Below are 46748 nucleotides of genomic sequence, written 5' to 3'. Positions count from 1 at the left end.
AGCCCGACCGCCCGTTCCAGGAAGGCCGCGGCGGCGGCCAGACCGCCGCGGGCCTGGGCGCGCCCGGCCGAGCGTTCGAGCTCGGCGGCGATGCTCTCGTCGGGGTGGGCGGCGCTCTGCGCGCGGTGCCAGGCCCGCCGGTCCGGGTCGGTGGCGGCGTCGGTCGCCTCCGCCAGCGCCCGGTGGGCCTGCCGGCGCTCCCTCGGGACGGCCGCGTTGTACACCGCGGAACGGACGAGCGGATGCCGGAAACGTACCCGGTCGCTGAAGTCGATCAGTTCGTCGGCCTCGTCGACCGCCGTGGTGTCGACGCCGAGCATGTCGGCGGCGCGCCACAGCAGGGCCGGATCGCCGAGGGGTTCGGCGGCGGCCAGCAGCAGCATCATCCGGCTGGCGGCCGGCAGGCCGTTCAGCCGGCGCTGGAAGCCGTCCTCGAGGCGGCCCGCCAGCGACTGCCCGCTCGCCGCCGCCACGAATCCGCCCGCGGACGCGGCGCGGGGCAGTTCGAGCAGGGCCAGCGGGTTCCCCCGCGACTCGAACAGGATCCGGTCGCGCACCTCCTCGTCCAGCGGCCCTGGGACCACCCGGCTGATGAGGGTCCGCGCCTCGGAGTCCCGCAGTCCGCCGACCTCCATCACGGGCAGGCCCGGCAGCACGCCGGTCTCGCCGGAGTCACGGACGGCGAAGACGCAGGCCACGCTCTCGGCCATGAGGCGGCGGGCCACGAAGGTGAGAACCTGCGCCGAAGCGCGGTCGAGCCACTGGGCGTCGTCGATCACGCACACGAGCGGACGCTCGTCGGCGGCCTGGGCCAGGAGGTTGAGTACGGCGAGGCTGATGAGGAACTGGTCGGGAGCGGGCCCGGCGCGCATCCCGAAGGCGGTCCCGAGCGCGTCACGCTGGGGTTCGGGCAGGGTGTCGAGGAGGTCCAGCATCGGCACGCACAGCTGGTGGACGGCCGCGAAGGGCAGCTCCATCTCCGACTGGACCCCTGTCGCGGCCACCACCCGGCACCCGGCGGACTTCGCGATCAGGTGGTCCAGCAGCGCCGACTTGCCGACTCCGGCCTCGCCGCGCAGCACCAGCACCCGGCTCTCGCCGCCGCGGACGTCCGCGAGCAGCCGGTCGAGCGTCGCGCACTCCGCCTCTCGGCCCACCAGCCACCCCGGCCGCGGGGTTCCGCCTGTCGCGGACCACCCACCCCCAAGATCAGCCTTATCCGACATCCCCGCCATATCTTCCGCACCACGCATCACCGGCGATACCGGGACCGACTTTCATCTAATGCAATATCTCATCCAGACGGCCTGATCAACGAACCGGCTGGATGGCGCCGCGCGGCGGCGAGCATGGATGCGGCGAACGGCGTGTTCGACGGGGAGGGTGCGGACTTTGTCAGGCGTTGTCGCGGGGAGGAGCGGTCACTTCCCGGTACGGCGGGCGGGCAGCGGCCCGATCAGGTCGTCCATCGTGCAGCCGAGGATGTCCAGCAGCGCCATCAGCGTGCGGAGGCTGAGCCGTTCCGGCTTGCCGACCACGAGCCGGTACACCTGGCTCGGCGACAGATCAACACCGCGAGCGGCCAGCAGGGGACGCAGCTCCACGGTGGAGGACATGCCGCGCTCGGCCATGACCTCGCGAAGACGCCAGCAATAGTCCAGATCGGCCATCGCCTGTCAGCCCCCTTCTCTTCTGCCGGGACAGGATCCACCTGTCCGCGCCGCCTTCGCATCCGTGACGTCCCTAGCGTGACCGTCGTCGATGACTGGTAGGCCCACCAAAATCCGGACATCGACCAGGAACTTCTCGGGGGCTGTCACAAGCCGCGAGGTACCGAACACCGGAAAGGTCCACTCATGAGCGAGCAGCCCGTCATCGTCCTGGTCCACGGCGCCTTCGCCGAATCGGCCGGCTGGAACCGCGTCATCCCGCGCCTGCACGATCATCGGTTGACCGCCGTCGCCGCGGCGAACCCGCTGCGTAGCGTGGAGGGCGACGCCGCGTACGTGCGTGACGTGATCAACGGGATCGGCCGTCCGGTCGGCCGCGCCACCGAGCCGCCTGATCCGGCGGCACCGGGGCCGGCAGTCGCGCCGATGAGACCCATCCGGCACGGGACTCGCCTGTTGAAGGGTCCTCGCGGGCCGTGGGTTCTGCCGTGGTTATGGGGTTTTGCGTGGAGTGTCCAGCGTAAGCTGATGCATCTCGCTCACGCTGCCGCAGGCGGCCGGTACGGTGACGCGGGGCTGAGACGGTAGGGCAGGGGGCGATCGCGTGCGGTGGGCAGGCATCATGCGCGGGCGTCACGGAGCAGGCCGCCGCGATGCCGGCATGACCTGGCGGTTCAGAGGGGTCGCGGTGGTCGCGGTCCTCGCCGTGGCCTGGAGCGTCGCGCTCGAGACCGTCCCGATCGCGAGAGTGGCGAGGGACGCGCGAGCCGGTGAGACGGTCGCCACCCCGCACCCCATCCCGGCGGCGGTGACCTCCATCGTGGGGCTGGGCGATTCGGTGCCTGCGGGCTCCGCGTGTGACTGCGACACCTTCGTCTCGCTGATCAGGAAGACCCTGGCGACCAGGCAAGGCACCGGCGTCGCCGTCGACAACCTGGCCACCGGAGGGCTCACCTCGCAGGGGCTGCTCGATCAGATGGACGGCGGGTCGGCGACGGACGCCATCGTGAAAGCCGACCTGGTGATCATCACCATCGGCGCCAACGATTTCGACAGCGACGCGCTCGAGGACGACGACTGCGGTCCCCGCGCGGGGCTGGCCTGCTACAGGAACGACCTCGCGCGGCTGCGCGCCAACGTGGACGGCATCCTCGGCAAGGTTCGCGCGCTGCAGGCCCGCCCGCGCAGCCGGATCGTCGTGACCGGCTACTGGAACGTGTTCCTGGACGGCGACAGCGCCCGGGCCAAGGGGACGGCGTACGTGTCGAACAGCGACGCCCTCACGCGCGTCGTGAACCGGACCCTCGCCGGTGCGGCCGCGGCGAAGGGCGCGCGTTACGTCGACGTCTACGGCCCGTTCAAGGGGGACGGCTCCCGGGACGACACCCCGCTGCTGGCCGCCGACGGCGACCACCCCAACGCCGCCGGACATCGGGTCATCGCCGACTCCATCCTGTCCGCCCTCGCCGCGGGCTGATCCCGTGCGGCCGGGATGAAAGGTTCAGCGGTGAGCTCCCTGGTCAGGTGCGTAGGGAGCGGGTGCGGGGTTGACACTTCGGCGTGATCCCGCGAACCATCGTCTTCAAGAGACGGTTTGGGAGCGCTCCCATACGGACCCCGAAGGCGAGCGATGTCATGTCCGGTCCCCACACGCTGTCTGCCCGGCTCTGGGCAGTCGTCGCCTGCGTCGCCGTGGCGATCGGCGGCATCGCCGCCGTGACCGCCCCCGCTTCCGCGGACACCGGGTGCAAAGTGGACTACACCGTGAACTCCTGGCAGGGCGGCTTCACCGCGCAGGTGAAGGTCACGAACCTGGGGACGGCGCTCAGCGGGTGGCGGCTGCGGTGGACGTACACCGGGGACCAGCGGGTGACGAGCGCGTGGAACGCGCAGGTGGAGCAGAACGGCCGGGTCGTGACGGCGGCCAACGTCGCGTGGAACGGCGCGCTGGCCACGGGCGGCAGCGCCGAGTTCGGCCTGCAGGCCACCTGGTCGGCGGCCAACCCCGCGCCCACCGACTTCACGCTCAACGACGCGGCCTGCAACGGCACCACCACCCCGAGCCAGACCCCCACCGTCACGCCCACCGTAACGCCCACTGTCACCCCCACGGTCACCCCCACGGTGCCGCCCGGCTGCTCGGGGGCGACGGTCTGCTCCGGGTTCGAGGACCAGGCGGGCAGCCCGTCCGGCGACTGGCAGGTCGTCACCCCCAACTGCGCCGGCACCGGCACGGCCGTGATCGACACCGCGATCGCGCACAGCGGCGGCAAGTCCCTGCGGGTCAACGGGGGCGGCGGCTACTGCAACCACCTTTTCGTCGGCACCACCCGCGACGTCTCCCGCGTCGGCCCGGTGGTCTACGCCAGGATGTGGGTCCGGCACACGACCGCCCTGCCCGCGACGCACGTCAGCATGATCACCATGGCCGACGCCAATGACGGCAACCGCGACCTGCGCATCGGCGGCCAGAACGGCGCCCTGCAGTGGAACCGCGAGTCCGACGACGCCACCCTGCCCGAGCAGAGCCCGGCGGGCGTCGCGCTCAGCACCGCGCTTCCCGTCAACCGCTGGGTCTGCCTGCGCTACGAGATCGACACCACCAAGCAGTCGATGCGTACGTACCTGGACAACCAGGAAGTCGCCGGCCTGCGCGTGGACGGCACCCCGACGCAGGACATCGACTCCCAGTGGCTGCGCCGCGCCACCGCGCCGCGCCCGGCCACGCTGCGGCTGGGCTGGGAGAGCTACGGCAGCGACCAGGACACCCTCTGGTACGACGACGTGGCGCTCGGCTCGGCACCCCTGGCCTGCTGATCACAAACCGAATGCTGAGAAGTCCTACCGTGACCTACGCTGTTCGCATGCGCGTGACGATGCGGGAGGTGGCCGATCGGGCGGGCGTCTCGATCAAGACCGTGTCACGTGTGGTGAACGGCGAGCCGCACATCCGTCCGGAGAAGGTGAGCCGGGTGCATGCGGCGATCGACGAGCTCGGCTGGGTCCCCAACCGGGCCGCCAGGACGCTCAGGACCGGGCAGGTCGGGGTGGTCGGCATCGCCGTCACCGAGCTGCGCCGCCCGTATCTCGCGGGACTCGTCGAAGCCCTGGTCACCGAGGCCGATCGCTGGGGGATGCTCGCCGCGGTCGAGCCGACGCACGGCGATCCGGCCCGGGTGGCGGCGGTGCTCGCCGCCCGGGGGAAGACGTTCGACGGCGTGGTGCTGATCGGGCCGGTCGGTGACGGGCTGGACGACCGCCCGGTGGTCGTCGTGCAGGGCGGCGCGGCCGAGGTGGACCGGGTTGAGGTGGATCGCGTTCAGGAGGACGTCGCGGAGGCGGCGGCCCTGATGGCCCGCCACCTCGCCGTCATGGGCCGGTCCCGCCCGGCGTTGCTCGGCGCGCATCAGGATGAGCTGCGCGCCTGTCTCGACCGATCCGGTCCGGTGCCCGTGCCGTGCGCGGATCTCGGCGAGGTGGCCGACCGGCGCGCGGGAGCGCGGGCCGCCGTACAGGTGCTGGAGCGGCACCCGGACGTCGACGTGCTGCTGTGCGTCAACGACGAGGTGGCGCTCGGGGCTCTCGCGGCGCTCGTCAAGCACGGGGTGGACGTCCCCGGACGGGTGGCGGTCGCCGGCTACGGCAACCTGGAGGACGGGCGGTTCTCGACGCCGTCGCTCACCACGATCGACCCGGGACCGGCCCGGCTGGCGCGCAGCGCGCTGGAGCTGCTCGCCGATCGCCTCGCCGGCACGGCGCCGCGACAGCCGCGCGCGGTGGTCTCCCCGGTCGAGCTGATCCGGCGTGAGTCCACGCTCGGCCGGGACCCGCGGTGAAGCGCCCGACGCTGGCGGATGTCGCCGTGCGGGCCGGGGTCTCGGCGAAGACCGTGTCCAACGTCCTGCTCGGCCGCCCGCATGTCTCGGCCGCCACCCGGGCCAAGGTCCAGGCCGCGGTCGAGGAGGTCGGCTACGAGGCGGGACACGCCACGAGCCAGGCCGGGCGCGGGCTCGCCTCCGGCCGGACCGGCCGGATCGCCGTCGTCGTGCCGAACCTCTACCAGCCGTACTTCGCGGAGAACGCCGAGCGGCTCATCCTCGCCCTGGCCGAGTGCGGGTTCACCAGCACGCTGCGGATCGCCAACGGCGGGGAGCGCGAGCGCGACGCGGTGCTCGGCGTGACGACCGCCGACGTCGACGGCGTCATCATCTGCCCGCACCACCTGTCGGACGAACTGCTCGCCGGCGCGGCGCCGCGGCGCCCGGCGGTGGCCCTGGGCGGCGCGCCGATCAAGACGCTCGACGGTGTGCTGATGGGGGAGCACGCGGGCTTCCTGGCGATCACCCGGCACCTGCTGGCCACCGGCCGGCGGCGGCTCGCGTTCGTGTGGAACGGTCCGGCGGGCGCAGTCCCGACCGGGGACCGCTACTCCGGGTTCGTGGCCGCTCTGGAGGAGCACGGCATCGAGCATGATCCTTCGCTCGTAGCCTACAGCTCCGACTGGGACCGCAGGGCCTCGGGCTACGAGGCGATGGTGGGGCTGCTGCGGCGCTCCGGCCCCAGGTTCGACGCCGCGGTCTGCGTCAACGACACGATCGCCGTGGGCGTGCTGAAAGCCCTGCGCGCGCACGCCATCCGCATCCCCGAGGACGTCGCGGTCACCGGCTTCGACGACACGGACGAGGGCGAGTTCACCATCCCGTCGTTGTCGTCGGTGAGCCCCGACCAGGGCGAGATGGTGGCCGCCGCCGTCCACCTGCTCATCGAGCGCCTCGACGGGTACGACGGCGCGGCCCGGCAGGTGCACACCGGTGTGCACCTGCTGATTCGCGACTCGTCCGGGCAGGCCTGACCCCCTCCGCACCCCTCGACGCGGTCACTTCTTCCCCTGATTGTCTTGTCATTGACAACGCTGAATGACGGCCCCTAACATCGCTGAAACATTCACCGAGATCTCGGTCACACCCCTCCGTCCCCCCTCAGGAGGACCGCATGGCCACCTCACCGGCTCTGTCCCGCCGGGCCTTCGTCGTCGCGGCCGGCCTCACCGCACTCGCGGGTTGCTCCGGCAAGAACTCCGGCGATCCGAACACGTTGCGGATCTTGGTCAACAAGCATCCGCTGACCAAGCCGATGAGCACGATGGAGTGGCCCAAACAGCTGGAGAAGATCGCGGGCGTGAAGATCCAGTGGCAGGAGATCTCCGCCGACTGGGACCAGAAGAAGTCCACCATGCTGGCGGCCGGCGACGTGCCGGACCTGATCATCGGCACGAACGCGATCACGAACGCCGACCTGGGCACGTACCGGACGCTCTTCGAGAACCTGGCCGACGACCTGGACGCTCTCCCGAACGTCAAGGCGTTGTTCGCGGCGAAGCCGCAGCTGAAGTCGATGGCCACGCTGACGAGCGGTGAGGTCTACGCGGTCCCGGGCTACAAGCGGTTCTGGCCGACGACCGTGACCCACCAGTACATCAACAAGCAGTGGCTCGACCGGCTCGGCCTGAAGGTCCCCACCACCTGGGACGAGCTCTACACCGTGCTCGTCGCGTTCAAGGAGGAGGACGCCAACGGCAACGGTGACAAGAACGACGAGATCCCGATGGACTGGTCACCGGTCGGCACGGGCGGCTTCGGCTACTTCCAGCCCAGCGTGCTGCTCGGCAGCGTCGGCCTGCCGATCGCGGGCGGCGGCGGCCAGGGCTACTTCCTGGAGGACGGCAAGGTCGGCAACTTCCTCGTCGACGAGCGCTACAAGCAGGTGATCGAGTTCCTCCATCGCTGCTACGCCGCCGGCCTGGTCAGCAAGAACGTCATGACGCAGGACTACTCGGCCTACCAGGCGGTCGGCCGCGGTTCCGGCAAGGTGGCCAAGGTCGGCTTCAGCTGGGGCTGGACGGCCAGCGACCGGTTCGGTGCCGAGCTGGCCGATCAGTACGTCGCGATGGCGCCCCTGCTGGCCAAAGCCGGCCAGACCACCCCGGTGACCTGGACGTACGACTCCAACGGCGAGAACTTCCCGTCGAACCAGATCCTCATGTCCGCCAAGACGAGCAACAAGCAGGCGGCGCTCAAGATCGTCAACGCCCTCTACGACAAGGAGATGTCGCTGCAGGTGCTGTGGGGCGACCTCGGCAAGTACGTCAAGAAGGTCAGCGACAAGGAGTACGAGGTGCTCCCGCCGGCCGACCCCAAGGTCGACCCGTCGACCTGGAAGTGGACGGTCACCATCGCCGACGCCGGCCCGGTCTGGATCCGGGACGACATCGAGGTGAAGCTGCCGGCCGACCTGGACGAGGCCGTCGAGCAGACCGAGCCGCTGCAGAAGGCGCTGGCGAACATGGACGTGGACAAGGACGTCTACCCGTTCCAGTTCATCCAGATGAAGCCCGACGACACCAACCAGCTCGGGCTGAACAACACCACGATGCTCAACACCGCGATGACGAAGTTCGCCGAGTGGATCACCAAGGGCGGCGTCGAGGATCAGTGGGGACAGTACGTCCAGCAGGTCCAGAACGCCGGCCTGCAGAAGAACATCGACATCTACCAGCGCTACTACGACGAGTACGTGAAGACGCGCTGATGGCGGAGTCTCTCGTCGCGGCTCGCAAGCCGGCCGGGGCCCGAAGGATGGGCGCCGGCCGGCACGTCAGGCGGTACTGGCAACTGTGGCTCATGGTCCTGCCGGCCGTCGGGTTCGTCGCCGTGTTCATGTACGTCCCGATGTACGGGATCCAGCTCGCCTTCCGGGAGTTCGACTTCACCGCCGGGCTCACCGGCGGGGACTGGGTCGGCCTGAAGTACTTCCGGCAGTTCTTCGACAGCCCGCTGTTCTGGCCGCTGCTGAAGAACACGTTCGTCATCGCCTTCACCACGCTCGTGGTGGGGTTCGTCGCGCCGATCCTGCTGGCCCTGATGATCAACCAGATCGCCGGCGGCCGGCGCAAAAGGGTCATGCAGACGGCGACGTACCTGCCGCACTTCATCTCGATCGTGGTCATCGTCGGCATGCTGCAGGCGTTCCTCAACCCCTCCACCGGGCTGCTCACCCGGGTCTCCGCCCTGTTCGGCCTCGACGGGGTGAACCTCCTCGGCGACACGGCGGCCTTCGTGCCGGTGTACGTGATCTCCGACGTGTGGCAGCACTGCGGGTGGAACAGCATCATCTACCTCGCCGCGCTCTCGCGGGTCGACCCGCAGCTGTACGAGGCGGCCAAGGTGGACGGCGCGAACCGGCTGCAGCTCATCCGGCACGTCGACGTCCCGAGCATCGTGCCGACCATGGTGATCCTGCTCATCCTCACCATGGGCGGCGTGCTGAACACCGGCTTCGAGAAGGTCTGGTTGATGCAGAACAACCTGAACCTCCCGGTGTCCGAGGTCATCGCGACGTACGTCTACAAGATCGGCATCTTCAGCACGCAGTTCAGCTACGCCACCGCGATCGGCCTCTTCAACACGGTCATCAACTTCGCGTTCCTGATCGCCGCCAACGCGATCGCCCGCCGCGTGTCGAACTGGAGCCTGTGGTGACATTCTTCCGCAAGAAGACACCGGGCGATGTCGTCTTCACGCTGGCGCTCGGCGCGATCTGCGTGGCGGTCCTGTTCGCGGTGGTCTATCCGGTCTACTTCGTGGTGATCGCGTCCGTGAGCAACCCGTCGCTGATCTCCACCGGCGAGGTGTGGCTGTGGCCGAAGGGCGTCAACCTCTTCGGGTACCGGGAGATCTTCAACGACGAGCGGATCTGGACGGGCTACCGCAACACGCTGCTCTACAGCCTCGTCGGGACCGCGCTGAACCTCGTCGTCACCATCCCCGCCGCGTACGCGCTGTCGCGGCCGGAGTTCCGCCCCCGGCGGATCCTCATGCTGTTCTTCGTGTTCACGATGTTCTTCAACGGCGGGCTGATCCCGACGTACCTGCTCTATCGCGATCTCGGCCTGCTGGACAACTGGCTCGTGTTCGTCCTGCCGTCGGCGGTGAACGTCTACAACCTCATCATCGCCCGCGCGTTCTTCGAGCACTCTCTGCCGAAGGAGCTGTTCGAGGCGGCGATGATCGACGGCGTGTCCTACCTGCAGTATTTCGCCAGGGTCGCGCTGCCGCTGTCCAAGGCGATCGTCTCGGTCATCGGCCTGTACTACCTGGTCCAGCACTGGAACGACTTCTTCACCGGCATGGTGTTCGTCCGGGACAACGCGCTGCAACCGCTGCAGATCGTGCTGCGTGACATCCTCCTGTCCAACCAGGCGTTCGCCGGTGGCGTCGGGGCCTCCGGCGGCAGCGGCACCTCCTACGACCAGCAGTACGCCGACCAGATCAAGTACGGCGTGATCGTCGTCTCCAGCCTCCCGGTCCTGGTGCTCTACCCGTTCCTGCAGCGCTACTTCGAGAAGGGCGTGCTCATCGGGTCGGTGAAAGGCTGATGAGACGCGTCCTCACCTGGCACACCAGGGCGGGCGAGGTGGGCCTGCTGCTGCTCAAGCTGCACCTGCTGTGGGTCGTGTGGACCCTGGCCGGCGGCGTCGTGCTCGGCGTCTTCCCCGCGACCGCCGCGGTGTACGGCGTCATCCGCGGCGAGCTCCTGCATTCAGGAGCGCCTCGCGAGTTCCGCCGGCTCTGGCGGCAGGAGTTCCGCACCGCCAACGTGGTGGGCTACGTCTTCGCGGCGGCCTGGGCGGTGCTCCTGGTGGACCGGCGGCTGCTGGAGAGCGCGGACCTCGGCGTCGTCGAGCCGCTGCTCGGCGCGCTGCTCTGGCTGGTCACGCTGTTCGTGTCGTGCATGAGCGCGAACATCTGGATCCTCGCCGCCCACTTCGACGAGGGGCCGGGCGCGCTCGTCCGCCGGAGCGCGATCCTCGTCCTCGCCCGCCCGGTCCAGGCGCTCGTCACGCTGCTCGTCGTCGGCGTGATCCTCTGCGCGTACTACGTCGTCCCGGGGCTGGTCCCGGTCTTCGGCGTGGCCGTACCGGCCTTCGCCTCCTTCGCCTACGTCTGGGGCACCGCGGTCCTTCCCAGGGCCCCGGGCTCATTTCACGACACCCCGTTGGGAACACCATGACCATGACCTCTGCCGCCGCCTTGCGTCGCGAGCCGCTGCCGCTGACCGCGGTCACCATCGACGACGCGTTCTGGGCGCCGCGCCGCGAGCTGATCCGTACCCGTACGCTGCGGCACCAGGAGGGCCAGCTGCGCCGGCCCGGACAGCAGTTCGACGCCCTGAGCCTGTCCTGGCGGCCGGGGGACCCGGACGAGCCGCACATCTTCTGGGAGAGCGACGTCGCCAAGTGGATCGAGGCCGCCAGCTACTGCCTGGCCACCACCGACGACCCCGAGCTCGACCGGGCCGTCGACGAGGCGATCGAGCTGCTGGCCGGCGCGCAGCAGGACGACGGCTACCTCAACGTGTACTTCACCGTCGTCAAGCCGGGGGAGCGGTTCACCGACCTCCGCGACGCCCACGAGCTGTACTGCGCCGGTCACCTCATCGAGGCCGGGGTCGCCCACTTCGAGGCGACCGGCAAGACCCGGCTGCTCGACATCGTGCGCCGCTACGCCGACCTGATCGACACCGTCTTCAGCCCCGACGGCCCCCGCGCCGGCGGCTACTGCGGGCACCAGGAGATCGAGCTCGCGCTGGTCAAGCTCTACCGTGCGACCGGCGAGCGCCGCTACCTCGACCTCGGCCGGCGGTTCATCGACTGGCGCGGGGAGGAGCCCTACTACTTCGAGGCCGAACTGCGGCGGCGCGGCACCCCCGGCTACTTCGGCACCAGGCTCCCCCGGAAGCCCAGGGACCTGCGGCGCTTCCGCGAGTACAACCAGAGCCACCTGCCCGCGGCCGACCAGGCCGAGGCCGTCGGTCACTCGGTCCGCGCCATGTACATGTACAGCGCGATGACCGACCTGGCCGGCGAGTACGGCGACGACCGGCTGCTCCAGGCCGTGCGCCGGCTGTGGGCCGACGTCACGGAAAAGAAGCTGTACGTCACCGGCGGGCTCGGCTCCGACCCGAGCATCGAAGGCTTCGGGCCCGCGTACGACCTGCCCGACGCCCACGGCTACGCCGAGACCTGCGCCGCGATCGGCCTCGTCCAGTGGGCCCGGCGCATGAGCAACCTCACGGGCCACGGCCACTACGTCGACGCCCTCGAACGCGCCCTGTACAACGGCGTCCTCAGCGGCGCCTCCGCCGACGGCACCCGCTACTTCTACGGCAACCCCCTCGCCAGCCACGGCACCGTGACCCGGCAGGAATGGTTCGACTGCGCCTGCTGCCCGCCCAACCTCGCCCGGCTGCTCAGCGAGCTCGGCCGCTACGTCTACGCCCAGGGACCCGGCGAGGCCGTCGTCAACCTGTACGTGGCCGGCACCGCCCGCTTCACCTTCGCCGGCGGCGAGGTCACCCTCCGCCAGGACACCGCCTACCCCCGGGAAGGCCGCCTGGCCGTCACCGTCACCCACGCCGACGACGGGGCGGAGTTCACGCTGGCCGTACGTATCCCCGGCTGGAGCCGGCAGCCGGCCGTCACCGTCAACGGCGAGCCCGTTCACCAGCCTGTCCTCCGCGACGGCTACTGCGCCCTCTCCCGCCGCTGGCGGGCCGGCGACGTGGTCGAGATCGACCTCGGCATGGAGGTCCGCCGGACCTGGGCGGATCCCGGCGTCGCCGCCACCGCCGGCAAGGTCGCTCTCGAGCGCGGTCCGATCGTGTTCTGCCTGGAGGGTGTCGACCACGACTGCGCCGTGCACAGCCTCACCCTCGCCCGCGACACCCCCGTCCACGCGGTCCCGGACGAGCGGACCGGCGTCGTCATCCTGAACGCCGACGCCACCGCGGACGCCGAGGCCGACGGTTCGCTGTACGGCGACCGACCTCCCGCCCGGCGCGGCGTCACGCTGACCGCCGTGCCGTACTTCTCCTGGGCCAACCGCGGCCTCTCCGACATGACCGTCTGGATCCGGGAGTGAAAGGGAAGCGTTGAAGTAGCCTCCGGCCGACGGGATCCCGCCTGATCCTGGTGATTGGGCGGGATCTTGCCATCACTCCCGTACCCCCGTCGTACGATCATCACTCGCCGGCATCGCAGCGGAGGAATCGGGACGTGAAGGGGGCACATGGAATCGGAGGTGCGCTTCGCGCTGCTCGGGCCGGTGTCGGTCGACGGGCCTGACGGGCCGATCGCGCTGGGCTCACCGAAACAGCGGACAGTGCTGGCCGCCCTGCTGCTCCACGCGAACCGCACGGTGTCGGACGACCGGCTCGTCGACCTGATCTGGGGCGAGCAGTCTCCGCGTACGGCGGTTTCGCGCCTGCAGGTCTACGTCCACGAGCTGCGAGCGCTGGTCGGCAAGGAGCGCATCGGCCGCGTCGGCGCCGGCTACCGCATCCACGCTGGCGCGGACGAGCTCGACCTGCAGCTGTTCGAGCAGTACAGAGCCGCCGCGCGCGCCGACGCGGAGGAGGGTCGCCACACCGACGCCGCGGCCCGGTTGCGCGCCGCGGCGGGGCTGTGGCGCGGGCCCGCGCTGGCAGGGGCCGGCGCCCAGCTGATCCACCAGGAACGTCCGGGCCTCGAGGACAGGCGGATCTGCGCCCTGGAGGAGCTGTACGACTCCGAACTGGCGGCCGGGCGGCACGCCGAGATCGTCGGCGAGCTGCACACGACGGTGGCCGAGCACCCGCTGCGCGAGCGGCTGCTGGGACAGCTCATGCTGGCCCTGCACCGGTGCGAGCGCCGCGGCGAGGCGCTGGCCGTCTACCGGGAGGCGAGACGGCGGCTGGTCGACGAACTGGGCATCGAGCCCGGCCGCCCCCTGCGCGAGCTGCACCAGCGGCTCCTGCGGGACGACGAACCGGACTTACCGGGGGAGGGCCTGCAGCCGGCGCCTCCTCCGCCGCGACGAGAACCCCTCGTCGCACGGCCGGCCGAGTTGCCCAGGGACGTGCCCGAGTTCGCCGCCCGCGACGCGGAGCTGGCGTGGCTGAACGAGTGCCTGGCCGGCGGCGACGGCGTGTGCGTGCTGAGCGGCACGGCCGGCATGGGCAAGACGGCCCTCGCGTTGCGCTGGGCGCACCAGGCCAAGGACCGCTTCCCCGACGGGCAGCTCTACATCGACCTGCGCGGTTACGACCCGGACCACGAGCCGCTGACCACGACGGCGGCGCTGACCCGGCTGCTGGTCTCGCTCGGCGTCGATCCCGAACGGGTGCGGGGCGGGTTCGAGACCCAGCTCGGCCTCTATCGCTCGCTGCTGTCGGGGCACTCGTTCCTGCTGCTCCTGGACAACGCCCGCGCGGCGGCCCAGATCGAGCAGCTCCTGCCCCCGAACGGCGTGGCGCTCGTGACCAGCAGGCACCGCCTGGGCGAGCTGGTGGCGTTCGCGGGTGCCAGGCAGCACTCGCTCGGCCCGTTGTCCGAGGCGGACGGCCGGGCGCTGCTGGACGGCGTGCTCGGGCCGGCGGGCGGCCCGGCCGAGTCGGACGCGCGCGGCGAGCTGGTACGCGCGTGCGGCGGGCTGCCGCTCGCGCTGCGCATCGCCGCCGCGAACGCCGCCGCCCGGCCCGAGGACGGCACCGCGGCGGTCGCGGCGGAGCTGGCCGCCGGCAACCCGCTGGCGGGGCTCACCGTGGACGGCGCCAAGGACAACGCCGTCACCGTCGCCTTCTCCGCCTCCTACCGCGTGCTCGCCCCCGCCGAGCAGCGGGTCTTCCGCCTGCTCGGGCTCGTGCCCGGCCCCGATGTCACCGTGGCGGCCGCGGCGGCGGTCACCGGCCTCCCGCGGGACGCGGCCCGCGCCTCGCTCAAGGCCCTGGCCGCGGCCCACCTGCTCGAACACCACATCACCGACCGCTACCGCTTCCACGACCTGGTCCGCCTGTACGCGGTGGCGGAAGCCGGGCGCGATCCCGAGCGCGAGCCGGCCTGGCAGCGCCTGTTCGAGCACTACCTGGAACTGGGCGCGGCCATCGCCGCCCGGTGCGCGCCCGGCGAGTCCCTGCTCTCCGGTCCGCAGCCGGGCCCGGACGCCCGTGAGCTGCCGTCCCCCGAGGCGGCCGACGTCATCAATCTGCTGGCCGCGCTGAGGCGCGCGATCGAGCGGGATCCCGGCCCGGCCGTCTGGCGCCTGGCCGACATGGTCCGCGCCATCTGTGCCCGTACCGGACGCATCGGTGAGTGGATGGAGATCGCGCCGACCCTGCTGGAGGCCGCCTCCGCGCACGACGTCCCGGCCGTGACCGCCATGCTGCACACCGGCATGGGCGACGGCCTCTTCCGCGTCGGCCGCCGTGAGGAGGCCGTCGGTCATCTGGAGCAGGCCGTCCGCATCGCCCGCGAGAGCGGCGATCGGGAGGGCGAGGCGGCGGCCAGGATGGGGCTGAGCTTCGCGCGGGCGTGGACGGGCGACCTCGTCGAGGCGATGGCCGACAACGTACGGGCCGCGCAGCTCTTCGGCGAGCTCGGCTCGGTGCCCGGCCACGTCCGGGCACTCCACGCGCTCGGCTACCAGTACCACCACCTGGGCCGGCTGGACCTGGCCGAGGACTACTGCAGGCAGGCACTCGCGCTGAGCCGGCGCCACGATCTGCCCTACGCCGAGGGGGCCGATCTGCGGCAGCTGGGCGCCGTGCTCCTCGACCAGGGCCGGTACGGCGAGGCGGAGACCTGCCTGCGGCAGTCGGTCGCCCTGATCACCTCGATAGGCGGCCACGGCGCGGCCACGACGCAGATCTGGATCAGCCGGCTGCACTGGGAGAACGGCCGGTGGGCGCAGTCGCGGGACGAGGCGCTGGCGGCGCTCGGCGTGTGCCGCGGCCAGGGCGACCGGCTGGTGGAGGCGGCGGCGCTGGTCGCCCTGGCCGACGCCGGGGTCCGCCTCGGCCTGACGACAGAGGCCGCGGACAGCCTGGACCTGGCCGACGGCCTCATCGGCGCGGGCGGCCTGAACTGGCATCTGGCCTACGCGCTGCTCGCCCGCGCCCGGCTGCTCGAAGCCGTGGGCGACCAGGAGGGCGCCGTCCGCCACGCGCTGCGGGGCCACGCCGTGGCGGCCGAGAGCACGTACCGGCTGCCGGAGCTGGCCGCGCTGACGGAGCTGGCCAAGCTGGAACGGCGACGAGGCGACCGCGAGGCGGCGGAGCACCGGGCCGGCGAGGCCTTGCGGCTGTGCCGGCAGATCGGACACGCACCCTGCGAGAAGAAGCTCGCGCTGCTGCTGGAGGACGCGAGGTAGGTTTCCCCTCCCAGGATGCGCGCGGACCGGCCCCTCAAGGTGCGACGGCGTCAAACTCGATCATGAGCTGGCGGGGGCCGCGCAGCGCTGGGTTGGGCCGGTACGGCGGCGGGTCCGTGACCAGCCGGGGATTGACCAGCCGGCGGGCCAGCGCGGAGAGCGCCACCTGCGTCTCGCTCCGTGCCAGCGGCGCGCCGAAGCAGTAGTGGATGCCGTTGCCGAAGCCGAGATGCGTGTTGTCGGCGCGGCCGGGATCGAAGCGGTCCGGGTCGGGGAAGCGGTGCGGGTCGCGGCTGCCGGCGGCGAGGACGAGCGCGAGGGGTGAGCCTCGCGGGATGGTGGTGCCGGCGATGTCGATGTCGGCCAGGGTGCTGCGGCCGGTCAGCATGTGCACCGGTGGCTCGTATCGCAGAAGCTCCTCGACCAGCGGGATGCTCAGGTCGGGTTCGTGGCGCAGCCGATCGAGCACGTCGGGGTGGCGCAGCAGGGTGAGCAGGCCGTTGGCGATGAGGTTGACGGTGGTCTCGTGGCCGGCGACCAGCAGCAGCGCGCCGGTGTTGAGCAGGTCGGTACGGGCCATGGGCCCGTGCGGGCCGGTGTCGGTGAGCAGGCCGGAGATCAGGTCGTCGCCCGGTTGGCGGACGCGGGCCTCGGCGAGCGTGTTGAGATATTCGCCCAGTTCGCGGGTGACCTCGCTTCTCCTGCGCTGGCGTTCCTCGAACGTTCCGGTGGTCGGGTCGAAGGCTTCCACGGTGGCGTCGGCCCAGTGGTGGAAGCGCGGCTCGTCCTCGCGTGGCACGCCGAGCAGGTGGCAGATCGCGGCCACGGGCAGCGGGTAGGCGAACTCCGCGACGGCGTCGATGCGGTTCTTGCCGGCGAAGCCGTCGATCAGGCCGTCGGTGACCCCGGCGAGCCAGGGGCGGAGGGCGTCGACGCGCCCGGGCGATTGAGGCGGCCCGAACGGGCGCATCGCCAGTTCCCGCAGCCGGTCGTGCTCGGGCGGGTCGCGGTTGATGAAGGGCAGGAGCAGGCTGTCCTCGGGAGAGGCGGTGGCCTCGGCCACGCCGGGGCGGCTGCGGGGGTCGGAGCTGACCCGCGGATCGTGCAGCAAGGCCACGATCTCCTCGTACGTGCTGACCACGTACGTGCCGTCGGCCTCCCGCGTCACCGGGGTCTTGCGCAGCTCGGCGTACAGCGGGTACGGGTTGGCCCGGTTGGCGGGGTCGAGGACCTGCTGGTAGAGGCTGGCCTGTGCCATGACGATGCCTTTCATGAACTCCGCGCGGGCAAGGTCGCTGTGGCTGCCCGGTGCGCCGCCCGCCGCACCGGAACCTTCCCGCCCCACCCTGTGCCTTGCATCAGGTACCGGCCAAACCTCCGCAAGCAATCAGGCGCTGCGCCGTCATCGCATGCGGCACGACTGACCCTGGAGCAGCTCGCCGAGGCGTCGGGGGTCAGCGTCCGGACGCTGTCGGACATGGAGCGGGGACGCAGCAGGGGACCCCGGCACCGCACCGTCACCGCCCTCGCGGACGCGCTCGCTCTGGACGAGGCCGCCCGCAAACAGCTCATCGACCTGGCGCGGGACGGCCGCCTTCGAGATCACCGGCCCCGCCGGACGCTGGGCGCCGAGACCGCCCGTCCTGCCCCCGCGCGACGGCTCCCTCCACCTCGACCGCGACCAGTTCCACGGCGCGTTCGCCGCCGACCTGCCCGCGCGGCTGGCCGCGTTCATGGCCGACGCGCAGGTCCCCTGGGGTGTGGACGCCCTCGGCGGGGCGGTCACCGAACCGGCCTGGCGGCACAAGCCGAGCTGGTACCTGGTGGCCACCGAGGACCGCATGATCCCGCCCCCGGCATCCGATCGCGGCCACGGACCGGCCCTGGCGGCGCACTGCCAGGGCCCGGGCCGGACCGGGCGTCGCGCCTCCGTGCCGCCTGAGCTGCGTGGATGAGGCTCTTCCCAGGTGCAATTCACCGCAAAGACATCCTCCGGCGCTCAAACGGTCATCGGCTGTCGTCACGATCGGCGAATGCACCGCTCACATGCCTTCCGGATGACCGCGGCCGCCGCCGGCGCCGCTCTCTCGCTCGCCTTGCTCGCCGTTCCCGCCCAGGCGACGATTTCGCAGGACAACGGGGCCAAGGGCGTCAGCCTGGCGTTCCTCGGCCGGTTCTCGACCGGGTCGGCCGGCACCGGGGCCTCGGAGATCACCTCCTACGACCCCGCCACCAAGCGCGCCTTCGTGGTGAACGCGCAGGCGGGAACGGTGGACGTCCTCGACATCCGCGACCCGCGCAACCCGAAGCGGGTCACCTCCCTGCCCGCTCCCGGAGCGAACAGCGTCGCGGTGAGCAAAGGCCTGGTGGCCGTCGCGCAGCAGGCGGCGAAGAAGACCGGCCAGGGGAAGGTGACGCTCTTCCAGGCCGGTTCCGGCAAGAAGCTCAAGGAGTTCCCCGTGGGGGCGCTTCCCGACATGGTGACCTTCAGCGAGGACGGCCGCCGGCTGGTCGTCGCCAACGAAGGCGAGCCGGAATCGTACTGCGCGGGCGCCGTCGACGACCCCGAGGGGTCGGTGAGCGTCATCGACGTGAGGAGCGGCACCGTACGCACCGCCGACTTCCGGGCGTTCAACGACCGGGCCGACGCGCTCCGGGCCGCGGGCGTGCGCATCTCCGGTCCGGGCGCGACGGTGGCCCAGGACCTGGAGCCGGAGTACATCACCGTGGCCGGTGACACGGCGTGGGTGACGTTGCAGGAGAACAACGCGGTGGCGATCGTCGATCTCGGCCGCGCCAAGGTCCAGCGGATCGTGCCGCTCGGCCTGAAGGACTTCGGCACGGTGGGCCTCGACGCCTCCGACAAGGACGGGAAGATCGACATCCGTCCCCGGGCCGGCGTCAAGGGGATGTACATGCCCGACACGGTCGCGCACTTCCGCTCGAAGGGGGAGACGTACCTCGTCACCGCCAACGAGGGAGACGGTCGTGACTGGGACTGCCACACGGACGAGGTGCGCGTGAAGGACCTGACGCTGTCGGCCGAGGCGTTCCCGAACGCCGCCGCGTTGAAGAAGGACGCGGAGCTCGGCCGCCTGACCGTGGCCGCGGACTCGCCGAAGGACGCCTCGGGCGCCTACCGGCAGCTGAACGCCTTCGGCGCGCGCTCGATCTCCGTACGCTCGGCCACGGGCGCGCTGGTCTGGGACTCGGGGGACGAGCTCGAGCAGCTGATCGCCCGGGAGCTGCCCAAGGAGTTCAACGCCGACAACGAGGAGAACGACTCCTTCGACAGCCGCAGCGACAACAAGGGCCCGGAGCCCGAGGGCGTCGCGGTGGGTCAGGTGCGGGGGAGGACGTACGCGTTCGCCGGGCTCGAGCGGGTCAGCGGGGTGGTCGCCTACGACGTGACCGACCCTCGGCGCCCGGCCCTCGTCGACTATCTCAACACGCGCGACTTCGCCGGATCCGTCGAGGACGGGACCGCCGGCGACGTCGGCCCGGAGGGTGTCTTCTTCGTGTCCGCCGGGGACAGCCCGACCCGCCGGCCGCTGCTGATCGTGGGCAACGAGGTGAGCGGGACCACCGCCATCTACGAGATCCGGTAGGTGGCCTCAACCGGCTCCTGACGCGCCGTACGCCGGGGTTCGCGAGGTAACGTCATCGTCACAGGTGCCGCTCGCCGTGATCCGCGCACGTCCCGTTCTCGAATGCGCGGCAGAAACCTGACTGGAGGTCCCTCATGGCCCGACGAATCTCCCTCCTGCTCGTCCTGGCCGTCTCGGCGCTGGCGCTGCTCGCCGGTACCGTTGCCGGGCCCGCCAACGCCGCGACGGCCATCGAGTACGGGCTGATGGCCGCTCTGGTGCCCTGAGAGAAGACAGAAGGGCGGATGTCCGGCATCCGCCCTTCCCGGCCCGACGGCGGACGGCCTTCAGTCGGCGACGAGGCGGGTCTGGTCGGCCTGCTCGCGCTGGCGCCGCAGCTCGTAGGTGCCCGGTGCGATGCCGGTGAAGGCGTGTTCGGGGTGCGCGAGGTAGGCGGTCGCATCGTCGGCCACGGTCAGGACGCCGAGCACCATTCCGCCGCCGAAGCGCTCCGGCGTGAAGAACGCCTTGCCGGTGGAGAGCAGGAGGTGGGTGTTCGCCCCGCCCTGGCCGCGGACGATCGGGACGCCGGCCTCGGGGACTGGGGTGCGGGCCGGGTCCCGCTTGGCCGGTACGACGGCGACATCGCCCTGGAACTGCAGGCCGGACAGGATGGGGATCTCGGCCTGCCGGTCGAGGTGCTCGTCGACGGTGACGCCGAAGGTGGCCATGGCCTGCTCGATGGTAAGCATCTTCTCTCGGGCTCCTTTGCCGGTGGGCGGGGTCAGGATCGTCGTTGCGCGCCGGCGTACTGTGCCGGGGTGAGGCCGTAGGTCCAGGCGGCGGCCTGGATGGGGTCGCTGCAGTCGGCGGGGACGGTGAGGCCGAAGCGGCGGCGGGTGCCGTCCCGCTCGACGGTGCCGTTGGTGCACAGCAGGACCCGCACGTGCGTGGCGTAGATGTCCTCGGGGACGTCGTGCAGGGTGAGGGTCTGGCCGGGGTTGCCGGGGTCGGGTACGGCGGGCCCGATCTGCTCCAGGCCGGCCTCGATGATGAAACGGTCCCAGCCGCGGCGTTCGATGGCGCAGCGGCGGATCTCGGCGTTGGTCTCGCGGAGGATCTCGTCGGTGGTGAGGGTGTCGTCGATGACGGCCCGGGGGACGTGGGTGCCGTGCCAGAAGTAGACCCCGAACCCGTCGGACCAGCCGGCGGTGGGGCCGTCGGCGCGGTGCGGCCGGTGCACGGCCCTGGCGCCCTCGCCGACCTGCTCGAGGTGCAGCTCGGCCGGGCGCGGGCAGAGCATGACGAAGTCGAGGAAGGGCCACCACCACCAGCCGGCGGGCGCGGACCGCGCCGGGTCCTGCTCCGCGGCGCTCTGCCACGGCCCGTCCTCGTCCAGCGGCGCGACCGTGTCCTGTCCGAGGTCGCGCGGTGGGGTCGTGTCCTGGCCGGAGTCGTGCCCTGGGACCGCGTCCTGCCTGAAGCGGTCGACCAGGGGGAGCCAGGTGCCGGAACGCTGGAACGCCAGGTGGGCCCGCCACAGCCGCCGTACCTCGCCGCGGATCGTGTCCTGCCGCGAGCCGCCCACCGCCGCGTCCACCGCCGCCCGCACGGCCGCGTTCGACGCGTCGGCGACCAGGTTCAACACGCCGGCGGGCACATTCCGGCTCTCCTCGCGGGCGGGCACGTCCCGAACGGCCGAGGCCAGCGCGGCGCCCATCCTCGCGGCGATCTCGGCGTGCAGGGCGGTGGCCGCCGCGCCGTGCACCGGATCGCTCGCCGCCCCCTCGGCCGCGACCCGGACCGCGGTACGCACGGCGTGGCCGACGCTCTCACCGGCGGTGTCGTCCACCGCGCGGTAGACGGACTCCAGGACGCGGTTGTTGCGGTGACCGGTGCTCAGGCAGGCCGCGATCGGTGCGGCGAACGCGCCGACGAGCGGCGAGGACACCCACACGACCCGTTCCGGGAACGGGACCCCGATCTCCCGGTAACAGGCGCGGGCGGCGGACTCCCACGCCCGCCTCTCGATGGCGCCGTCGTCGTCCGGCTCGGGACCCGGTGAATTCACGGTGGAGACCTCCAACTGAGGCGGGCCCCCTGGCTCCGCCCGAGGGCGCCGCAAACGACACCGTGCCGCCTGGGACACGTCGGCGATCATGTACTCGGCGCAGCACGATACCTGCCCGCGCCGTCACTCGGGGACCGTTTACAGATGATGTGCGGCGCCTTGACACATCTGTCGATCTCCGTACATTCGTACGAATGCAAGTGACCGCCGTCGAAGACGCGTTACGGGCTCATCCCGACGACCTCGCCTCGTGGGGTGCCTACAGTGACTGGCTGCTGGAGCAGGGCGACGCCAGAGGCACGCTGATCCGCCTCGAACAGCGCCTGGCACGCACCCGTCCCGCCGACCGCCCGGCCATGGAGCGGGAGATCGCCGACCTCGTCGCGGAGCACGAGGGCGGATGGGACGACGGGTTGCCGGCGACGGCGCACGTGCTGGCCCGCCGGTACGGCTTCGCCACGGAGGTCGCCGTCCCGTGGTCGGACGACGTCCGCGAGGTCGTGGAGCAGGTGCTGCGCGGCCGGTTCGTCACCACGCTGAGGATCACGTCCCACGAGGCGTCCGACGAGGACGAGGAGTGGGACGACGAGGACGACTTCTGGGACGACGACGAGGACGACGAGGACGAGGACGACGAGGACGACGACGAGGACGACGGCCCGGGAGGCGGGGTTCGCCCCGGGCGCCTGGACATGCGGGCACTCGACGGGCTGGATCTCGGCCGGCTCACCGGGCTCGACCTCTCCTACCTGGACCTCGGTCCCAACGGCGCCGAACTCCTCGCCACCTTGCTCCGCACGGACGGGTTGCAGGCACTGGAACTGCGGTACTGCCGGATCGGCGACGCCGGTCTCGCGGCCCTCGCGGCGTCCCCGTACCTCGGCGGACTGCGCCGCCTGCACCTGCAGCGCAACAGGGTGAGCGCCGAGGGCGTGTGCTCCCTGCATCGGTTCACGGAGCTGACCGAGCTCGACCTGCGGTACAACCACATCGGAGAGGCGGGCGCGGAGGCCCTGATCGCGGCCCCGTTCGCCGGATCCCTCGCGCGGCTGTGGCTGTACGGCTCCGATGTGGGCAAGGACGGCGTGCGCAGACTGGCGCACGCCGCGAACCTTCCGTCCGGGCTGCGCACCATGTGGAGGTCCATGTGAGCATCGAACTTCGGGATCGCTTCTTCGTCCTGTCGGCCGGGGACGCGCCCGCCGAGGAGGCCGCCCGGTATCGGGCGGAGGTGGACGCGACCGACGCCGAGCCGGCCGCGACGGTGGACGGGCTGGACATCTCCTGGCATCCGTCGGCGCGGTTCAAGGCGGTGCGGTTCATCGACGCCGAGCGGATCGACGAGCGGGTGCGGGAGCTGTTCGCCCGGCCGAGCGGGGACGCGCCGTACCTGGCGGCGGTGTTCGTGGATCCGCACGAGTTGTCGTTCCGCACGTTCGAGAACATCGTCCCGCTGGACCGCCTGTTCGAGGACGTGCCGCTGGAGGCGGAGCTGGCCGAGCGGGCGGAGCACGCGGACGGGGTGTTCTCGTTCTCGCTGCGGCTGCCGGCCGAGGCCCGGGCCCGCCTGGAGCGGCTGGACGAGCTGAAGCTGTACGTGCCGCCGCTGAACGCCGGGTCCCGGGGCGGCGAACGGTTCATCTTCCACTCGGCGCTGCTGGCCGAGGCGTTGGGCGCGGCGGTGGCCGACGCGTTGCCGCCGGCGACGGCGGAGGGGTTCTCGCACGTGAACCCGGTGTTCAGGTGCAACCGGTTCGAGCCCGGTGACGCGAACTTCCACCGGCACCGGGACACGCCGTACTTCGACGCGGCGCGGCGGCACATCTCCCGGTACACGGTGCTGCTCTACCTCACCGGCGGCACGGGGTCGCCGGCGCTGGACCTGGTCGGCGGCGCCGCGCTCAGCGAGATCGGCGACTTCACGTGTGTGATCTTCGATCAGCGGTACGAGCACGAGGGCGCCCCCTACCGCGACGGCCGCAAGGTGTTCCTGCGTACCGAGCTCATCTTCACCGCCGACGAGGTCACCGAGGCGCCGGAGATCGGCGGGCTGTTCAGCAAGGCGTGCTACCTCACCGGTGAGAGCGTGTTCGCGCCGGAGCTGGCCCGGCACGCCGACGCGTACTACAACCAGGTGGCCGCCGCCCACTGGAACGGCCTGGGGGAGGGCCCGGCTCGCGAGACCTTCGTGCACAAGGAGTTCCGCGGGGTGCACTTCGTGGCCAACGGCTACGACTTCTGGTTCGCCAAGAGCGAGGAGCTGTCGCTGGCGGAGTGCGCCGCGATCACCCTGCTCGACTACTTCAACTGCAAGCTCGGCGACACCGCGTTCCGGGCGCTGTGCGAGACGGAGGTGATCGAGTCCGATGACGCCGCCTGGATCCCGGAGTTCCTGAGTGCCCGGCGCGGCGGATCCGTCATGACGCGGGTGGACAAGTCCGCGTTCTTCCCCGAGCCGGAGCGGGCCAACAACAGCATCTGCTGCCCGTTCCACTCCTCCGGAGGCTACGACCCCACGCGCCACGGCGAGATCATCGATCTCTACACCGACGCGCAGTCCTTCGCCAAGGCGCACATCCTGCCCGCGCCGATCCTCATGCTCGGCGAGGACGTGGCCCTCGACCCGGACCGGTTCGTCATCCAGGACAACCTCATCCACGTGCTCGGCAAGGGCGCCCTCCAGCCGGTGAACTTCGCCGCCTGCTGGAACGACGAATCCATCCCCGAGGACTACGTGGTCGTCGCGGCCAAGGTCGGCGTGGCGCAGTTCCTCGTCCCGCCCATCATCTACGCCGAGTCCGACGGCTGCTACCACCTCACGTTCGACTTCTTCCGCAACTCGTGGATGGTCGACCACCAGCGGGCCACCATCCCCGTCCCGAGGATCACCGAGGACCAGTGGGCCGATCCGGAGGAGAGGAGCCGCGCCTGGCGGCGCTACGTGGACGACTCGCTCGTCGACGACGAGCACCCGCTGCCGCCCAGCGACCTGTGGGACGACGAAGAGGACGACTGGGACGACGAGGACGACTGACGCGGCCGGGGAATCAGCGGCGGGCGTCGTAGACGCGGTTGGCGGGGCCCTCCGCGGCCAGCTTCCAGGTACGCAGGCCGGCCTCGTGCGCGATGCGCCGCAGGGCGTCCTCGCCGGCGTGGTTCCCCAGCGCGTACGGCCCCTTCTGGGCCAGCGCCCCGGGCAGGCACAACGTCGCGGACGTTGCCGTGAACGCCCGGCCGAGCGGGTTGATGTTGTCCTGGGGCGCCGCGGCGGCGTTCGGCTCGACGACCAGGCAGGCGCCGTCGGCGGCCAGCGTCGCCGCGGCCCGCCGGAACGCGGCGCCGGGGTCACCGAGGTCGTGCAGGCAGTCGAAGAAGGTGATCAGGCCGTGGTCGCCGCCGGGGAAGTCGCCCGCGCCCGCGACCTCGAAGGTCACCCGATCGGCCAGCCCCTGCTCCGCCGCCGCCCGCCGCGCGCTCTCGACGGACGGGCCGTGGAAGTCGAAGCCGTGGAAGCGGGAGGCAGGGTACGCGTGCGCCATGAGCAGCGTGCTGTGGCCGAAGCCGCAGCCGACGTCGGCGACGGACATGCCCCGCTCCAGCCCCTCCACGACGCCGTCCATGGCCGGCAACCACTCCTGCACCAGGGACGCCGCGTAGCCGGGGAGGAAGAACCTGGCCACCCCCTCGTACAAGGCGGACTCGTGCTCCTCCCAGCCCACGCCGCCGCCGGTCCGGTAGGCGTCCACCAGCGCGTCCTCGGTGGCGTAGAGCGGCTGGAGCATGGCGAACGCGCCGGCCGAGTACGCGGCAGAGGCCGGGTCCGCGAGCACGGCGGCGTGTTCGTCGGGGAACACATAAGTGTCTGTGCCGGGCTCGTAGTACACGTACTGGCCGGCCACCTGGGAGGCCAGCCACTCCCGTACGTACCGCTCGTCGAGGCCGGCACGGGCGGCGAGCTCCCCGGAGGTCAGCGGCCCGGCCCCGGCCATCGCCTCGTAGAGCCCGAGCCGGGTGCCGATCGACGTGCACAGGCCCGCGAGGGCGGCACCGCTGTCGATCGTCACGCGTTCCAGGAACTCCTTCACCCGATCCTGGTCAAGCGTTTTCTCCATGATTTCCCCCGTTGTTTTGCGATCGCAAATCTATATAAACCGTGACAATCACAGCTATATAAACGGTGAAAACCAGCCCAAGCGCCCGTCTTTCTTCGAAGAGGCGGGAACCGAACCCGGTTCCCGCCTTCTTCGCCTTCAGCGCGCGGTGGTGAACAGGAACGTGCCGTTCCGCACGTCCTCCATGGTCATGACCGCGGCGCGCGCCGGTCCCGCCGGGCCTCCAGCTCCTGCGGGCTGACCGGGACCAGCATCGGCTGCCCGGGCGCGCAGAACATCGTCACCACGAACGCCGACTCCTCGTCGGCCAGGTGGTTGCCGTCCTGGTAGTGGATCACGTCCCCACCGGGCTCCCAGAACGCCTCACCGGCCCGGACGACCCGCACGGGTTCGCCTTCGAGCTCGAAGTTGATGGCGCCCTTGACCACGTACCCGTACGCGGGGCCGGAGTGCCGGTGCGGCGGCGCGCCCGGGCTGTTCGGCGGCAACGTGACCAGGATCGTCATCGCCTCGGAGCCCTCCGGTGCGCGCGGCGCCCCCGGCACGGTGGCGACGATCTCGATCTTCGGCGGCGGCCCGCTCCGGTCGGGGTTCTCGAGCTGGTGGGCGTGAGCTTGGTCGATGCTCATCAGGTTCCTTTCACGGGACGTCGGCCGGCTCGGTCCGGCCGTGCACCAGCTCAGACAAGACAGCGTCCCGATGTGTGACAGCACTCTGACCCGTCAGAGGGCCAGCGCGGCCATGAAGGCCATGCTGGCCGCCATTCCGGCCGAGCACACGTCCTGACCGAACATCCTTCGGTCCGCGCTCCGCTCGGGCAGGACGCGGAGGAGCCGGGCGCAGGTCCAGGCCAGCCCGATGACCAGGGCCAGCACGGCCGGCGAACCGCCTCCGTGCGGGTGCCCGGCCGTGGCGCCGGCGAGAGAGGGCGAGCCGAACGCCGTCAGCACCATGAGGATGGACATGACCACGAAGTCCTGGATGTGATGACCGGTCTCGGCGCGGCGGGAGGGGGAGCCGCAGAGCCAGCCGGCGGTCAGCAGCGCGAGCACCGCCGCGGACAGGAACCAGCCGCCCAGGTGCCCGGCCGCCATGCCGAGCGCCATGACGACGTGCGGCCACCTCCTGGTGGGACGCGCGGAGGGCAGCAGGGCCGGGGCGAGGGCCAGGGCGCACCCGGCCGATATCCCCACCGCGTGGAGGAAGGCCTGCATCAGGCGGTCTCGACTTTCACCGGGCAGGCACTCCTCGTTTTCCGAACTGGCCGAGATGGTAGTGGCCGGGACGATGCCGGCACCAGGGTGGTCACCCCCTCTGACAGGACAGCTCGGCAACCTGTGACAGGCATATATATCTCTAGAAAACGACCTATGCCCGATATTGGCTTCTGTACTAAGGGTTGGCCCAATAATTGCCCATTCGACTATTAAAATGAGTCGATGTCTGATCCCCGACGCCCGCTGGACCGGCTGCGCAGGGCCTTCAACCGCCACGACCTGGACGGCCTCGCGGACACCTTCAGCCGCGGCGCGGTCCTCGTCGCGCCGGACGGCGTGGGCCAGGACAGGGACGAGATCGCCTCCTACTACGGCGCGTTCATCGAGGCGTTCCCGGACTCGAGGTGCACCGTTCAGTCGCTCACGGTCCTGGGCGACACCCTGGTGGCGGAGTACACCCTGAGCGGCACGCACAAGGGCGCCTACCTGATGCCCGGAGGGGGCGTGGCCGCGGCGACCGGCCGTCCCATCCTCGTGCGCGCGTGCAGCGTCTCGACCGTGGAGGACGATCTCATCGTCAGCCACCGCATCTACTACGACCAGCTGGAGCTGGGCGCGCAGATCGGCGGCGCGCTCCGCTTCGAGGAGGACGAGAGGCCGGCCTGAAAACCCTTTGCACGGCGGCGGTCGCGGCGGCCACACTCTCGGGGTGATCGACAGTGTGCCCCCCGACGGACGTGCCGGAATCGACGCCTCGCTGGTCAAGCGGCTGATCGAGGACCAGTTCCCGCAGTGGGGCGATCTGCCCGTGACGCCGGTCGAGGTCGATGGCTGGGACAACCGCACCTATCGCCTCGGCGAGGAGATGACGGTGCGCCTCCCCACCGCCGCCGGATACGCGCCGGCGGTCGACAAGGAACATCGATGGCTGCCGGTCCTCGCGCCGTCGTTGCCGGTCGCGGTCCCCATGCCGCTGGCCAAGGGCGTACCGGGCGCGGGATACCCGTTCGGCTGGTCGATCCGCAGGTGGATGGAGGGGCGGACGGCCACCCTCGACCGCGTCGACGACCCGTGCGCGTTCGCGGAGTCGGTGGCCGGATTCCTCCTCGCGCTGCGGCGCGTCGACGCCACGGGCGGGCCCGCGGCCGGTGCGCACAGCTTCTACAGGGGTGCGCCGCCGGCGCACTACGACGAGGACACCCGTCGCGCCCTCGCCGCGCTGGACGGTCAGCTCGACACCGGCCTGGCCTCGGCCGTCTGGGACGCCGCCCTGGAGGCGACCTGGTCCGGGCCGCCGGTGTGGTTCCACGGCGACATCGCCGGCGGCAACCTCCTGGTCAGGGACGGAAAGCTGGCCGCCGTCATCGACTTCGGAACCTCGGGTGTCGGCGATCCCGCCTGCGATCTGGTGATCGCCTGGACGATGTTCTCGGGCGACAGCAGGGAGGCCTTCCGCAGGGCCATCGGCCAGGATCGCGCCATGTGGGCGCGGGCCCGGGGCTGGGCACTGTGGAAGGCGCTGATCGTGCTGGCCGAGAAGCTCGGCACCGACGAGGAGCAGGCCGCCGTCCAGCGGCGGGTCATCGACGAGGTCCTGGCCGACCACAAGGACGCCGGCTAGCGATCGGGATCGCCGGCCGGCGTCCAGGATCAACCGGCCAGGGGCGCGACGGCGCGCATGCGCTCGAAGTTGGCGACGTACTGCCGGTAGATCGCCTTGTTGTTGAGCCTCAGCAGCGTCTCGTCGTTGCGGCGCAGCGACGTCTCGATGTAGTTGTGGCTGCCCGTGATCACCCAGCGGGCGTCGCGGTCGCCGTCGTACGAGCCCTCGATCAGCAGGTACTTGGAGTGCACGCGGCCGGGCAGCGCGCCGCCGTCGCCCAGGGTGCGCAGCTCGACGCGCGGCTCGGCCAGCAGGAGCTGCTTGACCTCGTCGCTCATGATGCCGTACACGATCTGGACCGTGCAGCCGCGGGCGGCCAGGTCGCGGAGCTTGGCGGGGATGGCGATCCGGAAGGTGTCCCACTCGGACATGCCGGCCCGGATCGTGGTGCCGCCCCGGCAGGACACCTTGCCGAGCTCGTCCACGATGGGGTCGCCGTCCGCCTTGGGGAAGAAGGAGGCCCGCACCGACCCGCCGGGGCCGCCGGTCTGGACGACGCGGTAGTAGTCGAGGTTCTTGCGCTCGGCGGCCAGGTCGCCGAAGTAGCCGGAGTAGGCGTCGTACAGGCGCCGGTTCCCGGGCAGGACGACCGCGTTGTTCCAGTACGTGGAGGAGTTGAGGTCGGTCAGGTTGGCCGACGACTGGACCACCACGTCGGAGGCGTCGCCCGTGCGGGAGAACAGGTAGAACTTGTTGTGCTGCCCCTTGTTGCCGATGCACGCGGCGGTGCCGCCGGAGAGCGGCCCGCTGCAGACGTGCGTCCACGAACCGGCCGCCGTGTCGGTGCCCAGCGCGGCGGAGAGCTTGCCGGCCACGGTCGCGCCGCGCGTGTCCCCGTCCAGGATGACCTGTACGTCCACGTCCCGCTGGTGCGCCTTGATCAGCTCGTCGGCGAACTCGGTGCCCGCGGCGCCCGACATGACGAAGTGGGCGACCTGGATGCGGGCTCCGGCGGGGGTCTGCCGGACGAGGCCGCAGAGCGTGCGCACGAGGGCGGCCGGGTCCCCGCCCGCGGGGTCGTTGAACACGGCGGTCGTCGTGACGTGCGCGGGAACGGGGGCGTCGGCGCAGGCGGAGGCCGCGGCCGAGGCCGGGGCGGCGCCCGTCAACGTGGCCGCGGCAATAACGGCGGCCACGGCCGGCACTGACAGGGACTTGCCAAGCATGGATCACTCCTTCTGGACGCGGCCATGATCGGCCGCGGGTGTCGCCGGTGCGTCGGGGAAGTGGCACGCGACCGGATGACCCGTGTCCCGGCCGACGAGCGCCGGCTCCTCGTCGCGGCACCGATCCTGGACCTTCCAGCAGCGTGTTCGGAAAGGGCAGCCTGAAGGCGGGTCCAACGGTGAGGGAACATCTCCTGACAGGACGATCTCGCCGCGTTCGCCGTCCCTCCAGTCGTCCACGCTCGGCGCCGCCGACAGCAGCGCCTGCGTGTACGGGTGGGCCGCGCTCCGGTAGACGTCCTCCTTGGAGCCGGTCTCGACGACCTTGCCCAGGTACATCACCGCCACCCGGTCACACAGGTGACGGACGACGCCCAGATCGTGGGAGATGAACAGGTACGCCACACCCAGGTCCCGCTGGAGCTCCCCGAGCAGGTTGAGGATCTGGGCCCGTACCGAGACGTCGAGCGCGGAGACCGCCTCGTCGCAGACGATCAGGCGGGGGCGGACGGCGAGCGCGCGGGCGATGCTGATGCGCTGCCGCTGCCCGCCGGAGAACTGGTGGGGGTAGCGTCCGGCGTGCTCCGGGCGCAGGCCGACGCGGTCGAGCAGAGCGCCGACCTCCGCGTCCCACCGCTCGCGCGGCACCAGCCCCGGATGGATCCGCCAGGCCTCCTTGATGAGGTCGGCGACCTTCATGCGGGGGTTCAGCGCGGCGTACGGGTCCTGGAAGACGAGCTGGATCTCCCGGCGCAGCCTGCGCAGCTCCCTGGCGGGCAGGGCGGCCAGGTCGCGGCCCTCGAACAGGACCTTGCCGCTGGACGGGCGCACCAGGCCGACGATGGTCCGCGCGACCGTGGACTTGCCGCAGCCGGACTCGCCGACCAGGCCGACGGTCTCTCCCGCGTGGACGGTCAGGCTGACGCCGGCCACGGCGCGCACCTCGCCGCCGGGCCGGCCGATCCCGGCCCGCAGGCGGTAGGTGGTGACCAGATCGGTGAGCTCGAGCAACGGCTCAGCCATGCGCCGCCACCTCCTCGGCGAAGTGGCAGGCGCTGGCCCTGCGGGTACCGAGCTCACGCGGCAAGGGGTCGTCGGTGCGGCAGACGTCCCTGGCGAACGGACAGCGCGGATGGAAGGAACAGCCCGCGGGCGGCGCGGCGAGGTCGGGCGGCTGACCCTCGATGGCCTCCAGCGGGGCGCCGATGTCGCGGGGATCGGGCACCGCCCGCATCAGGCCCAGCGTGTACGGGTGCGCGGGCCGCTCGTACACCTCGGCCACGGTGCCCGTCTCGACGACGCGGCCGGCGTACATGACGGCCACGCGATCGGCGGCACGCGCCACCACGCCGAGGTCGTGGCTGATGAGGATCATGCCGAGCCGCTGGGCCTGCTGGCGCTGCCGCAGCAGCCGCAGGATCTGCGCCTGGACGGTGACGTCGAGGGCGGTGGTCGGCTCGTCGGCGATGAGCAGCAGGGGATCGAGCGCCAGCGCCATCGCGATCATCACGCGCTGCCGCATGCCGCCGGAGAAGCGGTGCGGGTGGTCGTCCAGGCGCCGCTCGGCGTCCGGGATGCCCACCTGCGTCATCAGCTCCGCCGCCCGCCGCCTGGCCTCGGCCCTGCGGGTGCCGCGGTGCCTGCGGAACATCTCCGCGATCTGGTAGCCGACGGTCAGCGACGGGTTCAGGGCGCTGAGCGGATCCTGGAAGATCATCGCGATGCGTTCGCCGCGCAGTTCCCGCCATTCGCGGTCGGACAGGCCGACGACGTCGCGGCCCTCGATGGCCACGCGACCGCCCGCGATCCGCGCGTTCAGCGGCACCAGGCCCATCAGCGTCTGCGCGGTGACGCTCTTGCCGCTGCCGGACTCGCCGACGATCGCGAGCGTCTCGGCCTCGCCCACCTCGAAGGACACCCCGCGTACGGCACGCAGCGGCCCCTCCGGGGTGTCGAACTCCACCGCCAGCTCGCGGACCTCCAGCAGATTGGCCATCGTCACAGCTCCGTCATCGGGTCGGAGGCGTCGCGCAACAGGTCGCCGAGGACTCCGATGCTCACCACCACGAGGGCCAGCGCGGCTCCGGGCGCGGCGGCGATCCACCAGGCCGACGCCAGGTAGTCGCGGCCCTCGGCGATCGTCGCGCCCCAGGACGCCTGGGAGGCCGGGACGCCGAGGCCGAGGAAGCTCAGGGACGCCTCGGCGACCATGGTCAGGCCGACCTGCACGGTCGCCGCGACGAGCAGCGGCGGCAGGCACGACGGCAGGATGTAGTGCACGAGAATGCGCCCGTGCGAGGCGCCCATCACCCGGGCCGAGTCGACGAACTCCCGGTCGCGCACGGCGAGCGCCGAGCCGCGCACCACCCTGGCGAAGATCACCCACCGGGTGACCGCCAGCGCGATGATCACGTTCACCATGCTCGGGCCGAGCACTCCTGCCAGCAGGATCGCCAGGAGCAGGCTGGGGAAGGCCAGCTGGATGTCGCCGACCCTGGAGATGATCCCGTCGGCCCAGCCGCCGAAGTAGCCGGCGAACAGCCCGAGCACCAGCCCGGCCGTCCCGCCGACCAGCACGGTCACCAGGGCCACCGTCAACGACGTGCGCATCCCGGCCAGCACCTCGGCAAGGATGTCCTGGCCGACCTGATCGGTGCCGAGCCAGGCGACGGCGCCGTCGGACAACCGGGTCCCCGGCGGCAGCAGGCGGTCGACGGGACTGGTGCGGGCGGCGTCGAACGGCGCCAGCAGCGGCCCGAGCACGCCGGCCGTCGCGAACACCAGCACGGTCCCGAGCGCCAGGCGAGCCCGCAGCGGCAACGCGGCCGGTCGGCTCGGGGCTTTCACTGACATCAGGCGTTCTCCAACTGGATCCTGGGGTCGAGGTACACGTAGAGCACGTCGACCAGCAGGTTGAGCACGATGTAGCAGACCGTGATCACGGTGAGGACGGCCTCGACCACGGCGTAGTCGCGGAAGGTGATCGAGTCGATCAGCAGCGAACCGATCCCGGGCCAGGCGAAGATCACCTCGACGATCACGCCGTTGGCGATGAAGTAGCCCATGAGCAGGCCGAGCATGGTCACCACCGGGACCAGGGTGTTGCGCAGCACGTGGATGTAGAAGACGACCCGGTGACTCAGCCCTTTGGCGTGGGCCGTCCGGACGTAGTCCTGGTTCATCTCCTCGAGGATCCCGGTCCGTACGAGCCGGCCCAGCCAGCCGACGAACGGCAGCGCCAGGGTGAGCGCCGGCAGCAGCAGGCTGACCAGGGTCCCGTCGGCGGTGCTCGGAAGGATCTGCAGCCACCGGGCGAAGATCAGCGACAGCATGATGCCGATCCAGAACGGCGGCAGCGCCTGGCCGACCAGCGAGGACACCGAGACGAGGTGGTCGGCCCAGGTGTTCGCGCGGCGGGCGGCGAAGGAGCCGGCGGCGAAGCCCAGCACGATGGTGATCACCATGGCCCAGACGGACAGCGACAGGGTCGGCCCCAGCCGTTCCAGGCAGGCGTCCAGAGCGCTGACACCCTGCCGCCAGGACTGGCCGAAGTCGAGGGTGACGATGTCCTGGAGGTGGTGCGCGTACTGGATGGGCAGGGGGTCGCGCAGCCCGAGCCGGTCGCGCAGCGCCTCCAGCGCCTCCGGCGTGGCCTGGCTGCCGAGGATCAGCTCGGCCGGGTCGCCCGGCAGCACGCGCAGCGCGATGAAGACGATGGTGATGGCGCCCCAGACCTGCAGCAGCGCCTGGGCGAGCCGCCGTCCGACGAAGGCGGTCATGTGACGCCCCCACCGCTCGACGCCCGGATGACCAGCCGCGGCGGGAACAGGATGTGCTCGGGAGGCCTCCCCGCCGCCGGCCGCCCCAGCCGCCGGAGCATGTGGTCGACCGCGGACACGGCGATGTCGGCGGCGGGCAGCTCGACGGTGGTCAGCGAGGGGATCACGTACGGCGCGAACGGGTGGCCGCCGTAGCCGACGACCAGGATGTCGTCGGGGATGCGCAGGCCCTCCTCGTTCGCCACCCGGTAGACGCCGAGCGCGAAGTAGTCGTTGCCGGCGACGAACGCCATCGGCCGTTGAGCGGTCCGCACGACCTCTCTGCCCAGCCGGTAGGCCTCGCTCGGGTCCCACGGCATCGCGCTCTGCTCCAGCCGCCGGGTCGGCACCTTGATCAGGGTGTCCGGCTCGATGGGCAGGCCGCTGTCGGCCATGGCCCGCCGGTAGCCCTCGACCCGGTCGGCGACGGACGAGACGTGCAGGTCCTCCTCCAGGAAGTAGATCTTCCTGGCGCCCTGGGCGACGGCGTGCCTGGCGGCCTCGTAGCCGCCCTGGACATGGTCGACGCCCACCAGGTCGGTGTTCAGCTCGGGCACGTCGCGGTTGATCAGGACGAGAGGCACCCCGGCCGCCCTGAACCGCCGCCAGTGCTCGGCCCCCTCCTGCACGGTCACCACGAGCACGCCGTCCACGCCGCGCCGCAGCAGCTCCTCCGCCGCGCGCCGCTCGTTGTCCAGGCTCTCCTCCGTCGCCATCAGCAGCAGGGAGTAGCCGTGCTCCCGGCAGCGCTGCTCCATGCCGCTGATGAGCTGGGCGTAGAACGGGTTGGACGGATTGGTGATGACCATGCCGAGCGTGCTCGCCGAGCCCAGCACCAGGGATCGGGCGGTCACGTTCGGCACGTAACCGAGCCGCTCGGCCTCGGCCTTGACCCGGTTCCTCGTCTCCACGCCGACGCTGTCCTTGTCGGACAGCGCGCGGGAGACGGTGTTCACCGAGACGCCGAGGCTCTCGGCGATGTCCTTCAGAGTGGTACGGCGTGCCTCGCGCATGTCACTCTCGTTCCGTAGGGATCATCCGGCGGTCGACACCGTGCGGAACTCGGGCTGGCTGTTGGCCGCCGGGACGAATCCCGCCACCGAGGAGCGCAGCCCGTACGTGCTGGACAGCGCCGCCGGGAAGACGCCGACCGCGTCACGCCAGATGATCTCGCACGCCTGGGCGTACAACGACTTGCGCTCGTCCTGGCCGGACGTGGAGCGTGCCTTGGCGAGGATGCCGTCGAGCTCCTTGTTCCGGTAGCCCATGCGGTTGGCCTCGCTGGTGTAGAGCCGGCCGAGCGTGTAGTCGGCGTCGCCCGTGGTCACGGTGTTGACCTGGAGCTCGATGTCCCAGTCGAGCGCGGTCAGGCGCTTGAGCCAGGCGGCCTTCTCGATCTGCTGCGGCTCGACGACGACGCCGACCTTGGCCCAGGCCGAGATGATCGACTGTGCCAGCTCGGTGGCCAGCGGGCCGGTGTCCTTGAACCACATCATCGAGGTGCGGATGCCGGAGCCGTGGCCGGCCTCGGCCAGCTCGCGCTTGGCCAGGTCGGGGTCGTAGTCGTACGGCTGCTGGGGCGCGTGGCCGAAGACGGCCGACGGGATGGGGGCGTCCATGACGGTGGCGGCGTCGCCGTACAGGCTGGAGACGATGCTCTTGACGTCGAGCGCGTGATGGAGCGCGCGGCGCACCCGCGGGTCGGAGAAGGGTTTCCTGCCGCAGTTGAACCAGGCGAGGAAGTAGTTCACCCCCGGCTTGCTGTCGATCTTCACGCCGTTCACGCCGCCCAGCCGCTTGAGCTCGTCGGGAGGGATGATCCAGGTGACGTCCACCTCGCCGTTCTGCAGCGAGGTGATGCGGGTGGAGGCCTCGGGGATGTACGGCAGGCGCAGACCGGGCAGCTTGGCCGCGCCGCCCCAGTAGCCGGGCACGGGCTTGAGCAGGAGCTGGGACGACGGCGTGAACGACTCGACGGCGAACGGCCCGCTGCCGATCGGGCTGCGCGACAGGTCGGCCTTGCCGATCCGGGCGGCCGGGATGATGAAGGCGAGCGTCAGGTTCACCAGCATCGTGCCCAGCGGATCCTTGGTGGTGATCCTGATGGTGCCCGCGTCGGGGGCTTCGACGGCGTCCACGGCGGACCACAGGGGCTTCTGCGGCCCGTCGGACGCGGCCAGCCGCTCCAGCGACGCCTTGACGTCCGCCGAGGTCAGCTTGGTGCCGTCGTGGAAGACGACGTCCTCGCGAAGGGTGAACTCCCACGTCGTGTCGTCGGGCTGTTTCCACGAAGTGGCCAGGCGCGGCACGAGCCGGTCGCCGTCCCTGGCCACGAGCGTGTCGTAGATCTGCCGGTTGGCGAGGAGCGAGGCCTCGTCGACGGCGCTCGCCCCGTGCGGGTCCAGATCGTTGATCGCCTGGTAGAACGCCGCGTTGAACGGCCGGTTACCTCCCGAGGCCGATCCCGTCGCCGGGCCGCCAGGGGCGCACCCCGCGACTGCGGCGCCGGCGGCTCCCAGGAGGGTCAGGAACTGGCGCCTGCTTGTTGCCATGGTCGTACCTTTCTCAGCTTTTCAGGGCCAGGTAGATCAGTACCTTGGCCCGCGGGTCGCCGCCCGCCAGCGTGGCCCGCAGCCGCAGCCAGTGGCCGAACTCGCGCACCCGCAGGGACACCAGGCCCGGCTCCTTCACGATCTGCTCGGTGGTCTCGTCGTCGTCGCACCAGTGCAGGCCGTCGGGGGAGATCTGGGCGGTCAGGCGCAGTTCCTGGCCCTCCAGCTCCAGCGTCCGCACGAACCAGCGCGCCTCGGCCGCCCATCCGGCCTCGTACGGCTCGGTGACGAAATCCTTGGTGAAGGTGGTGTTGCGCTCCAGAACGGCGGTAAGAGCATGCCTCATGCCGGTGTTCACCAATCCACGGAAATGAGTGCGGAATCGAGGAAGAGGAAGTTGCGTACCGGAGAATGGGTGCGCACGCTCACGTAGAAATTGAGCAGGTTCTCCAGGCCGTCATATTTGTCGGGATACTGCGGGACCGGGACATGTCGCATGTCCATGACCCGGTCGTTCACCTGGAGCTCGATATTGGTGCGCGTCCTGGTGTCGAACTGCCAGCGCAGGTAGTGCCAATTGACCTTTGTCGGCACCTCGTTGTAGCAGAGGTACTGCGGTTTGTCGTCGAGCGGGCGCCAGTCCTCCGGATTCGGGGCGGTGAAGTCCTCGACCGGGGACAGGTTCTCCTGGTTGTGCAGGTTCTCCCTGGGGGTGGGCTCGGGCACCACGGGGTAGATCCAGCGCCTGGTGAACCTGTTGTCCAGGTCGGTGTTCTGGTAGCGGGCGACGCAGTGATAGCGGATGCCCTCGCCGTCGCACAGGTCCGTGGCCACGGTGAACGCCCCGAACTGGGCTTCGGACGGGTGCAGGTTCCCGTCCCATTCGATGTCGCCGAAGCTGTTGCCGAGCGAGGACTCGGCCGTGGCCGCCTCGCTCTTGTAGGTGAAGTACGTCTCGAACTGCACCACGCCGCGCCTGGCCATGGTGAGGCGGCGGATCGCGACCGCCGTGTGGCCGGCCACCGGGCGGGTGGCGACCTTGAGCGCGTAATTGCCGCTCATCGCGGCGTGCGTGCCGATGTCGAAGAAATCGCACGAGCTGAGCTGCGGCGGCCGGAAGTCGCGCATGTGCACGTCCACCGTGTCGAGATTTCCGTGGCCGTCGTGATTGCCGATGAGCTCGCACCAACCGTGCGTTCCGGTGGTGAACTCGTCGAAGGCGAGGATGCGGGGGAGGGGATTGAACTTGGACAGCTTCGGATCGGCCGCGATCAGCGCGCGGCGTAGGTCCTCGGCCGGAACATGGGTGGTCTCCACGCTCGCAGGCGTCCTTCCCATAGAAATTCCGGGCCCAGGATTAACGTTAACGTGAACGTTAATCCTGGGTTTCGAGGACGCTAACTCGTCACATCCGCGGATGTCAAGGGTGTGCGGTCGCGAGCACGCTCAGCGGTCCCTGGCCGCGCGGCGGGCCGCGTCGATGGCCTCGGCGGGCACCGACCGGGCCGGGCGGGTGAGGATGCGGCGGATGGTCTCCGCGGGCACCTTGGGCTCTCGGTCCTCGGTCAGCAGCCCGTTGCGCTCCTGCTCGGTGTCCGCCAGCTGGGTCCAGCACAGACCGGCCAGCTCCGGATTGTCCAGCACCGCGTCCACGAGCTGCCGGAACCCCTCGGTCAGCTCCTCCGTGGAGCCGACGGTGCCGTACCCGTGCCAGGCCTCGTCCGGCGCCGGGCGGAGGCTGGTCCCGCCGATCTCGGACAGCACGACCGGCTGCCCGCGCCGGACCGGGTCGCCGAGCAGGGCGACGCGCCGCGCGGGCGGGCGGTCGCCGAGGATGCGCGCGAGCGCCTCGGGCCCGGCGTAACGCTCGCGGATCGACTCGCCGGTGGGCGCGTAGTCGTGCAGACCCCAGATGTCGCTCTCCGTGTGCTCCCACCCGTCGTTGGAGATCACCGGCCGGGTGCCGTCGAGCGCCTTGGTGAGGTGGTAGAGCGCGGCGGTGGCGTGCCGCTGCTCGGGCACGTCCGCCGCGTGCCAGACACCCCAGCTCTCGTTGAACGGCACCCACGTCACCACGCACGGATGGCTGCGGTCGCGGGCGACGACCTCCAGCCATTCGCGGGTCAGCCGCTCGACGGCGCGGGGCGAGTACTCGTACGCGCTGGGCATCTCGCTCCACACCAGCAGGCCGAGCCGGTCGCACCAGGCCAGGAACCGCGGATCCTCGACCTTCTGGTGCACCCGCACGCCGTCGAACCCGAGCTCCTTGGCCAGTTCGGCCTCCCGGCGCAGCGCGCCGGGAGCGGGGGCGGCCAGGTGGGAGCCGGGCCAGTAGTTCTGGGCGAGGACCAGGCGCAGGAACCGGGGCCGGCCGTTGAGCAGGAACCTGCCGTCCCTGACACCGACGCTGCGCAGGCCGACGTACGAGGTCACCGCGTCGATCAGGACGCCGTCGCGGCGCAGCTCGACGCGGGCGTCCAGCAGGGTCGGCCGCTCCGGCGTCCACAGGAGCCCGCTGAGCTCCATCTGGTGCCGGGCGGCCGGGACGGCGATCACCCACCGGCCGTCCCGCCGGTCGGCGCGGCACGTCTGCTCCGCCAGGACCTCGTCCCCGAGGGTGAGGACCACGTGGACGTCCACGGCGGGGTCCGGCCGCTGGGAGAGCTCGACCTCGACGGCGACCGCGGCGCCGGGCACGTCCGGGGTCCAGTGCAGCTCCCGGACGTGCAGCGCGGGCACGACCTCGGCCCAGACCGGCTGCCAGATGCCGGTGGTGCGGTGGTACCAGATGTTGTGGGGCTCCCCGCGCCAGTCCTGCTTGCCGCGCGGCTGGGTCGCGTCGTCGCACTCGTCCTGCGCGCGGACCACCACGACCTGCTCCCCGCCGGGGACGACGGCCTCGGTGACGTCGAAGGTGAAGGGGGTGTGACCGCCCTCGTGCTCGCCGGCGTACTCGCCGTTGAACCACACCCGCGCCCGGTAGTCCACCGCGCCGAAGTGCAGCAGGAGCCGCTCGTCCGGCCCCGGCTCGCGCTCCAGGCGCAGCGTGCGGCGGTACCACACGATCGGGTGCGGCTCGGGCTCGTGGACGCCGGACAGCTCGCTCTCGGGCGGGTACGGCACGGTGATCGCGCGCGTGAAGGCCCCGGCGTCGCGGTGCCGGCCCTCGGCCAGGCCGCGGTCGTGGTCGTCGGTCGCGTAGCCCCACTCGCCGCACAGGTCCTGCCAGTGCGGGCGGACGAGGAGAGGACGGGGGTGGCCGGCATTTTGGGTCACGAAGGCTCCCCGAGAAGGGTCAGCACGGTCACCGAGTGCGGCGCGATCTCCCACGCCCCGCCGCTCGTCTCGACCTCGCCCAGGTCCCGCACGGCGATCGTGTCCTGCGCGCCGAGCGTGTTGACCGCGCCGAGACCGGGGACGTCGCCGCCGACGGTGCGCACCCGCGCGCGGGCGGGGGTGGCGCCGGAGCTGCCGTCGAGGACGAGCCGCACGCGGATGGTCTCGTCGCGGTGCCGGTTGACGACGGCCACCCGCACCGAGCCGTCGTCGGCGCGGGTGGCCGACACGTCGATGTACGGGACGGTCATGGGCGCGGTGAGCAGCCGGCCGTCCGGGCCCCAGTTGTCGCCGAGCCGGACCGCGGTCGTCCTGGCCGGGCCGTCCACCTCGGACGGCAGCACGGTCCTGCCGGTGTGGTGCCGGTAGAGGTGCCAGACGTGGTAGATCGCTGAGCGCAGCGCGCCACCGGGGCGGGCGACCACCAGGCCGTTGGCGTTGACCAGGTTGACCGGGTTGGCCATGGACACGGGCGCGGGCAGAGCGGCGGAGCGGTGGACGGCATGGAACACTCCTGCGCAGAAGACCAGGTCGGCGACCGTGCGGGGGCTCCACCGGTTCACCCGCACCCGGCGTCCCGGACCGTCGCCCGCCTCGGGCAGCTCGCGCTCGGCGACGCCGCCGTCGTCGCCGGGCAGCGGCTGCGGCCAGTCCTCGGGTTCGAGGTGGCGCATGGTCCACTCGTCGAGCGCGAGCGCGGGCGGGCGCTCCAGGCCCACCTCGGCGGCGAGCTCGGTGACGAGCCGCGAGTAGGCGTGGATCTCCCGCTCGAAGTACAGCGCCTGGGCCACGACGGCGTCGTAGTCGTCGCCGGTCCACAGGTGGGTGCCGGCTCCGTACAGGTGCAGGGACAGGTAGTCCAGCAGCTTGCCCGCGCGGGCCAGCACCGGGCGCGTCCACTGCTCCTGCTGCCAGGGGATGCCGACGCCGATCAGGCGGATCTCGGGGTCGACCAGGCGCATGAACCGGGCGTGCTCGCGGGCGGCGGCGGCGTACTCCTCGGCCGTGCGGTGGCCCATCTGCCACGGGCCGTAGACCTCGTTGCCCACGCCCCAGTAGCGCACCTTCCACGGCTCGGCCCGCCCGTTCGCGGCGCGGCGGCCGGTGAGCGTGGTGGCGCGGGCGGAGTTGGTGTACTCGACCCAGCGCACCGCGTCGTCCACGCTCCGGCAGGAGTGCACCAGGTACGGCTCCGCGCCCGCCGCCTCGCACCAGGCCAGGAACTCGTCGGTGCCGAAGCGGTTGGACTCCTGCCCGCCCCAGGCCGGCTCCAGCCGGCTGGGCCGCGTCTCGCGCGGGCCGATGCCGTCCTCCCAGTGGTAGGCCGAGGTGAAGTTGCCGCCCGGCCAGCGGATCGGCCCCGGGCCCAGCTCGCGGACCAGGTCGAGCACGTCGGTACGGACGCCGTTGAGCAGGCCGGGCTCGGCGACGGACAGCGGTGAGCCCTCATCGAACACGCCGCCCTCGATGTTGCCGAAGAACGCCGATTCCAGGAAATGTCCGTAGACGTCGTCGTCGATCCGGCCCGCCGGGCGGCGAGTGTCGATCGTCACGAGTGCCTCACGGCCATGGACAGACATATGTTTCAAAACTCCGTTCCTGTCACTGCTTCACCGCTCCCGCGATGCTGTCGACGAACTTCCGCTGGAGGACGACGAAGACGGCGATCACCGGGATCAGCGAGATCACGGCGGCCGCGGCCATCCCCGACCAGTCCGTTTCCCGCTCGCCCACGAAGACCGTCATGCCCACGGCCAGCGTCCGCAGGTCGGAGTCGCTGAGCGTGAACACCAGCGGAAGCAGGTAGACGTTCCAGGCGAACAGGTACGTGAGGATGACCACCGTGGCGGTGATCGGCCAGGCCAGCGGGAGCATCACGCGGAAGAAGACGGTGAAGTGGCCCGCGCCGTCCAGGCGGGCGCACTCCTCCAGCTCCTTCGGCAGCTTCCTGAAGAACCCGGCGTAGAGGAGGGTCGAGGCGATCTGCCCGCCCGCGCCCAGGCCGAGTATCACGCCGGCGTGAGTGTTGAGCAGCCCGAGCTGGTCGGTGAGCTGGGTGATCGGGATGATCGTGTAGCCCTCGGGCAGGAAGAACGTGACCAGGAACAGGCCGATGACGAACTTCTTGCCGACGAAGTCGTAGCGGCCCAGCACGTAGCCCGCCAGGGCGCTGCGCACGACGACGAGCACCACCGTGCCGGCGGTGATGACGAGGGTGTTGACCAGATACCTGGCGAAGCCGACCTCGCTCCAGGCACGGGCGTAGTTCTCCCAGACCGGCTCCTCGGGCAGCAGACCGAGCCCCGTGCCGAAGATCTCGGGAGAGGTCTTCAGCGACGCCGAGACCAGCCAGACGAACGGGTAGACCCACAGGCAGCCGAGCACGAGCAGCAGGACGGCGGTCACCACCTGCCCGGTGCTCGGCCGGCGGCGCGGGGCCGGCCGTCCGACAAGCGGGCGGCGGGCGGGCCGGGTGTCCGCGGGCGCGGTCATGCCGACCCCATCCGGCTCCTGGCCCAGCGCATGCCCAGCGCCTGGGCGATCGCGAGGACCATGGTGAGCAGCCCGAACAGCACCGCCGCGGCCGAGGCGTATCCGAGCTGGGGGACTGTGGCCTGGAAGGCCGTACGGAAGATGAAGATCTCGATCACCTCGGAAGAGAAGGACGGGCCCCCGCCGGTGAGGGTCTGCATCAGGTCGAAGACGTTGAACGCCGCCACGGTGTCGATCAACGTGATGATCACCAGGAACGGCACCAGCAGCGGCAGCGTGACGCGCCGGAACTCCGCCCAGGGGCCCGCGCCGTCGATCATCGCGGCCTCGTGGACGCCCTGCGGGATCGTCTGCAGCGCGGCCAGCCAGTAGATGAGGGTGATGCCCAGCCACTTCCACACCCAGACGGCGATCCCGGCGAAGAGCGAAGTGCCGGCGTCGGCGGCGAAGTTCGCCGGCGACTCGATCAGGCCCGCCCAGACGAGCGACATGCTCACCGGGCCGCCGGCGTCCAGCAGCAGCGTGAACACGATGCCGACGATGGCGCCCGTGGTGACGACCGGCAGGAAGAACAGCGTGCGGAAGAAGCCCTTGAACGGCGTCTTCTTCCGGTTGAGCACGATCGCCAGCGCGAGCGCCAGCCCGACCCGCAGCGGCACGGCGATCACGAGGAACACGATCGAGTTCCAGAACGCGTTCCAGAACAGCTCGTCCTCGATCAGCCGCGCGAAGTTCTCGACGCCGATGAACGTCCCGGCGTCGGCGAAGCCCGGCCAGTCGAGGAACGCGAACCACCACGACGCCAGCAGGGGATAGATGGTGTACGCGCCGTACCCGACGAGGGTCGGCAGGAGGAAGAGGTAGATCCACCAGTCCTTGCGCAGGCGCCTCAGCCGTCCGGGCCGGGGGTGTGCGGAGGTCTGCCCGTGGGTTGTCGTCATGGTGCTCCTGTCCGGCCGCCCCTCAGCGGCCGGCGTAGTCCTGCTGCTCGTAGTCCTTCTTGCGGTCCCAGTTGGCGAAGACCCAGGCGTCGAGGCCGACCTCGACCCCCTTCTCCTCCTTGACCGCCTTGATGGCACGCTCGCGCTCGGTGCTGAGCTGGTCCTTGTAGCGCCGGAGCTGGCCGCCCACGTCGGAGTTGGAGCCGGTCAGCACCGACTGGACGATGTCGCCGAGGTCGGGATGGATGTCGCGCATCTCGGCGAGCACCTGCCACACGCCCGGCGTGCCGACCTCGGGCACCGGTCCGATGCGCACGTCGTCCTGGAAGTTGGCGACGCACTGCCGGTAGGCGGGGTGCACCTGCGCCTCCGCCACCACCTCGGCCAGCGCGGGCGGCTGGTCCATGGCGGCGGCCAGCTTGAGCTGGAACTCCTTGGTGGTCATCTGCAGCAGCACCTCGGCCGCGGTCTGGGCCTTCTTCGACTGTTTCGACACCCAGAACGTGCCGGGCGCCGGAGGGCTGTAGACGAAATTCCTGGTGGTCTCGGGACACGGGATGTGCCACACGCCGACCCCGCGCTCGACCGCCTCGGGCTCGTCCACGCGCAGGCCGCCGACGAACCACGCGCCCCACGGGTAGATGGCCGCCTGCCCGGCGGCCCAGCGGGCGCGGGCGTCGCGGGGGCCCATCGACGCGGACGCCGGATGGACGACCTTGTCCTTCTGCAGCGAGACGAGGAACTCGACGGCGTCGATGTACGGCTGGGAGTCGTGGACGTACTCGCCCGTCTTCCAGTCGATGGCGCCGGGCCCGGGGGCGCCCGCGGTCATCGCGAGCCGGTGGACCAGCGCCGCCAGGTACGCGGGGTCCTTGAGCGGGATCACCATCCCGTACGCGCCGGCGGCGTTCCCCTTGGTCACGCGGCGGGCGACGTCGCGCAGGTCGTCCCAGGTGGCCGGCTCGTCCTCGGGGTCCACCTTGGCCTCCTTGAGCAGCGCCGTGTTGAACCACGGCACCGCCTCGTGATTCCGGCCGGAGAACGGCGCGAAGGAGTAGATCTCGCCGTTGAAGCGGTGGATGCCGTCGTAGAGCTGGCCGGCGACCGGGCTGCCGGCGAAGTCGGCGAGCTTGCCGACCGGCTGGAACCAGCCCTCGCTGACCAGGGCGGCCGGGGATACGGCGCCCAGCCCCGCCAGCGAGTGCACGTCCGGCATCTGGTTGCTGCGCCGCGCCACCTGCAGCGCCTGGCCGAGGTCGGGCGCGTCCATCTGGCGCCGTTCGATCGTGACGCCCGCGTGGCTCTTCTCGTAGGGGCTGAAGAGGTCGCTCTCCAGCATCTTGGTCAGCGGCCTGAACTGGTCCCACCACTGCAGCGCGTTACCGGCGGCCTGGCTCTGGCGGCTCAGCTGCCCGCCGCCGGTGCACGCGGTCAGCGCCGCCGCCAGGACGGCGGCGCTCGTGCCGCCGAGGAACTGGCGGCGGCTGACGTCACGGCGCCCGGCGCCTGACACATCGGGCAGGGTTCCAAGGATTCGGCGATGCGACCCCATGGCGACTCCTCTTCGTCGTCGAGTCGGTCACGATCCCGCCCAGCCCTGAACCTTCAGGGACCCCCGTGAAGCGGTTCCATGTTTGCGCTAACCTATGACCGCCACCTATCAGCGTCAAGGTCATGACGGTGAGGTTTCTTTGAGCTGCAGCTCAGGCGCCATGATCCCCGCTGCTGACGGTGATTCCGATGTTTGCGGAAACAAGCATGGAGGCCCGATGAGCCAACCCACGAACGTGCTCTTCCTGATGACGGACCAGCACCGCGTCGACACCCTCGGCTGTTACGGCAACCCCCACGTGTCCACACCGCACCTGGACGCCCTGGCCGCCTCGGGCACCCGCTTCGACGCCTGCTTCACCCCGTCGGCCATCTGCACCCCCGCCAGGGCCAGCCTGCTGACCGGCGTGCTGCCGTTCCGGCACCGGCTGCTGGCCAACTACGAGCGCAACGTGGGGTACTCGGAGGAGCTGTCGGACGAGTTCACGCCCTTCTCCCACCGCCTGCGCGAGCACGGCTACAACGTCGGCATCGAGGGCAAGTGGCACGTCGGGCGGCGGCGCGGCCCCGGTGAGTTCGGCTTCGACGGCGCCCACTACCCGGGCTGGCACAACCCGGTGGGGCACCCCGACTACCTGGCCTGGCTGGAGCGCCACGACCTGCCGGGACCCGAGATCAGCGAGGAGGTGCGCGGGGTCTTCCCCAACGGAGAGCCCGGCAACCTGCTCGCGGGCGTCCTGCACCAGCCGGGGGAGGCCACGTTCGAGCGCTTCCTCGCCGACCGCACGATCGACCGGCTCGAACGCTACGCCGAGGACTTCCACCGCGACGGCCGCCCCTTCTACATGGCCGTGCACTTCTACGGGCCGCACCTTCCCTACCTGCTGCCGCGCGAGTACCTGGAGATGTACTCGCCCGACCTGGTCGAGCTGCCCGAGTCGATCAAGGAGACGTTCGAGAACAAGCCGCCCGTCCAGCGGCGCTACAGCGAGCACTGGACGCACGACACGCTCGGCGAGGAGACCGCGCGCCGGCTCGTGGCCGCGTACTGGGGGTATGTGACGCTCATCGACGAGCAGGTCGGCCGACTGACCGAGGCCCTGGAGCGGCTCGGCCTGACCGGCAGCACGGCGGTGGCCTTCACCGCCGACCACGGCGAGTTCACCGGCTCCCACCGCCTGCACGACAAGGGCCCGGCCATGTACGACGACATCTACCGCATCCCCGGCCTGCTGCGCGTCCCCGGCTCGCCGGGCGGCGCGTCGACCGGGGCCTTCGTCAGCCTGGTCGACTTCACGGCGACGATACTCGACCTGGCGGGGGCCGGCCCCGAGCCGGGCGCCGACGGCCGCAGCCTGGTGCCGTTCGCGCTGGGGGAGGAGCCCGCCGGCTGGCGCGAGGACATCACCGCGGAGTTCCACGGCCACCACTTCCCCTATCCGCAGCGCATGTTGCGCACGCGCCGGTTCAAGCTGGTGGTCAACCCGGAGAGCGTCAACGAGCTCTACGACCTGGAAGAAGATCCGTCCGAGCTGACCAACCGCTACGGCGACCCGGCGCTCGGCGAGGTCCAGTCGGCGCTGATCGGTCGCCTCTACCAGCGGCTTCGGGCCTCCGGCGACAATTTCCACCACTGGATGACGTCGATGTACGCTGTCGGCGGCAAGGACTACGACACGTCCTTGAGCGACTTCGAAGGAACCAATCACCAGGGCCTGGCCTGACCTTGTTCAGCGCTGCTACGAGGAAGGGAGAGCACCCCGCGTGGCTCGGCAACCAGGGACGGGGGCGTCCGGCGGCCCGTCGATGGCGGACGTCGCCAAGATCGCCGGTGTGTCAGGACAGACCGTGTCGCGGGTCGTCAACGGCAACGACCGGGTGACCGCCGCCACGCGGCTCAAGGTCGAGACGGCCATGAGACAGCTCGGCTACCGCGCCAACATCGCCGCGCGGGCGCTGGCCACCGGCCGGTTCGGCACGATCGGCGTCGTCATGTTCAACCTCAGCGCCGTGCTCAACGTCCGCATCCTCGAGGCCGTCGTGACCGGCGCCCAGGCCCGCGGCTACTCGGTGAGCGTCGCGATGGTCAACGGCCCGACCGAGAAGGACATCCGCGCCGCCGTCCGCGGCCTCACCGACCGCGCGGTGGACGGCGTGATCGTGATAGAGGCCCGGGTGCTCGACACCCCGCACCTGCAGCTTCCCGAGGAGGTGCCGGTGGTGATCGCCGACAGCAGGGCGGCGCACCGGCACCCCACCTTCGGCATGGACGAGGCTGCCGGCGTCCGCGCCGCCGTGGATCACCTGCTCGGGCTCGGCCACGCCACC

At 71.1% G+C, this 46748-nt stretch carries 42 protein-coding genes and 1 pseudogene; 21 read left to right on the top strand and 22 right to left on the bottom strand.

The genetic code is table 11. From position 1 onward, the window contains the following. Together ACWEPL_RS33725 and ACWEPL_RS33720 are read right to left on the bottom strand one after the other, a co-directional pair. The coding region (locus ACWEPL_RS33725) for an AAA family ATPase (RefSeq protein WP_452438582.1) at positions 1-1157 on the bottom strand (1157 nt) is incomplete at its 3' end. A 264-nt stretch (positions 1158-1421) separates the two neighbouring features. Beyond that, positions 1422-1670 carry a helix-turn-helix domain-containing protein gene (locus ACWEPL_RS33720; protein WP_363971843.1) on the bottom strand — a complete coding sequence of 83 codons (249 nt, stop codon included), beginning with the start codon at positions 1668-1670 and terminating at the stop codon, positions 1422-1424. Positions 1671-1856: 186 nt separating this feature from the next. On the opposite strand from ACWEPL_RS33720, the gene ACWEPL_RS33715 reads away from it, so the two are divergent. From ACWEPL_RS33715 to ACWEPL_RS33665, 11 genes are all read left to right on the top strand, one after another. Further along, complete coding sequence (locus ACWEPL_RS33715; protein WP_363971841.1) at positions 1857-2258, top strand: hypothetical protein; 402 nt, start codon at positions 1857-1859, stop codon at positions 2256-2258. Positions 2259-2331: 73 nt separating this feature from the next. Further along, positions 2332-3147: an SGNH/GDSL hydrolase family protein gene (locus ACWEPL_RS33710; protein WP_452438581.1), complete on the top strand. Its 816-nt coding sequence runs from the start codon at positions 2332-2334 to the stop codon at positions 3145-3147. 158 nt (positions 3148-3305) lie between these two features. Beyond that, positions 3306-4487 carry a cellulose-binding domain-containing protein gene (locus ACWEPL_RS33705; RefSeq protein ID WP_452438580.1) on the top strand — a complete coding sequence of 394 codons (1182 nt, stop codon included), beginning with the start codon at positions 3306-3308 and terminating at the stop codon, positions 4485-4487. A gap of 29 nt (positions 4488-4516) precedes the next feature. Further along, complete coding sequence (locus tag ACWEPL_RS33700) at positions 4517-5506, top strand: LacI family DNA-binding transcriptional regulator (RefSeq protein WP_452438579.1); 990 nt, start codon at positions 4517-4519, stop codon at positions 5504-5506. Beyond that, the gene (locus tag ACWEPL_RS33695; protein WP_452438578.1) at positions 5503-6522 is read left to right on the top strand and encodes a LacI family DNA-binding transcriptional regulator; all 1020 of its coding nucleotides are present in this window, start codon (positions 5503-5505) and stop codon (positions 6520-6522) included. Before ACWEPL_RS33700 ends, ACWEPL_RS33695 begins: the two co-directional genes overlap by 4 nt. A gap of 140 nt (positions 6523-6662) precedes the next feature. Beyond that, positions 6663-8258, top strand: coding sequence for a hypothetical protein (locus ACWEPL_RS33690; RefSeq protein WP_452438577.1), 1596 nt, complete (start codon positions 6663-6665; stop codon positions 8256-8258). After that, positions 8258-9208 (top strand): ABC transporter permease, encoded by a 951-nt coding sequence (locus ACWEPL_RS33685; RefSeq protein WP_355209366.1) that lies wholly within the window; start codon positions 8258-8260, stop codon positions 9206-9208. Before ACWEPL_RS33690 ends, ACWEPL_RS33685 begins: the two co-directional genes overlap by 1 nt. Next, on the top strand, positions 9205-10104 hold the full coding sequence (locus ACWEPL_RS33680; protein ID WP_452438576.1) for a carbohydrate ABC transporter permease: 900 nt from the start codon (positions 9205-9207) through the stop codon (positions 10102-10104). Before ACWEPL_RS33685 ends, ACWEPL_RS33680 begins: the two co-directional genes overlap by 4 nt. After that, positions 10104-10739 carry a YesL family protein gene (locus ACWEPL_RS33675; RefSeq protein ID WP_452438575.1) on the top strand — a complete coding sequence of 212 codons (636 nt, stop codon included), beginning with the start codon at positions 10104-10106 and terminating at the stop codon, positions 10737-10739. The genes ACWEPL_RS33680 and ACWEPL_RS33675 overlap by 1 nt, the downstream gene beginning before the upstream one ends. Then, a complete protein-coding gene (locus tag ACWEPL_RS33670; RefSeq protein WP_452438574.1) occupies positions 10736-12649 on the top strand; it encodes a glycoside hydrolase family 127 protein in 1914 nt (637 codons plus the stop codon). The genes ACWEPL_RS33675 and ACWEPL_RS33670 overlap by 4 nt, the downstream gene beginning before the upstream one ends. Positions 12650-12796: 147 nt before the next feature. After that, positions 12797-15913: an AfsR/SARP family transcriptional regulator gene (locus ACWEPL_RS33665; protein ID WP_452438573.1), complete on the top strand. Its 3117-nt coding sequence runs from the start codon at positions 12797-12799 to the stop codon at positions 15911-15913. Positions 15914-15947: 34 nt separating this feature from the next. Here ACWEPL_RS33665 and ACWEPL_RS33660 read toward each other — a convergent pair whose 3' ends face one another. Further along, positions 15948-17186: a cytochrome P450 gene (locus tag ACWEPL_RS33660; RefSeq protein ID WP_452438572.1), complete on the bottom strand. Its 1239-nt coding sequence runs from the start codon at positions 17184-17186 to the stop codon at positions 15948-15950. Positions 17187-17210: 24 nt separating this feature from the next. On the opposite strand from ACWEPL_RS33660, the pseudogene ACWEPL_RS33655 reads away from it, so the two are divergent. The 4 genes and pseudogenes from ACWEPL_RS33655 to ACWEPL_RS33640 form a co-directional block, all read left to right on the top strand. Further along, positions 17211-17468 (top strand): annotated as a pseudogene (locus ACWEPL_RS33655) (helix-turn-helix domain-containing protein); the annotation flags it as partial. Positions 17469-17646: 178 nt separating this feature from the next. Continuing rightward, entirely contained in the window at positions 17647-17868 is a 222-nt protein-coding gene (locus ACWEPL_RS33650; RefSeq protein WP_452438584.1) for a hypothetical protein, read from the top strand. 78 nt (positions 17869-17946) lie between these two features. Next, positions 17947-19521 carry a choice-of-anchor I family protein gene (locus ACWEPL_RS33645; protein ID WP_452438571.1) on the top strand — a complete coding sequence of 525 codons (1575 nt, stop codon included), beginning with the start codon at positions 17947-17949 and terminating at the stop codon, positions 19519-19521. A gap of 134 nt (positions 19522-19655) precedes the next feature. After that, positions 19656-19787 carry a hypothetical protein gene (locus tag ACWEPL_RS33640; RefSeq protein WP_350734111.1) on the top strand — a complete coding sequence of 44 codons (132 nt, stop codon included), beginning with the start codon at positions 19656-19658 and terminating at the stop codon, positions 19785-19787. Between the two features lie 60 nt (positions 19788-19847). Here ACWEPL_RS33640 and ACWEPL_RS33635 read toward each other — a convergent pair whose 3' ends face one another. Together ACWEPL_RS33635 and ACWEPL_RS33630 are read right to left on the bottom strand one after the other, a co-directional pair. After that, positions 19848-20252: a hypothetical protein gene (locus ACWEPL_RS33635; protein WP_350734113.1), complete on the bottom strand. Its 405-nt coding sequence runs from the start codon at positions 20250-20252 to the stop codon at positions 19848-19850. Positions 20253-20284: 32 nt separating this feature from the next. Further along, entirely contained in the window at positions 20285-21571 is a 1287-nt protein-coding gene (locus tag ACWEPL_RS33630) for a DUF6745 domain-containing protein (protein ID WP_452438570.1), read from the bottom strand. A gap of 194 nt (positions 21572-21765) precedes the next feature. On the opposite strand from ACWEPL_RS33630, the gene ACWEPL_RS33625 reads away from it, so the two are divergent. Both ACWEPL_RS33625 and ACWEPL_RS33620 read left to right on the top strand, forming a co-directional pair. Continuing rightward, complete coding sequence (locus tag ACWEPL_RS33625) at positions 21766-22722, top strand: TIGR02996 domain-containing protein (protein WP_452438569.1); 957 nt, start codon at positions 21766-21768, stop codon at positions 22720-22722. Continuing rightward, positions 22719-24605 carry a hypothetical protein gene (locus ACWEPL_RS33620; RefSeq protein ID WP_452438568.1) on the top strand — a complete coding sequence of 629 codons (1887 nt, stop codon included), beginning with the start codon at positions 22719-22721 and terminating at the stop codon, positions 24603-24605. The genes ACWEPL_RS33625 and ACWEPL_RS33620 overlap by 4 nt, the downstream gene beginning before the upstream one ends. A gap of 13 nt (positions 24606-24618) precedes the next feature. On the opposite strand, the gene ACWEPL_RS33615 is transcribed toward ACWEPL_RS33620, so the two are convergent. The 3 genes from ACWEPL_RS33615 to ACWEPL_RS33605 all read right to left on the bottom strand — a co-directional run bounded on the left by ACWEPL_RS33615 (position 24619) and on the right by ACWEPL_RS33605 (position 26897). Beyond that, on the bottom strand, positions 24619-25683 hold the full coding sequence (locus ACWEPL_RS33615) for a class I SAM-dependent methyltransferase (protein WP_452438567.1): 1065 nt from the start codon (positions 25681-25683) through the stop codon (positions 24619-24621). Between the two features lie 188 nt (positions 25684-25871). Beyond that, positions 25872-26312 carry a cupin domain-containing protein gene (locus tag ACWEPL_RS33610; protein WP_363971809.1) on the bottom strand — a complete coding sequence of 147 codons (441 nt, stop codon included), beginning with the start codon at positions 26310-26312 and terminating at the stop codon, positions 25872-25874. 93 nt (positions 26313-26405) lie between these two features. Further along, positions 26406-26897 carry a hypothetical protein gene (locus ACWEPL_RS33605; protein ID WP_452438566.1) on the bottom strand — a complete coding sequence of 164 codons (492 nt, stop codon included), beginning with the start codon at positions 26895-26897 and terminating at the stop codon, positions 26406-26408. Between the two features lie 225 nt (positions 26898-27122). On the opposite strand from ACWEPL_RS33605, the gene ACWEPL_RS33600 reads away from it, so the two are divergent. Further along, positions 27123-27566, top strand: coding sequence for an ester cyclase (locus ACWEPL_RS33600; protein ID WP_452438565.1), 444 nt, complete (start codon positions 27123-27125; stop codon positions 27564-27566). Positions 27567-27609: 43 nt separating this feature from the next. Continuing rightward, entirely contained in the window at positions 27610-28521 is a 912-nt protein-coding gene (locus ACWEPL_RS33595; protein ID WP_452438564.1) for an aminoglycoside phosphotransferase family protein, read from the top strand. Between the two features lie 29 nt (positions 28522-28550). Here ACWEPL_RS33595 and ACWEPL_RS33590 read toward each other — a convergent pair whose 3' ends face one another. The 14 genes from ACWEPL_RS33590 to ACWEPL_RS33525 all read right to left on the bottom strand — a co-directional run bounded on the left by ACWEPL_RS33590 (position 28551) and on the right by ACWEPL_RS33525 (position 44382). Next, on the bottom strand, positions 28551-29729 hold the full coding sequence (locus tag ACWEPL_RS33590; protein ID WP_452438563.1) for a phospholipase D-like domain-containing protein: 1179 nt from the start codon (positions 29727-29729) through the stop codon (positions 28551-28553). 3 nt (positions 29730-29732) lie between these two features. Beyond that, positions 29733-30752, bottom strand: coding sequence for an ABC transporter ATP-binding protein (locus ACWEPL_RS33585; protein ID WP_452438562.1), 1020 nt, complete (start codon positions 30750-30752; stop codon positions 29733-29735). Then, the gene (locus tag ACWEPL_RS33580; RefSeq protein WP_452438561.1) at positions 30745-31725 is read right to left on the bottom strand and encodes an ABC transporter ATP-binding protein; all 981 of its coding nucleotides are present in this window, start codon (positions 31723-31725) and stop codon (positions 30745-30747) included. The genes ACWEPL_RS33585 and ACWEPL_RS33580 overlap by 8 nt, the downstream gene beginning before the upstream one ends. Positions 31726-31727: 2 nt before the next feature. Further along, complete coding sequence (locus tag ACWEPL_RS33575; RefSeq protein ID WP_397372568.1) at positions 31728-32582, bottom strand: ABC transporter permease; 855 nt, start codon at positions 32580-32582, stop codon at positions 31728-31730. Then, positions 32582-33508 (bottom strand): ABC transporter permease, encoded by a 927-nt coding sequence (locus ACWEPL_RS33570; RefSeq protein WP_363971793.1) that lies wholly within the window; start codon positions 33506-33508, stop codon positions 32582-32584. Before ACWEPL_RS33570 ends, ACWEPL_RS33575 begins: the two co-directional genes overlap by 1 nt. After that, on the bottom strand, positions 33505-34560 hold the full coding sequence (locus tag ACWEPL_RS33565) for a LacI family DNA-binding transcriptional regulator (protein WP_452438560.1): 1056 nt from the start codon (positions 34558-34560) through the stop codon (positions 33505-33507). Before ACWEPL_RS33565 ends, ACWEPL_RS33570 begins: the two co-directional genes overlap by 4 nt. 21 nt (positions 34561-34581) lie before the next feature. Next, complete coding sequence (locus ACWEPL_RS33560; protein ID WP_363971789.1) at positions 34582-36099, bottom strand: ABC transporter substrate-binding protein; 1518 nt, start codon at positions 36097-36099, stop codon at positions 34582-34584. A 13-nt stretch (positions 36100-36112) separates the two neighbouring features. After that, positions 36113-36445, bottom strand: a complete 333-nt coding sequence (locus ACWEPL_RS33555; protein ID WP_350734139.1) for a hypothetical protein — start codon at positions 36443-36445, stop codon at positions 36113-36115. Between the two features lie 8 nt (positions 36446-36453). After that, entirely contained in the window at positions 36454-37416 is a 963-nt protein-coding gene (locus tag ACWEPL_RS33550; RefSeq protein WP_350734141.1) for a DUF6772 family protein, read from the bottom strand. Positions 37417-37545: 129 nt separating this feature from the next. Next, complete coding sequence (locus tag ACWEPL_RS33545; protein ID WP_452438559.1) at positions 37546-39375, bottom strand: glycoside hydrolase family 2 protein; 1830 nt, start codon at positions 39373-39375, stop codon at positions 37546-37548. Further along, positions 39372-40988 (bottom strand): alpha-L-arabinofuranosidase C-terminal domain-containing protein, encoded by a 1617-nt coding sequence (locus ACWEPL_RS33540; RefSeq protein ID WP_452438558.1) that lies wholly within the window; start codon positions 40986-40988, stop codon positions 39372-39374. Before ACWEPL_RS33540 ends, ACWEPL_RS33545 begins: the two co-directional genes overlap by 4 nt. A gap of 49 nt (positions 40989-41037) precedes the next feature. Continuing rightward, positions 41038-41928 (bottom strand): carbohydrate ABC transporter permease, encoded by an 891-nt coding sequence (locus ACWEPL_RS33535; protein WP_452438557.1) that lies wholly within the window; start codon positions 41926-41928, stop codon positions 41038-41040. Next, positions 41925-42869: a carbohydrate ABC transporter permease gene (locus ACWEPL_RS33530; RefSeq protein ID WP_355209310.1), complete on the bottom strand. Its 945-nt coding sequence runs from the start codon at positions 42867-42869 to the stop codon at positions 41925-41927. Before ACWEPL_RS33530 ends, ACWEPL_RS33535 begins: the two co-directional genes overlap by 4 nt. Positions 42870-42891: 22 nt before the next feature. After that, positions 42892-44382, bottom strand: a complete 1491-nt coding sequence (locus ACWEPL_RS33525) for an ABC transporter substrate-binding protein (RefSeq protein WP_452438556.1) — start codon at positions 44380-44382, stop codon at positions 42892-42894. A 256-nt stretch (positions 44383-44638) separates the two neighbouring features. Between ACWEPL_RS33525 and ACWEPL_RS33520 the strand changes: the two genes are divergently transcribed. Both ACWEPL_RS33520 and ACWEPL_RS33515 read left to right on the top strand, forming a co-directional pair. Continuing rightward, a complete protein-coding gene (locus ACWEPL_RS33520) occupies positions 44639-46144 on the top strand; it encodes a sulfatase-like hydrolase/transferase (protein ID WP_452438555.1) in 1506 nt (501 codons plus the stop codon). Positions 46145-46184: 40 nt separating this feature from the next. Next, on the top strand, positions 46185-46748 hold a 564-nt coding region (locus ACWEPL_RS33515), incomplete at its 3' end, for a LacI family DNA-binding transcriptional regulator (protein ID WP_452438554.1).

The organism is Nonomuraea sp. NPDC004186, from assembly GCF_053603495.1.
The sequence above is the reverse complement of the archived record's forward strand: the minus strand, read 5'-3'. Positions and strand labels throughout refer to the sequence as shown.

Excerpts from the sequence above, each read along its gene's own strand:
- ACWEPL_RS33720 (WP_363971843.1), bottom strand. The coding sequence starts at position 1,670 with ATGGCCGATCTGGACTATTGCTGGCGTCTTCGCGAGGTCATGGCCGAG.
- ACWEPL_RS33715 (WP_363971841.1), top strand. The coding sequence starts at position 1,857 with ATGAGCGAGCAGCCCGTCATCGTCCTGGTCCACGGCGCCTTCGCCGAA.
- ACWEPL_RS33710 (WP_452438581.1), top strand. The coding sequence starts at position 2,332 with ATGACCTGGCGGTTCAGAGGGGTCGCGGTGGTCGCGGTCCTCGCCGTG.
- ACWEPL_RS33705 (WP_452438580.1), top strand. The coding sequence starts at position 3,306 with ATGTCCGGTCCCCACACGCTGTCTGCCCGGCTCTGGGCAGTCGTCGCC.
- ACWEPL_RS33690 (WP_452438577.1), top strand. The coding sequence starts at position 6,663 with ATGGCCACCTCACCGGCTCTGTCCCGCCGGGCCTTCGTCGTCGCGGCC.
- ACWEPL_RS33685 (WP_355209366.1), top strand. The coding sequence starts at position 8,258 with ATGGCGGAGTCTCTCGTCGCGGCTCGCAAGCCGGCCGGGGCCCGAAGG.
- ACWEPL_RS33675 (WP_452438575.1), top strand. The coding sequence starts at position 10,104 with ATGAGACGCGTCCTCACCTGGCACACCAGGGCGGGCGAGGTGGGCCTG.
- ACWEPL_RS33670 (WP_452438574.1), top strand. The coding sequence starts at position 10,736 with ATGACCATGACCTCTGCCGCCGCCTTGCGTCGCGAGCCGCTGCCGCTG.
- ACWEPL_RS33665 (WP_452438573.1), top strand. The coding sequence starts at position 12,797 with ATGGAATCGGAGGTGCGCTTCGCGCTGCTCGGGCCGGTGTCGGTCGAC.
- ACWEPL_RS33660 (WP_452438572.1), bottom strand. The coding sequence starts at position 17,186 with ATGAAAGGCATCGTCATGGCACAGGCCAGCCTCTACCAGCAGGTCCTC.
- ACWEPL_RS33650 (WP_452438584.1), top strand. The coding sequence starts at position 17,647 with ATGGCCGACGCGCAGGTCCCCTGGGGTGTGGACGCCCTCGGCGGGGCG.
- ACWEPL_RS33645 (WP_452438571.1), top strand. The coding sequence starts at position 17,947 with ATGCACCGCTCACATGCCTTCCGGATGACCGCGGCCGCCGCCGGCGCC.
- ACWEPL_RS33640 (WP_350734111.1), top strand. The coding sequence starts at position 19,656 with ATGGCCCGACGAATCTCCCTCCTGCTCGTCCTGGCCGTCTCGGCGCTG.
- ACWEPL_RS33635 (WP_350734113.1), bottom strand. The coding sequence starts at position 20,252 with ATGCTTACCATCGAGCAGGCCATGGCCACCTTCGGCGTCACCGTCGAC.
- ACWEPL_RS33625 (WP_452438569.1), top strand. The coding sequence starts at position 21,766 with ATGCAAGTGACCGCCGTCGAAGACGCGTTACGGGCTCATCCCGACGAC.
- ACWEPL_RS33615 (WP_452438567.1), bottom strand. The coding sequence starts at position 25,683 with ATGGAGAAAACGCTTGACCAGGATCGGGTGAAGGAGTTCCTGGAACGC.
- ACWEPL_RS33610 (WP_363971809.1), bottom strand. The coding sequence starts at position 26,312 with ATGAGCATCGACCAAGCTCACGCCCACCAGCTCGAGAACCCCGACCGG.
- ACWEPL_RS33605 (WP_452438566.1), bottom strand. The coding sequence starts at position 26,897 with ATGCAGGCCTTCCTCCACGCGGTGGGGATATCGGCCGGGTGCGCCCTG.
- ACWEPL_RS33600 (WP_452438565.1), top strand. The coding sequence starts at position 27,123 with ATGTCTGATCCCCGACGCCCGCTGGACCGGCTGCGCAGGGCCTTCAAC.
- ACWEPL_RS33590 (WP_452438563.1), bottom strand. The coding sequence starts at position 29,729 with ATGCTTGGCAAGTCCCTGTCAGTGCCGGCCGTGGCCGCCGTTATTGCC.
- ACWEPL_RS33585 (WP_452438562.1), bottom strand. The coding sequence starts at position 30,752 with ATGGCTGAGCCGTTGCTCGAGCTCACCGATCTGGTCACCACCTACCGC.
- ACWEPL_RS33580 (WP_452438561.1), bottom strand. The coding sequence starts at position 31,725 with ATGGCCAATCTGCTGGAGGTCCGCGAGCTGGCGGTGGAGTTCGACACC.
- ACWEPL_RS33575 (WP_397372568.1), bottom strand. The coding sequence starts at position 32,582 with ATGTCAGTGAAAGCCCCGAGCCGACCGGCCGCGTTGCCGCTGCGGGCT.
- ACWEPL_RS33570 (WP_363971793.1), bottom strand. The coding sequence starts at position 33,508 with ATGACCGCCTTCGTCGGACGGCGGCTCGCCCAGGCGCTGCTGCAGGTC.
- ACWEPL_RS33565 (WP_452438560.1), bottom strand. The coding sequence starts at position 34,560 with ATGCGCGAGGCACGCCGTACCACTCTGAAGGACATCGCCGAGAGCCTC.
- ACWEPL_RS33560 (WP_363971789.1), bottom strand. The coding sequence starts at position 36,099 with ATGGCAACAAGCAGGCGCCAGTTCCTGACCCTCCTGGGAGCCGCCGGC.
- ACWEPL_RS33555 (WP_350734139.1), bottom strand. The coding sequence starts at position 36,445 with ATGAGGCATGCTCTTACCGCCGTTCTGGAGCGCAACACCACCTTCACC.
- ACWEPL_RS33535 (WP_452438557.1), bottom strand. The coding sequence starts at position 41,928 with ATGACCGCGCCCGCGGACACCCGGCCCGCCCGCCGCCCGCTTGTCGGA.
- ACWEPL_RS33530 (WP_355209310.1), bottom strand. The coding sequence starts at position 42,869 with ATGACGACAACCCACGGGCAGACCTCCGCACACCCCCGGCCCGGACGG.
- ACWEPL_RS33520 (WP_452438555.1), top strand. The coding sequence starts at position 44,639 with ATGAGCCAACCCACGAACGTGCTCTTCCTGATGACGGACCAGCACCGC.